The following is a 56,738-nucleotide window of genomic DNA, read 5'->3' on the forward strand; positions in this document are numbered from 1 at the left end:
GTGGGGATGCCGGATACCCGGCAGTGCGCAACCAACTCGCGCAGGTTGTCCGAGGGAGCGTTGCTGCCGACGACCTGGTAGCGCCAGGCCCCGGAGTTTCCCTGCCAGGCGGACTCAACCAGCAGGAAATCAATGCCTTCAGCGATCTCCTCGCGCCAGCTCTCCGGGGACAGTGGCACCAGGTCGAATTCCCCTCCCCAGGCCAGGTGCGAGAAATCATCCAGGATGGCGCCCACCCGGTAATGGCCAAAAGGCTTGGGCCGGGACGTGTTTTCCGGGAACTCCTCAAAACCCAGCGGATCGAAACCGCGGAGCTCGGCGCGCTTCATCTCCTCTACCCGCTGCTTATCCGCCGCGTCCTGCGAGGCCTTCAGCCGGAGATTCTCCCGGTGCTCCAGGTGCCTTCCCAGCTGCCGGAAACCGCCCTTGCGCAGGTGCCACAAGGCGGTCCGTAATTCGGAAAGGTTCATCGCTGGGCTCGTTTTCGGTTCGGGGGATCGTTGGGTTTTCGGTGGATTTCCGCTGGGTTACAGCGCCACAGAAAAATGTTAACTGCGAACATCTTAAACGAAGCCCGCTCACTCCCGCAGGGTTGTGGCTTAAGCCTGCACCCGTTTTCGCGAGCGTGTACAGGGTGGAACACGTGGACGCGGCAAAGCGCTAGACTTGTGCGCATGCCTTTCGTCAGAAACTACCGGCGCTACCGCGCGGATACCGTGCTCCACCGGTCCCTCGACGATTTCTGCCACGCCGCGCTCACCCCCGGCATCCAGGTCATTGGTTACGAGGATGCGCTGTTGGAACTGATGGTGGTCGACCGGCAGGCAGCCACCACCATCGTGGTCTTCCACGCCGCCGCCGACCCGGCGACGACCAGCCTTCCGCTATTTGTGGGCCAGCAGTTGACCGAAAACCTGGACGCCAACCTTATTTTTGTCTCCGATCCGATGCTGGGGCGCAGCACCGCCATCGGGTGGTTCACTGGGTCGCCGTCCCTGCCCCTGCAGGACGACCTCGTCCGCGCCATTTCCCACATCCAGGACGGGCTGGGAAATGCAGAAAACCTCATCTTCTACGGCTCTTCCGCCGGGGCCTTCGCCGCGTTGTACTACTCCCACCGCTTCCCCGGTTCCCTAGCCATCGTGGCGAACCCGCAGACCACCATCGCCGGCTACTACCCCGGACACGTCAAGGCTTTTCTGGACAGCAGCTGGGCGGGCGCGCCGATTGAGGACATCCCCGCCGTCACCGACATCACCCCGCTCTACGCCGAATCCTTTCCAAACCACGTGGCCTACCTGCAGTGCAACGACGACGAGCTGCACCTGACCCAGCACTGCCGGCCCTGGAAGGACGCTACCGCCGACCACGCCGCGCGCCGCCGCTTCCTGGTCGGCGACTGGGGCCCGGGGCATGCCCCGCCCCCGTTTTATCTCCTCCAGGGAATCCTGGAATTCGCGGTCTCCCTGGGTGGGCATTGGGACGAGCTGCTGGCCGACGACATGTTCAGCGACAACATCACTGGCTAGCCCGCCTGCTTTTCCTTGAAGGCCTGCCAGTAGCGCAGGAACTCCGCGCTGGCTTCCGCATCCTGGGCCGAGTAGTACTCGATGCCGGCCTGGTCCAGTCCCGCGGTCAGCGTGGCGTGCAGCGGCTCCGGGTAGTTGCGGTACATCCGCCCGTCTGCCTTGCGCATGAAGTCAAAATCCATGCCCCGCACGTCGCGCACGATCTGCTGGCTGAACCCGCGCACCAGCTGCCGGGCCAGGTCGGGGCGCCCCAGCCAGCTCAAATACATCGCGGTCAGGTCCGTGGTGAAGTTGTCTCCGAACGTGAAATAAGGCTCCGCCGGCATCTCGATGCGCGGGAGTGTGATCGGCGTGCCCGCCGCCGCCAGCACCGCCTCGACGAGCGCCCGCTTGCGCACCAGCTTCTCCTCTCGGGGTCCTGCCAGGGACTGCAACGAATCCGCCAGCAGCTCCGGCGCGTTGTGCGCGAGCACCAAGACCGTGCCGGCCTCGGTCAGGCCCAGCGTCGGCGCCGCGTTCGTCATCCCCGCCGCTGCAAAAGGCGGGAACGTGAAGTTGTTCTCATAGGCGCTGCCCCGCTTGAACCTGGTCGATTCCAGGATAGAGCCGAACGAGCAGTACTCCGCGCGCGTCGTGGCCGCGGTCAGCAGGGTGCCCAAGCCGATAAACGACCACGAGTTCCCCCGCAGCGGGGTGCGCACCACGTTGGTCTCCACGCGGATCGGGTCGAAGCGCTGAAAGAACTCCCGCTCGCGGCTAAACCTCCCGCCGAAATCCAACGAGACCAACTCATGGTCTTCCGGCAGCAGGTAGCGCGCCGCCAGCGAGTCAAACCCGCCGGAAAAATTCAGCACCACCTTGCCGGGGGCGGGTTCCGCCACCCCACCCGGCGCGGTACCCGCCCCGTTGGGTGCGCCTTCGGCGTTGACCTCCGCCTGCGTCCACTCGGCTATCGCCTCCCGCACACCCGCGGATACCTCGAAACCGAAATCGATGCGCTCGAAGTTCTTGCCCGTCAGCGTCGATAGCGCCAACGCCAAGAAATCACCCGTGACCGCGACATCACGATTAAACGCGAAGCTCACACGCACCGGTCGCTGTGCCCGCCCGGGAAGGAGGCGCCACAGCTGCTCCGGGCCCCATTCCGGCGGCCCCGGCAGGTCCGTGTGCACCACTAGGGCCCGCTTGGTCCACGTGTGCGGGTGAAAACTAATTCGCGAAGTCACCCCTCTAACCTACCTGCCGCAACCCACTCCTTCCGCGCCGCCAAAACAATTCCAGAAAACCTCTCCTGCCTGGCGATTTGTGTTATTCGGAGGTTTCCTAATATAGTTATGTCTCGTTGCAGCGAGCATTCGTTGCAGCGAATGGACATTCCTCCATAGCTCAGTTGGCAGAGCATTCGACTGTTAATCGAAGGGTCACTGGTTCGAGCCCAGTTGGAGGAGCAAACCAAGCCCGCTGTTTACAGCGGGCTTTTCTTTTGTCTATATGCGGCGCTCCCCCTCCTCGCCTCGTGAGGTATAAATAGAAACATTCACGCCATCTCCTATCGATGGCCAATGCCCTGTTTCCCTGCCCCTGAAAGGCCTCACAATGCGCCGCATCTTACCCCTGATTTTCGCTTCACTTCTTTTCGTCAGCGCATGCGGAGACGAGCAAGGCAATTCTTCCGAGGACCCCACTTCTGCCTTCTCTACTAGCAGCCCGTCCACAACTTCCAGCGAGAGCACCAAGCCAAGCACTCCGCAGGAAACCAGTGAAGAACCGAGTTCCGAAGAACCTGCGGCACAATCCCAAGATCCCACAGCATCGGCTACGGAACCACAAGAGCCTTACGTTGTCGAGTGTCTCCCCGGGACACCGGGTCCTTCGCGGATGTCAGACGGAACCACTCAACCTACTGACTTCTGCGCCAACCAAGAAGGCGCTGAAGAGTATCGTGAGGCCGAGGCCAACGCCGGACTTCCCGATGCCGCGACCATCCCCTATGCCGACGGGGGCACGTGCCCTGCGGCAATCTGCGGATACGGCCACGATGAGAACGGCAACCCGAACCCCTCCAGCGGTGAAATCCAAAGTTGGTGGATGAACTGCATTTCCACCAACTCGGAAGAATACTGCCGAGCGAACGACCCCTACACAAATTAGGCCGCTTGCTACCTCCCGAGCAAATCAGCAGGCTCCACAGCACGTATGAGGCATCCGGCTTTGCGTTACCCCCAAGGCCCAAGCAATCAGGAATACAACCCCACCGATGGTTTCTATTCGGGACAACCGCGTTTACCCCACGATTACCCCCGGTATAGGGCATCGTTGCAGCATAGGGGTGTGTGAAAGCGTTTGTAGGCAAACGTAGAGTGCAATAGACATATTCGCCTGGTTTCGGTGCGGGGGTAAAACGCAAAGGAGTGCGGCGCGTGGGTGGCTTCTATACGCTGGGCCGTACGACCTTGGATTTCGCAGTCGCGCCTTCGCGGGTGAGCCAAGGAATCTTTTCGCCGCGAGCCCGCAAGCGCGCTCAACACAGAAAGCAGGCCCATGACAGCAAGTGAACAACCTGATACCCGAATAGACCTCATCTGGTTGTCCGAACAAGACATGATCGACGCCGGTGTGACGGATGCCGCCAAGTGCGTCGAAACGATGGAAGAAACACTAATCCTGCTCGACAAGGGTGACTACCGCATGGCTGGTGCCTCCGCAAACAGCCACGGCGCGCAGATCAACTTCCCCGATGCCCCGGAGTTCGAGGGCATGCCGGCCAACGGTCCCGACCGCCGCTTCATGGCCATGCCGGCCTATATCGGCGGCCGCTTCAACAACACCGGTGTGAAGTGGTACGGCTCCAACGCGGACAACCGAAACCACGGGCTGCCGCGTTCTATCCACGTCTTTGTCCTCAACGACACGGTCACGGGAGCGCCGAAGGCCATCATGTCCGCGAATTTGCTCTCCGCCTACCGCACCGGCGCCGTGCCGGCCGTGGGCGTGAAGCACCTGGCCGTGGACAATGCCGAGGAGGTCGGCATCATCGGGCCGGGCGTGATGTCACGGACCATTCTGGCTTCCTCAATTACCCAGCGCCCGTCCATCAAGCGCGTCAAGATCAAGGGCCGTACGGCAGCCTCCACCGAACGCACCGCGAACTACCTGCGCGAGCAGCACCCGGAAATTGAGTTCACCGTCGTCGACAGCGAGCAGGACGCGGTGGAAGGTTCCGACATCCTCATCGCGGGCACCTCGACCTCCCAGGACGGCCCGCAGGGCTTCCCCTACTTCAACAAGGACTGGCTCAAGCCCGGCGCGCTGGTGCTGGCCCCGGCCGCCGCCCGCTTCGACGACGACTTCGTCGCCTCCGGCGGCGCCCGCCTCGTGGTGGACTACAAGGGCCTGTACGCCGAGTGGTTCAACGAGAACGGCCCCGACGTGACCTACGAGCGCCTACTCGGCATCCCCGGCAACCGCTGGTGGGACATGGTCCAGGAGGGCAAGCTGGAAGAGTCCGACATCGCCAATATCGGCGCCATCGCCGACGGCCAGGCCCCCGGCCGCACCAACGACGAGGAAATCTTCTTCTACTCCATCGGCGGCATGCCCGTCGAGGACGTCGCGTGGGCCACGGACGTCTTGGACCACGCCCGCGACAAGGGACTGGGCACACCGCTCAACCTCTGGAACATGCCGGCACTGTCCTAGGCGCCGGCACCAGCCCAGCCCCATAGATGTCCCATTAATTCCCATCCCCAACTACACCCTAAGGCGTGTTTTCCACAGTGAGCTTGCAGGCTTCCTCAGTCCACGATGTCATCGACTTCATCCAGGCGGAGCAGGTCCGCTACCTCGATATTCGCTTCAGCGACGTATTCGGTGCCGAGCATGCCCTGACCGTGCCCGCCCGCCTACTGACGGAGGAGACCGCCCGCGAGGGCTTCGCCTTCGACGGTTCCTCCATCCCCGGTTTCGCCACAGTTGATAAGTCGGACATGACGCTCATTCCCGATCCGGGCACGGCGTACCTCGACCCCTTCCGCGCCCACAAGACGCTGAACATGCAGTTCTTCGTCCGGGATCCCCTCTCCCAGGCCTCCTACTCCCGCGACCCACGCTCCATTGCCCAGAAGGCGGAGGCCTACCTGCAGGAGACCGGCATCGCCGATACCTGCTCCATCGGCGCGGAGGCGGAGTTCTACGTCTTCGACTCGGTCCGCTACTCCTCCGGCGTGAACCACTCCTTCCACCAGGTCGACTCGGATGAGGGCTGGTGGCGCTCGGGGGAGGAAACCATGATGGACGGCAGCCCGAACCGCGGTAACCAGATCCGCATCAACGACGGCTACTTCCCGGTTGCGCCCTACGACAAGACCATCCCGGTGCGCGACGACATCGCCTACAACCTGGAGCTCATCGGCTTTGACGTCGAGCGCTTCCACCACGAGGTCGCCACGGGCGGCATCCAGGAGGTCAACTACCGCTTCGCCAACCTCCTCAAGGCCGGCGACGACATGCAGGCCTTCAAGTACGTGGTACGCAATACCGCGGAAAGCCACGGGCAGACAGCCACCTTCATGCCCAAGCCTTTGGCCGGCGATGGCGGCTCCGGCATGCACGCCCACCAGTCGCTGTGGAAGGACGGCACGCCGCTCTTCTACGACGAGACCGGCTACGCCGGCCTGTCCGATACCGCACGCTACTACATCGGCGGGCTGCTCAAGCACGCACCGGCCGTGCTGGCGCTGACCAACCCCACGGTCAATTCCTACCGCCGTTTGTTCTCCGGCTTCGAAGCCCCAGTCAACCTGGCCTATTCCCAGTCCAATCGCTCCGCGGCCATCCGCATCCCCCTGAGCGGCGAAAACCCGAAGGCCAAGCGCATCGAGTTCCGCGCGCCCGATCCTTCGGCCAACCCCTACCTGGCGTTTACCGCGCAGATGATGGCCGGCATCGACGGCATCCTCAACCGCATCGAGCCCGGCGAGCCGGTGGACAAGGACCTGTACGAGCTCTCCCCGCAGGAGCGGAAGGACATCCCCCAGGTCCCCCACTCCCTGGAGTCCTCGCTGGCGGCCCTCGAGGCCGACCACGAGTTCCTCACCGCCGGCGACGTCATGACCGAGGACTTCCTCGAGGCCTACGCCCGGCTCAAGTTCGACCGCGAAATCCTGCCCCTGCGACAGGGCCCGTCCCCGAAGGAATTCGAGCTGTACTACAACGTCTAATTCTTGGAAGACCACCCCGTCCCGGGCTTTGTATTCCCCAGGACAGTTGGTTACAGCACTGCCGAAGAACTGGTTTTGCGCAAAAGCAAACGCCCCACTTTTCAAGTGGGGCGTCGCGATAAGTACGGTAAGTGTTGCGGTATGGGATCCGCTTTTCATGGGTAATGAGTCTGAGACTCGGCCCATCGGGCGCTTGCTTCTAGTCTGAGACTAAGGCTTCAGCGCCTGATTGGATCATACCCCACCCCTAAGTTCTGTCAAGGACAGCTCATGGCTTGTTTGGAGTTTCAGCAGGTCAGTTCGACAGTCTGTAAAACACGTTTCACCCAATGCAGCCGCAATATCTTTCGCCAATCGAGCCTTAGGTGTTTTGTCGTCAAGAAAGTGCTCCAACCCATTTTCTTCAATCTTCTTTCTCGCGTGAAAGACCGCGCTAGCCAATAAATCAGCGATTTGCAGTTGAGGGCAAGTCCTAGAATCGAGACTAACTGCGGTGACCACTCGCTTGTTTCCAAACCTCTTATTTAAACCGGCAGCAAGCTTATCACCATACGAAATCCCTTCTGGGACATCAATGTGATCCACCATCAGCACACTCACTTCGCGCCGAGTTATAAGCCCTCGAAGCAGCCGGTCGGTGGCAAATCGGTGTCCCTGCCACTGATCCCTGTTAGACCACGGGTCAAAATGCCGTTTATCTAAAACAAACGCTCCAAAGGTGCACCCTGCTGACACTGCTTCCGAAAATAGCTCAGCAAGTATCGGCTCGGAATTCTTTGTCACCTTGGAAAATTTTATTTCTTCGGCTTTCGTAAAATTATTTCTATCCGACAGGCTTTGATAGCCCTAGAGAGCTTGTCCGGATCAGAAGTCCTCACCGCTGCTGTCACAAAGTGTTTCCCGAGAGAGCCCTTACTCCCCGCCTCATCCACGAAGTACGCCACTCCCTCTGTAGACAAAGGAAGGTGGACTTGAGGAGGGCTCTTGGGAGACAAGCTATCCATGAGTTCAGTTTACCGAAGCCGTCCAGATCGAATTGTGTATTCTACCGAGTCTAAAACTCCGCAATCTCCAACACCAGCAAAGCCCGCCCTGGTGTGTTCTCCCAGGGCGGTGCAATCAGTCCCTAGTCCTGCGGGTAGAGCCCCTTGGCGGCGCTCAGCTGCGTGGCGGGCTGGCTGGGATCCGCCGGCGCGTCGTCGTCCGGCAGGAGGCCGGGGCGGACGTACTCGTCGGCGGCGTCGATGAACTCCTGCGGCGGGGCGAAGAAGTTCGCGCCCGTCAGCGGGGTGGAGAAATCGAGGATGCGATCGTAGTTGCCGCGGGGCTCGCCTAGGAACATGCGGCGCAGCATCAGCTCGGTGACGCGGACGTCGTTAGCGTAGCTCATGAAGAAAGTGCCTTGCTCGCCGGTGCCCTTGCCGAAGGCCAGGTTGTCGCGGACGATCTCCAGGGAGTTGCCGTCGGCGTCCTCCACAGAGTTCAGGAAAACGTGGCTGTTGTGCGGCTTCTCGGCGTCGTCGAACTCGATGTCCTCGGCCTTGGTGCGGCCGATAACGCGCTGCTGTTCCTCGACGCCAATCTTCTCCCAGTCCTTCAGGTTGTGGGTGTATTTCTGCTCCACGATGTAGCTGCCGCCGGCCCACTGGCCCTCGGCAATCAGCGCGGCGTCGGCGCCGGCGCGCCCCTGCGGGGACTCGGTGCCGTCCACGAAGCCCAGCGGGTCGCGGAAGTCCATGTAGCGGAAGGCGTGGACTTCGTCGAGGGTTTCCACCTCGTCGCCCAACAGCCCCTTGATGCGGCGGGTCAGCTCGAAGGCACGGTCGAATTCGTCCGAGCGGATATGGAAAAACAGGTCCCCGCCCGTCGAGGGCGCGGAGTGCTTGTCGCCCTCCAGCGGCACGAAGTCGTGCAGCCCCTCCGGCTTCGGCGCGGTAGACGGGTCGAAAAGCCGGTCCCACAACTGGGAGCCAATGCCCACCACGGCGCTCAGGTGTGAGTGCGGATCGCGGAAGCTGACGCCGTCGACGGTGCCGGACAGGCCGGTCAGGGCATCGATAGCCGCCTGCTCCTGACCTTCGGGCACCTTGAGGTTGATAAAGAAGGCCACCTTGGTCTGCGGCAGGATGATCGTCTGGGAAAGCTCATGGGGTTGCATGTCCCCAATTATAGAAGGTCGGGTGCGCCCCAACCGGCGGAACGCAGCGTCAAATCCCGCCGCGGGGCGGGCACGCTAGTCAGCGGCAGACGGCGCGAAGTCCGGCAGGCGCTCGCCCAGGCCGAACAGGTTCGCGATGGCGGCCACCGAGCGCGCCGCGCCCTGGCCGTCGCCGTAGGGGTTGACCGCATTCGCCATGGCGGCGTAGGCGGCGTCGTCCTCAAGCAGGAGACGAGCCTCCGCGGTGATGAGGTCGCGGTCGGTACCCACCAGCTTGACGGTGCCGGCCACGACGGCCTCGGGGCGCTCGGTATTCGAGCGCATCACCAGCACCGGCTTGCCCAGCGCCGGGGCCTCCTCCTGGACTCCGCCGGAGTCGGTCAGGATGATGCTCGCGCGGTTTTGCAGCTGGGTGAACTGGTCGTACGGTAGCGGGTCGGTGATGATGACGTTGTCCAGATTTTCTACCTCCGGCAGCACCGCCTGGCGCACCTTCGGGTTCAGGTGCAACGGCAAGGCGAAGTAGGTGTCTGGATATTCTGTGGCCAGGTCGGCGACCGCGTCGCCGATATTCTTCATCGCGTCCAGGTTCTCCCGGCGGTGAGTGGTCACCACGACCAGGCGCTTATCCGTGGCCGCGGCGGCCTGCAGCGCCGGATCGGCGAACTCGGTGTCCCAGCCGGCGGCCTCGAGCAACGCGTCGATGACGGTGTTGCCCGTGACCACGATGTCCTTGCTGCGGAAGTTCTCCTTGCGCAGGTTTTCCATCGCGCCCTCGGTCGGCGCCAAGTGCAGGGCCGCGACCTGCCCGATGATCCGGCGGTTGGCCTCCTCCGGGAACGGGGAAGAGATATCGCCGGTACGCAGACCAGCCTCCAGATGGATGACCTTGACGCCGCGCTGGAAGCCGGCCAGCGCCGCGGCCATCGCGGTGGAGGTATCCCCCTGGGAGATGATCGCGTCCGGGTTCTCCTGAGCGATGACCTCGTCCAGGCCCACCAGCGCGCGGGAGACCAGTTCGTTTAAGCCCTGCCCCGGCTTCATCAGGCCCAGATCGTGGACCGGAGTAATCCCGAACATGGAGTTGACCTGCTCGAGCATCTCCTTGTGCTGGCCGGTGGACACCGGCACGGATTCAAAACGATCATCCTGGTCGAGGGCCTTGATGACCGGCGCCACCTTGATGGCTTCTGGGCGGGTACCGTAGACCGTCATGATCTTCGGGGCAGGCATTACGCTCCTTCGGCGGATTTAGGAATCCAAAATGAGTGGGTTAACTTGTTAAGACCTTACCGAGGCCGAAACAATCCCGCTAACGTGATGCCGCCCGCAGGAGGGTGAATTTCGCGCGCTTCCCCGCCGCGCCCGCACGGACTCGCCACTCGCGCCGTTTCGCGCGGTCTTTTCTATGCCGATTCCTGTGAACCCGCCAGCAACAAAGCGGCCCACGCCAGGCCCGCTGCGGTCTCATTAGCAGCGGGTACGGCCGGCATCATTCCCATGTCCACCCCCTAAATATATAGTGCCGAATGCATATACGGAAGACTAAGAAAACACTTCGCCGCCCTCACCCCCGTTCGGGCGGGGAAGGAAAATAGGTAGGCTGGGAGCGTAAAAAGCACCACACCTATCGCCGATTTTTCAAAAGGGAGTAATCTACCGCCCATGATTCAGTTCGTTGTTGGCGCCGCAGCCGGGTACGTCTTCGGCACTAAGGCCGGCCGCAAGCGTTATCACCAGATCAAGGGTGCCTACCAAAAGGCCGTCAATTCCCCCGCCACCAAGTCCGCCTTGCGCTCCGCACGCAAGGCCGTGGCCAACCGGCTGGACCCGGAGCCGCGCATGCGGGAGGTCAAGGACCTGCGTTCCCGCGGCACTCGGTCGACCAGGCAGCCGGATATCCCCCGGGATCGCATCTACGAACCCGACGAGGACTAGCCTCGCTTAATCTCGATTAGCCAGACACGCGCGCGGGCCCAGTACGGCCCGCGCTTTATCTGTGCCTTATTCATGCCGACCGCCGGCGGGTGGCCTAGGCCTGGGGGTGCCTTGGGCGTGCTACAGCGCCCGCTCGTTGAGCTCGCGGCGGGCTTGCTCCAGGGCGACCAGATCAGCGAAGAGGCTGTTGTAGGCGCGCTCGTCGTCGCTGGGGCGCATGCGCCCCAGGCGCGCCTTGAGCTGGGCGATCTGGTCGGCCACGCGGGATTCCTGCAGGCGGGACAGCACGGAGTCAGCATAGCTTTCCAGCGGGATGTCGCCGGTGGGCAGGATGGTTTCCACGGCCAGCTCCGAGACGAAGTTGCGGCCGGTGAGATCGCGCATCTGCCCGGCGACAGCGGCGAGCCACTCGACGTTGGGCAGCTGCGCGCCGCGCACGGCGCCGCCTTCTGCGGCGATGGCCTCCCGCACCATTCGGTAGGCGTCGTTGGTATAGGAGTCCGCCGGCAGGCCGTCGAAGTACTCGCCCACCACGGCCGGGTGCTGGAGGGCCAGCTTGAGGGCCTCGCGCTGCGGCCACAGGTGGGTCTCGTTGGGGCTGGGCGGGCGGATGGCCGGCACGTCCTGCTGCGCGGGTTGGGCCTGCGCGTTGTCGAAGCGCTTGGCCTGCATGACCGGCTTGCGCTGGGCGTTGGAGCGGTTGTCGCGGGCGGCCTGGTCGACCTGGTGCATGACCTCTTCCGGATCCGGCCAGCCCACCCAGCCGGCCAGGCGGCGGGCGTATTCGCGCTGCAGGGGCTTGTCGCGGATCTGTGCGACGACGGGGACCGCGCGGCGCAGGGCCTGCAGGCGGCCTTCGGCGGTATCGATCCGGTAGCCGGAAATCAGCGACTCGATGACGAACTCGAACATGGGGATGCGGTCGGCGACCAGCTCGCGCACGGCGGCATCGCCGCGCTTGAGCCGCAGATCGCACGGGTCCATCCCGTCCGGGGCGATGGAGACGAAGGACTGACCGGTGAATTTCTGCTCGCCCTCGAAGGCGCGCAGGGCGGCCTTCTGCCCGGCCTCGTCGCCGTCGAAGGTGTAGATGAGCTCGCCGTTGAAATAGCTGTCATCCAGCATCAGGCGCCGCAGCAGCTGCAGGTGTTCCCCGCCGAACGCCGTGCCGCAGGAGGCGACCGCGTTGGGCACCCCGGCGGCGTACATGGCCATCACGTCCGTGTAGCCCTCCACGATGACGGCCTGGCGCTGCTTGGCGATGTTCGACTTCGCCACGTCCAGCCCAAAGAGCACCTTGGACTTGTGGTAGAGCATGGTCTCCGGGGTGTTCATGTACTTGCCCAGGTTGTCGTCGTCGAAGAGCTTGCGCGCGCCGAAGCCGATGACGTTGCCGGCCATGTCCTTGATCGGCCAGAGCAGGCGGCGGTGGAAGCGGTCGATGGGGCCGCGGCGGCCCATCTTGGACAGCCCGGCGGCTTCCAGCTCCTCGTAGTCGAAGCCCATGCGCAGCAGGTATTTGGTCAGCGTGTCCCAGCCGTCCGGGGCGTAGCCGCACTCGAAGTCGTAGATGACCTGCTGGGAAAAGCCGCGGTCGAGCAGGAAGTTGCGGGCCGTAGCGGCCTCCGGGGTCTCCAGCTGCTGGCGGTAGAACTCGTGCGCGGCCTTGTTGGCCTGGATGAGCCGCTGGCGGGTGCCCGGTTTCACGTCGCGGGCGCCGGTGGTCCCGCCCTGGTAGTTGATGTGGTAACCGATCTTCTGCGCGACAGCCTCGACGGCTTCCGGGAAGCTGAGCTGCTCCATCTCCATGAGGAAGGTGAACACGTCGCCGCCCTTGCCCGTGGAAAAGCAGTGGAAATAGCCGCGCTGGGGGCGCACGTGGAAGGACGGGGTCTTTTCGTCCTTGAAGGGAGATAGGCCTTTCATGGAGTCGTGCCCCGCCGGTTTGAGCTGGACGTATTCGCCCACGATCTCCTCAATCGGTGCACGCTCTCGGATCTGCTGAATATCGCTTTCCGGAATCCTGCCTCGCGCCATGTGTAATAGCGTACCCAGCGCGGCAAACCGGCGCCCAATTTCGGTATCGGCTGGCACACCTGTTAGAACTTAAAGCCATGGCGAAAAGCGGTAGCTCCCAAAAATCGTGGCCGGTGGCCCTTGGCGGGCTCGCGGTGGTTCTCATCGCGGGCTACTTCGGCCTCGACTTAGGCGGCAATAGCTCCGGCTCGGGTACGGGCTCGGAGACCGGTTCCGGCGGCACGGGGAGCACAGTAAGCTCGGAGACTGCCGTGTCGGCCGAGAATGACACCTGCGAGCTGTCCAGCCTGCCGGAGGAGGCCGCTGAGACCGTGGAGACCATCCAGGCCGGCGGGCCCTACCCGCACCCGGACAATGACAACCAGCGCTTCGGCAACTACGAGGGCGTCCTGCCGGATCAGGCCTCCGACTACTACCGCGAGTACACCGTGGAGACCCCGGGGATCAACCACCGCGGCGAGCGCCGGATCGTGACCGGCGGCGGCAGCGAGACCGACCCCGAGCGCTGGTACTACACCTCCGACCACTACGAAAGCTTCTGCGAGATCCCAGATGCCGAACACTAAACGCGTACTGATAACGGACCGCCTGCGCAGCGAGGCCGACTTCTACCGGGCGCTGGGCAACCTGCGCCAGGCCGGCGAGCGCCCCGCCCCGCGCAACCTCGACGCCCTGGCCGACTTCCTGCGCGAGCTCGGCCTGGATTCCATCGTCTGCGCCGACTGGTGCCTGCCGGAGGCGGACTCGCGGCGCTTGCGCCGGGTGCTCGACGACCTCGACGTGCGCCTGCTGCGCTAGCCGCGTCTATTCGCGGCGAGTTCTACCTGGTTGTGCGTCGTGCCTAGTCGTAGAAGCCGGCTAGGTCCGCGGACTGGCGGGCCAGCCGCTCTAGGCGGGACTCGGTCATGGACGCGATCTGGTCCACGATGACGCGGCAGCGCTGCGCCGGGGTCTCCGCCTGGTCATACCAGAGCCTGAACATCGGGTCCAGCGCCCCCGGCGCGCCGGCGGTCAGGTAGTCGAAGACGCGGTAGATGCGCTCGCGCTGCCTATCCTGGCGGGCCAGGTGGGTCGGCTCGTCCATGACGTAGAGGACCGCGATGGTCTTCAGCAGCCGGACCTCCGCGTCCGCTAGCGGCGGGACCACTAGGCGCCCGTGCTGGCGGCCCAGCTGGTTGCTGTCCAAAAGGTCCGCGTTGGCCGCCCGCGTGGCCTCCACCGTCGCGCCGACGTAGCGACCCACCAGCTCCGAGGTCAGCTGCTTGAGCGCGACGTAGTCGTCCAGGGTGTGGTTGAAGTCCGCGGCGCGGTTGACCACTGGCAGGCGACGCAGGGAATCGGCGGCGGCGAGCAGCTCCTCGGCCGTGCCGCCGAAGGCGTGCGCGCCCTTGTCGGCCAGGGCGGCCAGCTCCACCAGATCCCAGAGCACCTGCAGCGAGATGCGGCCGGAGACCACCCCATCCTCGACGTCGTGGACGGAATAGGCGATGTCGTCCGAGAAGTCCATGGCCTGGGCCTCCATGGAGGGCAGGTCGTCGGCGTGCCCGGCGCGCAGCCACTCGAGCGTGGCTGCGTCCTCGTCGTAGCAGCCGTATTTGCGGTTGATCGTGCCGTCCGGGTTGGTTTTGGTGCGCGGGTATTTGCACGCCGCGTCCAGGGCCGCGCGCGTCAGGTTGAGTCCGTAGGAGGTCTCACTTTCCGCGCCGGCCCCGAGGATCTTCGGCTCCAGAAAACTCAGGATGCGGAGCGTCTGCGCGTTGCCCTCGAAGCCGCCGCAGTCCGCGGCGACCTCGTTGAGCGCGTTCTCGCCGTTGTGCCCGTAGGGCGGGTGGCCGATGTCGTGGGTCAGGCCGGCCATGTCGCACAGGTCCGGGTCCAGCCCCAGGCCGGAGCCGATGCCGCGGGCGATCTGGGCGACCTCTAGCGAGTGAGTCAGCCGCGTGCGCGGGGTGTCCCCGTCGTGGGGGCCGACCACCTGGGTCTTGTCGGCCAAGCGGCGCAGCGCGGCCGAGTGCAGCACGCGGGCGCGGTCACGGGCGAAGGCGCCGCGGTGGTCGGCATCGGCAGCGCTGCCGGAAGGAAAGCTCGAGCCCTTGGCCCCTTCCGGGCTGCGGCGGGCGCGATCGGCGGGTTGGTAGCTATAGGTCACCCTGCCAGTCTAAACGCCGGGCCGGGCCGCGGCCGGTTGGCTAATCGGCGCGTAGGAAATGGTTACGGCGGGCCCGTGAGGGCCGCAGGCGGTTTTCGATGCCGTGCAGCACCCCTCGTAGCTGCCGCGCCCGGCGGGGCCCTACGGTGATCTCCGCGCCGAGGACGGCCAGTCCCCCGCCCTCGTGGGCGGCCGCGCGCCACCAGGAACGGTGCGGGAAGCGCTGCGGGCATTCGCGCGCCCCGCATGTGCTAGCACGCAGGCCGGCCCACCGGGCCAGGGCGGCAGTCCGCGCGCGGTGCAGCGGATCGGTGACGATGACGCCGGCGCCCAGCCCGCGCGCGGAGACCTCGCGGGCCAGCGCCGCCAGGGAGCCGGCCGTGTCATTGCCCTCCGGCAGCGCCGCGATCCGGGCGCTGTCGATGCCGCCTGCCACAATGTCCCGTGCCGCCACGCCGGCCTCGGTGAAGCGGTCGCCGGGCAGGTTGCCGCCCAGGGTGAAAACCGCGGCGGCCGGGTGCCTAAGGGCGAGCTGGATGGCGGTGGCGATGCGCGCAGCGAGCACGCGGGAGGCCACCCCGTCGTATTGCGCGGTGCCAAGGACCGCGATCCAGGCCGGCGCGCCATGCGTGCGGAAAGGTTGTGTTGCGGCTGGTTTCACCGTGCCCAGTATGCCAGCAACACGGTATCCTGGTGGCCATGACAAAGCGCGTTCACCTGCCCCACCCCGTCGCAAATTCCCGGCTGCCGCTGCGGCTGTCAGCCATTTCCGCCGCCGCGCTGGTGGCCTGCGCCGCCCCGGTCGCCCTGGAGGCAACGGCGGCGCCGGGCGAACACGGGCAGGTCCTCGCGCTGGCTCCTAGCCAGGTGCGCCAGCCGGTCACGGACGAGGCCGGCGTGCTCTCTGATGCCGAGGTGAGCCAGCTTTCCGAGCAGATTTCGGAGCTGCAGACCGAGCAGCAGCGCCTTCTCTACATCATCTACTCCAACGACCTGTCCAGCCTGCAGGCCCAGGACTACGCGCAGCAGGTGATCAACTCCCGCGGGCAGAACACCGCCGCCTTCGTGGTCAACGTGGACGCCCGGGACGCCGGCGTCTACGTGGGCGGCGAGTGGAACCAGAGTGATATCGACCGGCTCTACGACGCCGCCTATGCCCGCCTGGCCGCTGACGACTTCCCCGGCGCGGCGCAGGCCGTCGTCGAGGAGGCGCTCAACAAGGGGCACGGCGACGAGGGCGCCGGCGGCACCGGCTGGTTGCTGGGCGGCGGGGCCGCACTTGCCGCGGCCGGCGGCGGCATCTGGGCCTATTCGCGCCGCAAGACCAAGAAGCAGTCGCAGGCCACGCTGACCGATGCCCGCAGCATCGACCCGGCCGACACCCGCCGGCTGGGCGCCCTGCCGCTGGAAACCCTGGAGGAGCGCGCCCGCGAGGAGCTGGTCTCCACCGACGAGTCCATCCGCCGCGGTAAGGAGGAGCTGCAGCTGGCCCAGGCCGAGTTCGGGGCGGAGCGCACCCGCCAGTTCACCCGCGCGATGAACCACTCCACCGCCACGCTGCGCAAGGCCTTCGACATCCGCCAGCGCCTGGATGATTCCATCCCGGAATCCGAGTCCCAGCGCCGCCAGATGCTGGTCGACATCATCTCCTCCTGCGGGCAGGCGGACCGGGCCCTGGACGAGCAGGCAGAAGAATTCGCCGAGATGCGCAACCTGCTGGTCACCGCGGACAGCAAGCTGGACGAACTGACCCAACGCGTGGTCGACCTGCGCGCCCGCCAGCCGCAGGCGCAGGTCACCTGGGAGTCGCTGCAGTCCAACTACTCGGCCGAGATGCTCGAGTCCATCGCCGACAACGTCGAGATGGCCGCGGTCAGCCTGGACGAGGCGGACAAGGACTTAGAGCGTGCCCGGGGCATTGCCGCCCAGCCGGCGGGCCAGCAGGGCGGGCTTATCGACGCCATCCGGTCCTGCGAGCACGCCCTCGAGGTGGCCAACCGGCTGCTGACCGGCGTGGAAAACGCCGAGACCAATATCGCCACCGCCAAGTCCCAGCTGGGCGCGTTGATTGCCGAAGTCGACGAGGAGCTCGCCGAGGCCGAGCGCCTCAAGCAGCAGGGCCAGTCCCAAGGCACCGCCGCCGACTGGGCCGCCCTGGACGAGCTGGTGGGCCGCGCGCACGGTTCCCTCCAGCGTGCCCGCACAGAGGGCGAGGCCGATCCGCTGGGCTGCTACACGGAGCTGGCCACCTTCGACACCGAGGTCGATCAGGCCCTGGACCGCGTCCGCGAGGTCACCTCGACCCACGCGCGCCAGCTGGCGCTGCTGGACCAGCAGCTAAACGCCGCGGCCGCGCAGATCCAGGCCGCCGAGGATCTCATCTCGTCCCGCGGGCGGCTCATCGGCGCCTCCGCGCGCACGGCCCTGGCGGATGCGGAGCGCCTGCACGCCCAGGCACTGCAGTACAAAAAGTCCGATATCCAGCGCGCCCTCGATTCCGCCCGGCAGGCACTGGCCGCCGCCCAGGCCGCGCTGCAGCGGGCCAAGAGCGACATCGACGACTACCGCCGCTCCCAGCGCCGCGCCCAGGCCGGCAACGTCGCCGGCAATGTGGTCACCGGCATGGTCATCGGCCAGATGCTCGGCGGCGGCAACCGCGGCGGTTTCGGCGGCGGTTTTGGCGGGGGCGGCTTCGGCGGGGGCGGCGGCTTCAGCGGCGGTGGCCGCGGCGGCGCCTTCTAGCCTCTCTCAATTTTCCGCCCTGTCCCTCCCGCTCGCGGGAGGCTAGATGCGCCGGGTCTGGCGCGGCAGGTCCACCAGGCTAATCCCCCAGGTCAAAAAGGCCAGGTCCGCCAGCGGGAGGGCCTCGCCCGCCGGGGTGCGGGTGATCACAAGGTCCCCGCCCAGCTCCGGGCTGGTGCGCGCGATGGTCACCGGGGCGTCCTCCCCCGCGCCCAGGACCTTCACGCAGCGTTCCCGCTTAAAGGGCCGGGTGCGCTCCAGGATATAGCGGTGGGGCCCGCAGGTGGCGGACAGGCGGGAGACCGAGAAAGTGGTCTGCTGGAGGTTGAAAAACGTTCCCTGGGAGGACGTTCCGCGCAGACGGAAGCACATCTGGCTGCCCAGGTTCTCTAGCAGCAGATGGTCTCCGGCCACGGTGAGGACCTCGTCGTTAGCGCTGGCGATGACGACGTCTGCCTCATCCAGCAAACGACCACCGCTCCAGCGCAATTGGGCCTCTACCCGGTGGCCGGAGTTCCCGTTAAATACACCCGCCTTGTCATTCACGGATGCAGTTTAAATCAGAACCGCCAGGACCGCCACCGCAGAGAGCAAAACCAAGGTGCCGATGATGGCCACGGATCGCTGGGACAACCGGTTCTCCAAGACGACGCGGCTAAACCAGCTCAGCGCCGCCACCTCCTGGCGGTTTAAGTCCAGCGCGGAGTCCGGGTCGGAATCATCCTCGTCGTTTTCGAATTCCAGGATCGCCTCGCGCACGCCGTTGTTGGCGCCGCTGAACTGGGCGACCTTGTGGTCATTGACGTCGAAGATGACCCAGTTGCTGCCCGACTCGTTGACCAGGCTGAAGGTGCGGCCCTCCAGGGAGGCCTGTAGGGTCTTGTCCTTTTTCAGGTTGCCGGCCAGGCGGTAGGTGCGCCCGTCGTCCGAGGTGGCCGAGGCTCCCAGCTGCTCATCGACTTCGGTGCGCCAGTGCTGGCCGTCGACCTCCGCGCCGGAGGCGGTGAAGGAGGCCAGCTCCTCCGGCCCGCGGCCCACCAGCAACGTCGGCCGCTCCTTGTCGCTGCGGTCCCAACTGGTGAAGTGCATGGTTGCGCCTTCTCCCTCTTAGCAGCCGATGAGGCGAGCGGCCAGGTAGGCTTCCAACTCGTCAATTTTGACGCGCTCCTGCTCCATGGTGTCGCGCTCGCGCACGGTGACCGCGCCGTCCTCCAGGGAGTCGAAGTCGAAGGTCACGCAGAACGGCGTGCCGATCTCGTCTTGGCGGCGGTAGCGGCGGCCGATGGCTCCGGAGACGTCGTAGTCGATGTTCCAGTGCGCGCGCAGCTTGTCCGCCAGCTCCTTGGCCGGGGTGGACAGCTCCGGCTTCTTGGACAGCGGCAGGACCGCGACCTTGACCGGCGACAGGCGGCGGTCCAGGCGCAGCACGACGCGCTTGTCGGTGCCGCCCTTCGCGTTCGGGGCCTCCTCCTCGTGGTAGGCGTCCACCAGGAAGGCCATCATGGAGCGGCCCAGGCCCGCGGCCGGCTCGATGACGTACGGGATCCAGCGCTCGTCGGCCTGCTGGTCGTAGTAGGACAGGTCCTCGCCGGAGCCTTCCGCGTGTACGCGCAGGTCGTAGTCCGTACGGTTGGCCACGCCCTCGAGCTCGCCCCACTTGGAGCCGGTGAAGCCGAAGGCGTATTCCACGTCCACCGTGCGCTTGGAGTAGTGGGACAGCTTTTCCTTCGGGTGCTCGTACAGGCGCAGGTTCTCCGGGTTAATGCCCAGGTCGACGTACCAGTTGTAGCGGTCATCGATCCAGTACTGGTGCCACTGCTCGTCCTCGCCCGGCTTGACGAAGAACTCCATCTCCATCTGCTCGAACTCGCGGGTGCGGAAGATGAAGTTGCCCGGCGTGATCTCGTTGCGGAAGGACTTGCCGATGTTGGCGATACCGAACGGCGGCTTCATACGCGCCGAGGTCAGCACGTTCTTGAAGTTGACGAAGATGCCCTGGGCGGTCTCCGGGCGCAGGTAGTGCAGGCCTTCCTCGTCGTCGACCGGGCCCAGGTAGGTCTTCAGCAGGCCGGAGAAGGCCTTCGGCTCGGTCCAGTTGCCGGGCTGGCCGGTCTCCGGGTCGTTGATATCGGCCAGGCCGTTTTCCGGGGCGTGGCCGTGCTTTTCCTCGTAGGCCTCCAGCAGGTGGTCCGCGCGGTAGCGCTTGTGGGTGTAGAGGGACTCCACCAGCGGATCCGTGAAGACCTCGACGTGGCCGGAGGACACCCAGGTCTGACGCGGCAGGATAATGGAGGAGTCAATGCCCACGACGTCGTCGCGGGACTGGACCATGTGGCGCCACCATTGGCGCTTGATGTTTTCCTTGAGCTCCACACCCAGCGGGCCGTAGTCCCACGCCGAGCGGGAACCGCCATAGATTTCACCCGCCTGGTAGACCAAACCACGTCGTTTACACAGGTTAACTACGGTATCAATGACGGATGCCATGAGTGTTTCTGACTCCTCTAGTCGGGATTTCAATCCCCGGCCGGCTGCAGGGGACATAGGTCACCAATAGTCTAGCGTGTTGGCGATCCCGACTCGCAGCGGGGGCACCCTGGGACCACCCAATCCAAACAATGTGGACGGGGGTAACCATCTATTATTTCGGCTGTCTGCTGGGGCGGCCAGTTTATCATTGTGACTACACTAAGCAATATGGATTTGGTATATCCTGGCGTTGCAGTATGGCGATAATTTATAGAAGTTAGCCCATTATTGGTCTAATTCAAGAGTAAAAATTTCCTATACCCCGCGCCCACAGGAGAAAGAACACCCGCACATGTGTAGAAAGCAGGACGCCGCCGACGTTGAGCCCGCGGTCCGGGTTCTCAGCGCGCTCGATTCACCGCTCAGGCTCCACATCCTCCTCCTTCTCCGCGAGCGCGAACACTACGTCCACGAGCTGGTCGAGGCGCTGGAGAAGTCCCAGCCGCTCATCAGCCAGCACCTGCGCGTGCTCAAGCAGGCCGGCCTGGTCCGCGCCGAGCGCTCCGGGCGCGAGGTCACCTACCGGCTCGCCGCCGAGGAAATCCTCGACATCTACCGCCAGGCCGCCGCGCTCAGCGCCACCCTCGAGGCCGAAGGCTAACCGGCGAGCCGGGCCAACGGCGCGCTCTGCCTAGTCTTAGAGATAGTTGTAGATGTATCAACGCTGGTAAACTAGCCGATATGGCCATCCAAAGCAGTATCCCCAAGCTAGGCGCCCGCAACACCCGTCAGCGCACCGCCGTCATCGAGGTCCTGCGGGACATGGAGAAATTCGCCTCCGCCAAGGACATCCACTTCGCGCTCCAGCAGCGCCAGGAAAAGGTGGGCCTGACCACCGTCTACCGCACCCTGCAGTCCTTGAGCGATATCGATGCCGTCGATGCCCTCCACATGCCCAACGGCGAGACCCTCTACCGCCACTGCGACTCCGACGCGCACCACCACCACCTGGTCTGCACCAAGTGCGGCCGCACCGAGGAAATCGACGGCGGGCCCATCGAGAACTGGGCGGCGCGCATCGCCAAGGACTACGACTTCGAGTTGACCGGCCACGACGCCGAAATCTTCGGCACCTGCCGCCAGTGCCGCCTAGCCGATAAGGGCAGCGAACCCGACGCCAAGTAGGTAGGTAATCCCGGCCGCGCCCAGTCCGATAACAAGCTGGCGCAGCGCCCGCTTCAGCGGCGGCTTGCCGGAGATTACCCCCACGACGCCGCCGGTAAACATCAAGGCGATGGCCACCAGCACCAGCGCGACCACCGCGCCCACGGTGGTCGAGGCCCCGAAGAGGAACGGGATGATTGGGATAAACGCGCCGGTGGCGAAGAAGCAGAAGCTCGACAGCGCCGTCGACCACGCCTGGCCGATGACCCCCGGCGCCCCGCCGTCGGCCTCACCTGCGGCGTCGGTTGCCGGAAGGCCCATCGCGCCCAGCCCCGCCGAGGGGTGCGCGGCGCGCTGGCGGGCCTGCATTTTGTCGAAGACCTCCTGGGCCTTAGTCTCCGCCGCCTCCGCGCCCATGCCGCGGGCCCGGTAGATGAGGGCGAGCTCGTTGGCGTTGACGTCTAGGTCCGGCACCAGCGAGTGGGCGTCCGGCGCCGGGCGGGAGGCCTCCAGTAGCTCGCTTTGGGACTTCACAGAGACGTATTCGCCCGCCGCCATGGAAAGCGCGCCGGCCAGCAGGCCGGAGATCCCCGTCAGCAGCACCGCCGTCGATGCCGCGCCTGAGCCCATCACGCCAATGACCAGCGCTAAGTTGGAGACCAGCCCGTCGTTAGTGCCGAAGACGGCGGCGCGGAAATTGCCCGACATCTTCTCGCGCCCGCGCGTAGCCAGCCCGCGCACGACCTCGGCGTGGACGTGCTCGTCCGCGGCCATCTGGTCGCTGGCGTCGATATCGTCCGTATAAGGGGTACGCGTTTCCGCCGTCTGCATCAGCGCCAGCGTGAACACGGAGCCGAAGTGCTGCGCCATAAAGCCCAGCGCCCGCGTGCCCAGGTCCGGCTTGCGCGGGAAGCCGACGGCATCGCCTAACTTGTCCCGCCAGTACTGCTCGTGCCGGGACTCCGACTCCGCCAGCTGCAGCAGGATGGAGCGCTCCTCGCCGACCTTCTTGCGCGCCAGCTCGCGGTAGACCGCCGCCTCGGCGCGCTCGTTGGCCAGGTAGCGACGCCAGCGGCTGATCTGCTGCTTGGTCGGCTCGCCTCCAACAGCCACTACTTCGTCCCCCCAAAGCGGCGGTCGCGGCGCGCGTACTCCTCCACGGCGGCGAACATGTCCTCCGGCGTGAAGTCCGGGAAGAGCTTGTCCTGATAGATCATCTCCGCGTAGGCCGACTCCCACAGCAGGAAGTTCGAGGTCCGCTTCTCCCCCGACGGGCGCAGGAAAAGGTCCACGTCCGGCATGTCCGGGTCGTAGAGGTGCTGGGCGATGGTCTTTTCGTTAATCTCGCGCGGGCGCATCTCCCCGCGCGCGACCTTGTCCGCGATGACCCGCATGCCGTCGACCAGCTCGGCCCGGCCGCCGTAGTTCACGCACATCACCAGGTTCATCCGTGTGTTGTCGCGGGTGAGCTCCTCGGCCGCCTCCAGCTCGCGCACCACGCTGCGCCACAGGCGCGGGCGCCGCCCGGCCCAGACCACGCGCACGCCCTTCTCGTGCAGCCAGCCGCGCTGGCGCCGCAGGACGTCGCGGTTGAAGCCCATCAAAAAGCGCACCTCTTCGGGGCTGCGCCGCCAGTTTTCCGTGGAGAAGGCGTAGGCCGACAGGTAGTCCACGCCCATGGCCAGGCAGGCATCGACGGCATCGAGCAACACCGCCTCGCCACGCTTGTGCCCCTCGGTGCGCGCCATGCCGCGCTCCTGCGCCCAGCGTCCATTGCCGTCCATGACGAGCGCGATGTGCTTCGGCATGAATTCGGCGGGGATCTGCGGCGGGTGCAGGACTCGGTTCGGATCGGGAGTAATCACAACCACCCATTCTACTGTCTGCACACCACCGTGCCGCAAGGTGGCGCAGGCTAGGTCTGATCCATCACCGACAGCGCCGTGACCTTGTGCTCGATGTGCCACTGTAGGTGCGCCCGCGTCAGCTGGTGGGCTTGGGCCCCACGCGTGGGCACCGCGACTATCGATGCCTCCGCCTGCCCCAACCGGTCATGCGCCAGCAGCCACATCACGTGCAGGGTCTCCGGGTCCACCTCCGCGGCCCCGGGCGGGCGGCACTGATGGCAGGCCGCCCCGCCGACGGCCGGGTGGAAGGCGTGGTGGGGGCCCGGCGCCCCGCACTGGGCGCAGTCGAAGAGGCTGGGCGCCCAGCCGGCGTGAGCCATCGCCTGCAGCAGGAAGGAATCCAGCACGGCGGTGGGATCGGCATCGGTCTGCAGCAGGCTAAACGTCGCGCGCAGGGCCCCGTACAGGTACGGGTCGGTGTCCGTGGCGGCCAGGCGCTCGGCGGACTCCAGGGCCGCGCAGGCCGCGGTGTAGCGGTCGTAATCGTAGGTGATCTTGGCCCCGTAGTACTCCACGGTGTCGGCCTGGGAGATGGTGGCCAGGTTGCGGCCCGGGTAGAGCTGCACGTCCAAGTTGACGAAGTGCTGCAGCCGGGACCCGAACCGGGACTTGGCCCGGCGCACCCCCTTGGCCACGGACCGGACCAGTCCGTGCTCGCGGGTCAGCAGCACCACCACGCGGTCGGCCTCGCCGAAATCGTAGGTGCGGATGACCCAGGCGCGGTCCCGGTACGACGCCCGCGACATCGCCTAAAAGCCCAGCCGGCCCAGCGACTTCGGGTCGGACTGCCAGTTCTTCAGCACCTTGATGCGCAGGTCCAGGTAGATGTTCTGGCCCAGCAGGGAGATGATTTCCTTGCGGGCGTTGCCCACGATCCGGCGCATCCGGCGCCCGTCCTTGCCCTCGATGATGCGCTTTTGGCCCGGGCGCTCCACATAAAGTACGGCGTGGACGTCGAGCACTCCCTCGCGCTCCGGATCAGGCAGGATCTCGTCGACCTCCACGGCCACCGAGTGCGGCAGCTCGTCCTTGAGCCCGGACAGCGCGGCCTCGCGGATGAGCTCCGAGATGCGGGTGTCCCGGTCGTCGTCGGTGACGTGGTCGTCCGGGTAGAACTTCGGGCCCTCCGGCAGCGCCTCGGTCAGCACGTCGATGAGCTCATCGATCTTCGTGTTCTCCCGCGCGGAGACCGGGATGACCACCGCATCCGGGTCGTCCTGGGTGAGCAGCTCGTGCAGGGCCAGCAGCTGCGCGCCGACCTGGTCCTTGGTGGCCTTGTCCAGCTTGGTCACGATCCCGACCACCGGGGTGCGCGGGGCGACCTTCTTGACGTTGTCCAGGATCCAGCGATCTCCCGGGCCGATCTTCTCGTCCGCCGGCACGGTCATGCCGATGACGTCGACGTCGGCGTAAGTGTCCTTGACGGCCTCGTTGAGGCGCTCGCCCAACAGCGTGCGCGGCCGGTGCAGGCCGGGGGTGTCCACCACGATGATCTGGGCATTATCGCGGTGCACCAGCCCGCGGATCGGGTGACGCGTGGTCTCCGGCTGATCCGCGGTGATGGCGATCTTCTGCCCCACCAGCGCGTTGGTGAGGGTGGACTTGCCGGTGTTCGGGCGGCCGACGAAGCTGACGAACCCGGAGCGGAAGCCCTCCGGGGTGCCGGCCGTGCCGGCTAAGAATGTTTCATTAGTCATCGTGGGAACTATCCTACAAGGTCGCGCGCGGGGGCAGGAAAACCTAGAGTTCGTCCACGCTGAACTGCAGCTGCGGGTGGGCGAAGCAGTCCTGGGCGGCGATGAGCTCCAGCTCGCGCAAGTCCGCCTCGTAGGTGGTGCGCAGCAGATCATAGACCTGGGAGGCCGTGGCCTTCAGCGCGGCGTGCGCGTCCTGGTGGCGCACGTAGTGGCCGGTGAACAGGGCGGCGGTCACGTCGCCGGAGCCGTTGTACTTGACCGGCAGGCGCGGGGTGGTCACCGAAAAGGCACGGTCGCCGTCCACGGCAATCATTTCCACCTTATCCTCCGGGGTTTCGGGCCGCTCGACGGAGGTCACCAGGACCACGCGCGGGCCGATCTCCTGGGCCACCTTGACCGCCTGCAGGGTCTCTTCCAGTGTGCCGGTCGGTTGGCCGGTCAGGTAGCCCAGCTCGAACTGGTTCGGGAAGATGATGTCGGCGACCGGCAGGATTTTGTCGCGCAGCAGCGGCGGGATCTCGTCGGAGACGAAGCAGCCGGACTTCTCGTTGCCCATCACCGGGTCGCAGGCGTACAGCGCCTGCGGGTTGGCCTTCTTTACCCGGCGCACGGCGTCGATGATGACCTCCGCGATATCGGAGCCGCCCTGGTAGCCGGACAGCACCGCCGCGACGTCCGGGAAGGCGCCGCGGCGCTCGATGCCGTCGATGATCTCCGTGACCTGCGCGGCCGGCAGCTGCGGCCCGCCCCAGTCACCGTAGCCGGTGTGGTTCGAAAAATTAACGGTATGCACGGGCCAGACCTCGTGGCCGGCGCGTTGGAGGGGAAAGACGGCAGCGGAGTTCCCCACGTGCCCGTAGGCGACGTGGGACTGGATGGAAAGGATACTCATGGCAGATAAGTCTAGTCGTCGTCTACGTCACTGTTGTCCGGTTTGGTCACCGGCTCCCCCACCGGCGGGATGCCACCACCGGGCACCTGGCGGTCTAGGTCCGCGCGGTCGGCCGCGGAGGGGAACGCCCGCGGGCCGGTCGGCTTGGGCTGGTAGCTCACCCCGCGCGCGGACAGGTCGTCGTACCAGTTGGCCAGCAGCTCGTTCTGCAGGCCGAACATCTCCTTTTCCTGCGCGGGGGTGGCGTGGTCGTAGCCCAGCAGGTGCAGCACGCCGTGCACGGTCAGAAGCGCCAGCTCGTGGCCCAGCGAGTGGCCGGCGGCCTGGGCCTGGCGCTCGGCGAATTCGGGGCACAGGACGATATCACCCAGCATCGCCGGGCCGAAGCCGTCCTGGGCCGCCGGCGCGTCCGGGCGCAGGGTTCCGGTGCTCGACCCCGGGGTGACCTCGTCCATCGGGAAGCTCATCACGTCCGTGGGCCCGGCCAGGTCCATCCAGCGCACGTGCATGTCCTCGATTGTGGCCAGGTCGACCGCGGAGATGGTCGCCTCGGCCTCCGGGCTGACGTCCATCTGCGCCAGGGCGAAGCTGGCGACGTCGCCCAGCATTTCCTCGTTCACACCGGCGTAGCCGGACTCGTTGACAAATTCAATGGCCATGGTTTTTCTAGCCCTCCTGTTTCTGGCGGCCGCGCTCGGTGGCGGCATCGTAAGCATCGTAAGCATTGACGATCCGCCCGACCAGCGCGTGGCGCACCACGTCGTGGGAACCGAGATCCGCGAAACAAATATCGTCCACCCCGTCTAGGATGCGGCGCACGGTCTTCAGCCCGGAGACCTGCCCGCGCGGCAGATCCACCTGGGAGACGTCGCCGGTGACCACGATGGTCGAGCCAAAGCCCAGGCGGGTCAGAAACATCTTCATCTGCTCGGGCGTGGTGTTTTGGGCCTCGTCGAGGATGACGAAGGCATCGTTGAGCGTGCGACCACGCATATAGGCCAGCGGGGCGACCTCGATGATGCCGGCGTCCATCAGCTTCGGGATCATCTCCGGGTCCAGCATGTCCCGCAGCGCGTCGTAGAGCGGGCGCAGGTAGGGATCAATCTTGTCGTTCAAGGTGCCGGGCAAAAACCCCAGCTTCTCGCCCGCCTCGACGGCCGGGCGGGTCAGGATGATGCGCTGGACCTGCTTGTTCTGCAGAGCCTGGACGGCCTTGGCCACGGCCAGGTAGGTCTTGCCGGAGCCGGCCGGGCCAATGCCGAAGACCACCGTGTGATCATCGATGGCCTGCACGTACCGGCTCTGCCCCACCGTCTTCGGCCGGATGGTCTTGCCGCGCCGCGAGATAATGTCCGCGGCCAGCGCCTGGCTGACCGACAGCGGCGCTTCCGTCTCGATCATGGCCACGGTGTGCTTGACCGTCTCCGGGGAGATGGCGTGCCCGCGGCGGGCGATGGCCTCCAGCTCCTCGAAGACCTTGACCGCCCGGGCGATCTCGAAGTCGGGGCCCGTGACGGTCACCGTGGTGCCGCGGGCGAAGAGATCGGCATCCAGCTGGTCGTTGAGCACGCGCAGCGTCGCATCCGCCGTGCCCAGCACGGCGTTGACGTAGACTGGGTCGAGCTCAATTTTTTGGGTATCAATAGCCACGCCCATAGGCTACCAGCGCTCGGTTAACGCCCCGATAGCCGCCAGGGCCACCATGGCCGCAGATGCCGTCCGCAGCACCTGCGGCCCCAACTTGATAGGTCGCGCCCCGGCCTGGGTCAGGCGTTCTAGCTCCGCGCTGCCGATGCCACCTTCCGGGCCCACCAGCAGGTAGACCGTACCGGAAAGCTGGGCCTCGCGGATGCTGCGGGTAGCCTCCTCGTGCAGGACTAAGGCGTGGTCGGACTGGACCAGCAGCTGGGTCAGCTCGCCAGTGGTGACCGGGCCGCTCACCTGCGGGATGCGCGCCCGGCGGGACTGCTTGGCCGCCGCCTGGGCCGCGGTCTCCCACTTGGCCAGCGCCTTCGGGATTTTCTTGCCCTCCCACTTGGCCACGCAGCGGTCGGCCTGCCAAGCGATGATCTCGTCCGCGCCGGCCTGGGTGGCCAAGTCCACGGCCAGTTCGGCGCGCTCCGATTTCGGGATGGCCTGCACGACGACCACCTTCGGCTGCGGGGCCGGTTCCTCGCGCACCGCGGTGACGGCGGCGTCCAGCTGGTCCTTCCCGGCGGTGGCGGTGACCTCCGCGGTGACGACGCGGCCGGTGCCGTCGATAAGCTCCAGCTGCTCGGCGGGTTTGAGCCGCTTGACCGTCACGGCGTGGCGGCCCTCCGCCCCGTCCAGGCGCACGGTCTGGCCGGGCGCGGCGGGGCTCAGGTCCGGGTGGATGAATACGGGCAGCGACATTAGCGGCGGAAGTGGCCCCGCAGGCGGGAGAACAACGACTCGTCTTGGCCATCGCCCTCCTCCTTGACGGTGGCGGAGTCGTTCTGGCGGTCGCGGATCTTCTCCAGCGCCTCGCGGGTCTTCTTGTCCAGGTTGCGCGGGACCACCACGTCCACGTGGGCGTACAGGTTGCCGGCACCCTCGGTGCGCAGGCGAGTCATGCCCTGGCCCGGAATCTCGATGGCCTCGCCCGGCTGCGTACCGGCGGCCACGTCCACGCTGACTTCCTCGCCGCTTAGGTGCGGCAGCGTGACCTGGGTACCCAGGGCGGCATCCACCATAGGCACTCGCAAAGTCACATGCAGGTCGTCGGCGTCGCGCTCGAAGACCTTGTGCGGGCGGGTAGCAACCTCCACGTAGAGGTCACCGGCCGGGCCGCCGCCGTGGCCGACCTCACCCTGGGAGGCCATGCGGATGCGCATGCCGTTACCGATGCCCGCCGGGATATTGATCTTCAGGTCGCGGCGCTTCTTCACGCGGCCGTCGCCGCCGCAGTGGTTGCAGGGGTCCTCGATGATTTCGCCGTAGCCTTGGCACTGCGGGCACGGGCGCGAGGTAAGAACGTTGCCCAGGAAGCTGCGCTGGGTCTCCTGGATTTCACCCGCACCGGAGCAGGTCGGGCAGGTCACCGGCTTGGCCTTGGACTCCGAACCGGAGCCCTCGCACTTGTCGCAGAGCACGGCGGTGTCCACGGTGACCTGCTTCTGCAGGCCGGTGAAGGCCTCCTCGAGGGTGATGCTGGTGCGCAGCAGGGCGTCGTTGCCCGGCTGCACGCGCGAGCGCGGGCCGCGGGAGCCGCCGGCCGCCCCGCCGAAGAACTCGGCGAAGATATCGCCCAGGCCGCCGCCCCCGAAGCCGCTGAATCCGCCCGCGCCGGCACCGGCTCCGCTGCCGCGCTGCTCCATGGGATCTCCGCCCATGTCCACGATCTGGCGCTTCTGCGGGTCCAGCAGGACCTCCTGGGCCAGGGAGGCCTCGCGGAACTTCTCCGCCGCCTCATCGTCGCCCGGGTTCACGTCCGGGTGGTACTTGCGCGCGAGCTTGCGGTAGGCCTTCTTAATCTCCGAGTCGGACGCGGACTTGTCCACGCCCAGAATGCCGTAATAGTCACGAGCCACGGTAAATTGCGTCCTTACTTGCTTAGTCGATAGGGGTGTTTAAAAATCTGTAGCGGCCTTCCAGCCTACTAGCCGCTGCAGCGGCTACTTCTCCCCGGCCAGAATTTCGCTGACATAGCGTGCAACAGCAGAAACCTTAGCGATTGTTCCCGAGTAATCCATAAACGTCGGCCCCACCACGCCGAGGCCGCCCAGCGTCTCGCCGTCCGTGCCGTAGGCTGTGGTCACCACCGACGAGGTGCGCAGGGCGTCCGCCTCGTGCTCGTCCCCGATGACCACGGAGACGTTGCCCATATCCGGCACACGCGCCAGCAGCTTGAGGAAGACCACCTGCTCCTCGAGGGCATCGATAATGCCCGGCAGGCCTTCGGGGAAGTCCCGGGCCAGACGGGTCAGGTTGGAGGTGCCGGCCAGCAGCAGGCGGTCGACCGGCTGGTTGACCAGGGTCTCGATGAGCGTCGTAGCACTATTGAGCACGTGCCCTCGCATGTCCACCGGCGCGACGTCCACCAGGTCGGCCAGGGACTGGGAGGCCTCCGTGATGGTCTTGCCCGCCAGGGCGTTGTTGAGCAGCTCGCGCAGCCGATGCGTCTGGTCCGGGTCGACGACCGCATCCAGCGCTACGTTGCGCTGCTCCACCCGGCCGGTATCCGTGATCAGCACCAGCAGCAGGCGGACGGGGCTTAAGGCCACGACCTCGCAGTGCTTGACGCGCGAGACCTGCAGGTTCGGCATCTGCACCACGGCGGCCTGCTTGGTGACCTGGGCCAAAAGCTGCACCGAGCGCGAGAGCACGTCTTCCAGGTCCACGCCGCCTTCCAGGAAGTTGAGCATGGCGCGGCGCTCCGAGGCGCTTAAGGGTTTCAGGTCGTGGATGGCGTCCACGAAGAGGCGGTAGCCCTTCTGCGTGGGCACGCGCCCAGAGCTGGCGTGGGGTTGGGTGATAAGGCCTTCGGATTCCAGCGCCGCCATGTCGTTGCGGATGGTCGCCGATGATACCCCCAGCTGATAGCGCTCCAGCAGGGTCTTCGAGCCCACCGGTGCCTGGCTGGCAATATAGTCCGCGACGATGGCACGCAGGACTTCCTTGCGGCGCGCATCAGTAGTGCTAGACATGCCTTTAAGCCTACCCGCGGTCTTCGGCCACCAAGATATCGGTGATAATCCCGTCCGCCAGCAGGCGGCCAGCGTCCGTGACCTTTAACCGCCCGTCGGCTTCTTCCAGGAGCCCGCGCTGCCGATGCCGCCCCACCACCTCGTCGGCAGCCTCCGAGACCCAATCGCGCGGGATGCCCTCGCTCAAACGCAGGCCCAGCATGATGGCCTCGGTGTGCCGGTCGGCGTCGGTGAGGGTTTCTTCGCCGGCGATGGGCAGGGCGGCATCGGCAAGCAGGCGGGAGTAGCGGGCCGGGTGCTTGACGTTGAAAAAGCGGGTATTACCCAGGTGGGAGTGGGCGCCGGGGCCGGCTCCCCACCAGTCGCCGTCGCGCCAGTAGATGAGGTTGTGGCGGCACTTTCCACCCGGCTTCGCCCAGTTGGAGACCTCGTACCAGCCGTAGCCGGCCTCCTCCAGCGCGCCCGCGATGATCTGGTAGCGCCGGGCCATGACGTCCTCGTCGGGGGCGGGCAGCTGGCCCTTGGTGACCTTGCGGGCCATGCGCGTTCCGTCCTCCACGATGAGCGAATAGGCGCTGACGTGGTCCACGCCCGTGGCCAGCACGCGGTCCAGGGTCGCGCGCACGTCGTCGTCGGTCTCGCCCGGCGTGCCGTAAATCATGTCCAGGTTCACGTGCTCGAAGCCGGCAGCCAGGGCCTCGGCGGCCGCGTCGAAGGCCCGGCCCGGCGTGTGGGCTCGCTCCAGCACCGTCAGCACGGCCGACGATGCCGACTGCATCCCCAGGCTCACCCGTGTAAAGCCCGCCTCGCACAGGCCGGCGAAAAACTCCGGGTCCGTCGACTCCGGGTTGGATTCCGTGGTCACCTCCGCGCCTTTCGCCAGGCCGAAGGTCGCGCGCACGCGGTCCAACACGCGGGCCAGGCCATCCGCGCCCAGCAGCGAGGGGGTGCCGCCGCCGACAAAGACCGTCTCGGCCGGGCGCTGGACCCTCGCCGCCGCCAGCTCAAGCTCCTTATCCAGGGCGTCGAGGTAGCTGGCCTGCGAATTCGGCGCGCCCAACTCCCCGGGCGTGTAGGTATTGAAATCGCAATACCCGCAGCGTGTGGCGCAAAACGGGACGTGGATGTAGAGCCCAAAGGAATCCTGCATGAGCATCAGCCTAGCGAAAGCGGGAACAAACTTGGGGGGCAGGGCGGTTATACATGTAGTCTAAAAAGGTAAAAATCCCCGTCCCCCAAGCAAAGAAAGGCTACTTTGGTGGAACCTCCCAGTCGATGTCCCCGCTACCTGTATCTAGGCGGTGGGGTCTAAACCATGTGGTCCGCAGCTTTGATGCTCTTAGCGGGCATCGTGGTCATCGCTCTCATCATTGTGGCCAACGCGTATTTCGTCGCGCAGGAATTCGCGTTCATGTCGGTCGACCGCACGCAGCTTCGCACCGCGGCCGCCCGCGGGGATAAAACCGCCCAGCGGGCCCTGCACATCACCGAGCGCACCTCCTTCATGCTCTCGGGCGCGCAGCTGGGAATTACGATTTCCGGCCTGCTCATCGGCTATGTCGCCGAGCCGCTCGTCGGCGAGGCCCTAGGCGGGCTGCTCGGCGGCGTCGGCGTGCCGCGGTCGGTCTCCGTCACCGCCGGCACCGTGGTGGCGCTGGCGCTGTCGACCATCGCCAGCATGCTCTTCGCGGAGCTGTTCCCCAAGAACTACACCATCGCCGCGCCGATGAAGTCGGCGCGCTTCCTGGCCGCCTCCACGCAGTGGTACCTGCGCATCTTCGGCTGGATGATCCATTTCTTCGAATATTCCTCCAACGCCATCCTGCGCCTGTTCCGCGTGGAGCCGGTCGACGACGTGGATTCGTCGGCCACCACCGACGACTTCGAGTCCATCGTGGACGCCTCCCACGAGGCCGGCGACCTGGACCAGGACACCTACATGGTGCTCGACCGCCTGCTGGATTTCCCCGAGCACGACGTCGAGCACGCGATGATCCCGCGCTCCCGCGCCGACGCCGTCGACCCCGAGACCACCCTCGGCGAGGTCCGCGCGCTCATGGCCGCCAACCACACCCGCTACCCCGTCGTCGACGAGGAGCACAACCCCATCGGCGTCGTCCACCTCATAGACGTCCTGGGCTCCGAACTGGCCGCCGATGCCCCGGTCACTCGCGTCATGCGCGAGCCCGTCGTGGTACCGGAGATGATGCCGCTGCCGGATCTGGTCTCCGAGCTGCGCGACCAGGGCCAGAAGCTGGCCTGCGTGATTGATGAATACGGCGGGTTTGTCGGCATCGTTACGCTCGAGGACCTAGCCGAGGAAATCCTGGGTGATGTCACCGACGAGCACGACATCGAGGAATCCGAGGAAATCACCGAGCAGGGCGAGAACCACTGGATTGTCGACGGCGACACGCCGCTGGACGAGGTCGAGCGCGCCATCGGCCACGACCTGCCCGAGGGCGACTACGAGACCATCTCCGGGCTGCTGATGTCCCAGACCGGCGCGCTGGTCGAGGCCGGCGAGGTCCACACCATCGATCTGGAGGCCGAGCCCGAAGACTGGGTCGACGCTGACGATGCCCCACTGCGCCACCTCAAGGTACGCGTCGAGGAGATCGACCGGCACGTGCCCTCGAGCCTCACGCTGGAGCTGGTCGAAGAGTACCGGGAGGAGGAGAAGTAATGGACAACTGGGTTTTTAACCTACTGGTAACGATCGTCATCATCGTCGCCTCCGCGTTCTTCGTGGTCATCGAGTTCTCTCTGCTGGGCGCGCGCCGCAACCGCCTCGAGGAGATAGCCGAGGACTCCCGCAGCGCCCGGGCCGGCCTGCGCAGCCTCAACGAGCTAACGATGATGCTCGCCGGCTCCCAGCTCGGAATCACCGCCGCCACCTTCATCCTGGGTGCGGTCACCAAGCCGTGGTTCCACCACCTGCTGATGCCCGTCTTCGAGGCGCTGAGCATGCCCGCGCGCGTGGCCGACATCGTGGCGTTTATCGTCGCGCTGTTCCTAGCAACGTTCCTGCACCTGGTCATCGGTGAGATGGCCCCGAAGTCCTGGGCGATTACCCACCCGGAGACCGCTTTGCGGCTCATCGCCATCCCCGCCCGCGCCTTCATCTGGATCTTCCGCCCGCTGCTGGCCTGGATCAACCGGATGGCTAACCAGCTGGTGCGCCTGGCCGGCGAGGAGCCCGTCGACCGCGCGGCGGCCGCCGGCTACAACGTCGAGACGCTGCGCAGCCTGGTCGAGCACTCCCGCGAGACCGGCGCCATGGACGACGAATCCGCCTCCCAGATCACCGGCGTCATCGAGCTCGAGTCCTCGACGGTCGCCGAGCTCGCCCGCGAGCACGGCTCCGCCGTGGTCCCCATGCCCAGCGACACCACCGTGCGCGAGCTGCAGGACCTGGTGCTGCGCAAGGACATCATGCGTGTGCTCGTCTTCGGCAAGTCCTCCCGCGTGCCGCGGCTGGTCCACGTCCGCGACACCCTGCTCGCCGACCCGGAGACCCCGGTGCTCGAGTTCTCACGCCCGTGCCTGACCGTTGCCGGCGCCACGACCGTGCAGCACACGCTGGACCACATGCGCGCCCGCAACGAGCAGCTCGTGGTCGTCGGCCGGGCCGACAAGGACAACGCCATGTGGGTGCTGACCTGGGACGACATTATGGGCCAGCTGTGGCCGCAGATCGCCGAGAAGCTCGACCAAGTCACCGAGACCAAGTAACAGTTCTACCCGCCTTCCCGCAGCCTGGGTACATTCCTAGGCTGCGGTTCTTTTTCGCAGGTGGCGCGGAGAAAACCGGCGTTTTCTTCTCTTCCGGTGCTCGCGCAGGATGGCTACTGTGCTCCGAGTTATCCACAGATCGGGTTTTCGGGCCTTGTGGGGGTTGACGGGTGCTTCTAGCGTGTGGGTCATGACAGCAACGACAGCCATGGACACATTGAAAGCAGCACACTCCATCTTCGCGGACGGGATCCAGTACTTGGACCTGTGCCGCCAGCTGAGCCTGCCCGCTTTGAAGGCTGTCATGTCGGACATGGCCGCGGCCGCGCACTACCGTGCCTGCCAAACCTTCTTCGGGCACACCACGTATACGCGCAAGCAGGCGCCGCGAGGAAAGCGGCCGCCGCCCAGGGACACCACCTGGATACGTTGCTGGTCCTGGATAGTGCTTTCCGCCGGGTGCGTAATAAGGGCGAGGCTTGGGCCATGCTCATCGAACTGTGCAACACCCCCGGCACCACCACACAGCTAAGACGCCTAGCCAACCAGAAAGTCCTGGAACTTAACCGCCCGGCACCACCAGCCGAAGGTGTGCGGGTGACCCGCCGCAAAGACGGACCGAGTACTTTTTCTGTCACCGGGGACCCGGAACTGGTGGAAAACCTCTGGGCCTCAATTAAAACCATCCCGGATGTCGAGGCCTTGTTCAGTGGAGGCTTGGAGAAGCAGCCGAAGGCCACCCACGTGGTCATCCCACTGCCCGACTGGGCGAGAATCCTTGCCGGTGATGGGGATGAGATCACCCTGCAGCTAACCAACGGCACCACCATGACCGGGGCCGACTACGTCCGCCAATGTTTGTTGGACGCCGGTCTTGCCACGCTGGTGGACCCTAGGCGCGGCCCAGTCAACCAATACCGCTACCAGCGCCACGCCTCACCCAAGCAGAAGGACATGGCCAAAGCCGAGACCACCACCTGCGCGTGGCCGAACTGTAGGAAACCAGCCGACGAGTGCCAGGTCCACCACATCCACCCCTGGGCCGACGGCGGTGAGACCAACCAGGAGAACCTGACACTACTGTGCGAGTTCCACAATTCATGGAACGATGACGACCCCGCCTACCCCAGACACGGCAGGGTCAACCGAAGACACGGCCACATCACCTGGGACCCGCCCTGGAGCAGCGGCTGACGGCTGACACGGGGGTCAGCCGCAAACCCAAGGAACAGGGTCAGCCGGGCCGGAAGAAAAGGCCAGTCAACCCCACGACTGCCTCAACACGCGAAAAGGCGCCACGGAAACACTCCGTAGCGCCTACTCGGCGTGCCCAAGGTCGAGTTATCCACAGAAAGGCACCGTCGCGGACGCACAAGGGTGACAAACCGCACACGATAGCCCTAGTTGTCCACAGGCGGCGGGTGGGGTCCCTTCCGCGGGGGCGGGTAGCCCGCGAGGCTGGAAACCATGAACTTTTCACCACAGTATTTCCGCTCGCCCGCACCCGACTACACCAACGCTTTAATCAACCTCTCCAAGACCCCCAGCGACCACCCTTACGTCTGGCACCGCCTCGAAACCGGGGCGCTGCTGCGCGTCGCGGGCCGCTTCGCCGTCTCCGCGCGCTACTTCCACTCCCTGGACCACCAGGAGCAGGGCCGCCTGCGTGCCATCGCCGCGGGCCGGAGCTCCTATAGTGCGGTGGCGATTTCTGCGGCGGCGGCGCATATGCATCGTTTGCCGGTGGCCGGCCCAGCGGCCAACGCGCCCACCGAGATGGCCCTGACCAAGAACAACCTCCCGCCCCACGACCGGCAAATCCCCGGCATCATGTTCCGCAAGACGCGGATGAACCAGTACGACATCATCGACGGCATCCGCTGCGTCAACCCCGCCCGCGCCGTCATCGACGTGGCGCGCTTCCACGGCTTTATCTCCGGGCTCATCGCCGGCGATGCCGCCCGCGCCCTAGGTAGCACCCCCACCGACTTCCGCCGCGAGATCGAATTCCTGGGCCGCGCCCGCAACATCCAGGTCGCCCGCCGGGTGGCGGAGCTATCCAACCCGTCGGTGCGCCACGTGGGCGAGTCCTACGCCCGCGCGCTCATCCTCGCCTCCGGGCTCCTGCGGCCCCACCTCAACGACATGAAGCTATGCACATTCGCCAGCACGGGCGCGCTCATCGGCATCCTGCTGAATAACTGGCTGGCCGTCGAGGTCGAGGATCCCGCGTGCGGGAGCACACAACTGCACGCCTCAGCCCTCCAGCAGCGCGACGATGCCCTCCGCCACGCCGCCTACCGCCCACTCAGGCTGCGCTACGACGACCTGACCGAGCACCCGCGCCGGACGGAGGCCCTCCTGCTTAGCCATCTGAAGTCGCCGGGGAGTTACGGCGCGCACGCTGCCTAAAAGCACCAATTTTCAACAGCCGGGAACTTTTCCGTCAGCGATAACGACTTCTTAGAAGAGTTTCCGGCTGCAGACGCGACGCTCCTTGTCCTTGACCGTTTCTCCCCCACACACAAGGGATACTCGCGTGAACTTTATCAACACGGGCCTGGGCGCCCTGACCAAACGCCTGCACTTCTATGCCGGGCTTTTCATCGCACCGTTCATCCTGGTCGCGGCCATCAGCGGTGCCGGCTACGCCGTCGCCCCGCAGATCGAGAACTTCGTCTACCGGGATCTCCTGCACGTCAGCGCCAACGATGCCCCACCCCAGCCCCTCAGCGACCAGGTCCGCGCCGCCCAGGCGGCCTACCCGGACTACCCCGTCGAGCAGGTCTGGCCGGCCGCTTCCGCCACGGACACTACCCGCGTGCTGGTGGCCGACCCGGCGCTGGGCGAGTCCCGGCTGCTGGCCGTCTTCGTCAACCCCTACGACTCCCACGTGCTGGGCGCGCAGCCGTCCTACTCGGGCGTGGGCGAGCTGCCGGTGCGCTACTGGTTCTCCCAGCTGCACAAGTCGCTCCACCTGGGCGATGTCGGCGCCCTGTACTCGGAGCTGGCGGCGTCCTGGATGTGGTTCGTCGCCCTCGGCGGCCTGGCCATCTGGCTGTGCTACCGCCGCCCCCGCACCACCTGGTCTGGCCGCCGCGGCCTACTGCGCCTGCACGGCACCCTGGGCACCTGTCTCCTGGTGCTCCTGCTCGGCCTGTCCGCGACCGGCATCACCTGGTCGAATGTCGCCGGGGCCAACGTGGCAACGACGATTAGCGCCCTGCGCGGTAGCGCCGACCCGGTAGATACCGCCCTGCCGCACCCGCCCGTCGTCGCCGGCCAATGGTTCGACGGCGAGGTCGCCGACCAGGCCGACGGCGTCTGGCGCACGGCCCGCGATGTCGGGCTCACCGGCCCCTTGCGTCTCTTCCCCGGCGAGGACACCGCCCACGGCTGGCAGGCCGCCGAGCGCTGGGTGCCCTGGCGCCTGGCCTCCGATGCCGTCGCCGTCGATCCGATCACCCAGACCGTCACCGCCTCCCTGCCCTTTAGCGACCTATCGCTGTTTTCGAAGCTGACCTCGTGGGGCACCTACCTGCACATGGGCATCATGTTCGGCCTGCCGCTGCAGATCCTCCTGCTGGCCTCGGCAGTGGCCATCGCGGTGATGATCGGCGCGGGCTACGCGATGTGGTTCAAGCGCCGCCCGACGCGGATTCCGGGCCGCCACCCGCAGCTGAGCTGGGGCGAGTGGGCCATCGTCGGGCTTTTTGTAGCGACGGCCGGCACCTTCCTGCCGCTGTTCGGCGCGACCCTGGTGCTGTTTATCGCCGTCGACCAGTGGAAAATGAAACGCCGCTGGAGAGGGAATCCAGCGGCGTCGGCCCTTCCCTCAGACCAGAAGGAAGGAAGTCTAGTTAAGCGCTAAGCGGTAGCGTTGCTCGCCTTTTGGGCGGCGCGCTTAGCCGCCACTTTGGCCACGACGGCCTGGACGCGGGCGCGCTCCTCCAAAAACGGCGGCGGGTTGTGCCCGCGCATGGCGCGGACGTAGCCGGGGTGGGCATCGGCAACGCAGTGCTGCCAGGCCTGCAAGGCCACGCCGACGGTTTGCCCCACGCGCTTGTACAGGTGCGGCAGGGAGACCATGTCGAGGTTGCGCGCCACGGCATCGGTCTGCGCGAGGACGTAGTCGACCTGTTCGCGCAGGTTCTCGGCCGTCGCCTGGGTGCGGGCGTTGAGCGCGGTGGCCAGCTGGTGGACGTCCACCGGCGGGCCTGCCACGGCGTAGTCAGCCTCCAGGCGCGCCACCGTCAGCCCGGCCGGCGGGGCCACGTCAAACTCCCCCGACGCCGCCGCGGAGATGGTCCCGGAGCGCACCCCGGAGACCAGAGCCTGGCGCAGGCCGATGAGCTCACCCACGCACCGGCCGGCGTCCACGCGGGCGTCGGCGATAATATCGTCGAGCTCGGCCACGCAATCCACGACCAAGTCGACGTCCCAGTCCTCCAGCGCCTCGATGAGGTGCTCGATGTACTCGGCCACCTCGTCGCCGATGTTGTAGATCTCCTGCGTCAATTCGCGGTGGCGCAGTTCAGCAGCCAGTTTGTGCATATCGTCCTTTCCGCGAACAAACCCAATCCTGAAGTAAAGGTTGAGACTTACCGTTGACGCTTGCTGACTTTAGGCGAGAACCTGGCAACTTTCTGGGCGACACTCCGAGAAGATTTTTATCTCTAACGCTTGTAGATGTGCTCGATCGCGGACGCGTAGCGCTGGGCGACGACGTTGCGCTTGACCTTCATCGTCGGCGTGAGCTCGTTTTCCTCCTCCGTCAGGTCGGATTCCAGGATGTAGAACTTCTTGATGCCCTCCGCGTGGGAGACGGTCGCGTTGACCTGGTTGATGGCGTCCTGGATTTCGGCGCGCAGGGTCGGGTCGGTGGCCACGTCCTGGGCGCTGCGGTTGGCCGGGATATTGTATTCGCGCTTCCAGCGCTCCAGCGCCTCCGGATCCAGGGTCAGCAGCAAACCGACGAAGGGCTTGCCGTCGCCGACGACCATCGCCTGCGAAATCAGCGGGTGGGAGCGCAGCATGTCCTCCATCGGCCCCGGCGAGACGTTCTTGCCGCCGGCGGTGACGATGAGGTCCTTCTTGCGGCCGGTGATCATGATGTGGCCGGAATCCAGGATTTCGCCCAAGTCGCCGGTGTTGTACCAGCCGTCCTCGAGGGCGGCCTCCGAGGCCTCCGGGTTGTTCCAGTAGCCGGCGAAGACGATGTCGCCCTTGATGCAGATTTCGCCCTCTTCGTTGGTGCGGATGGTCACGCCCTCCAGCGGGCGGCCGACGGTGCCGATCTTTTGGTCCTCGAAGTCCACCGCGGCGGCCGCGGCGACCTCGGTCAGGCCGTAGCCCTCGTAGACCGGCAGGCCGATGCCGCGGAACCAGTGCAGCAGGTCGTGGCTCATGGCGGAGCCGCCGGTGATCGCGTAGCGCACCTGCCCGCCCACGCCTTCGCGGATCTTGGAGTAGACCAGCTTGTCGAAGAGCTTGTGCTGGGCGCGCAGCAGGCGGTTGGGGCCTTCCGGGGTGTCCTGGGCGCGCGAATAGTCCTGGGCGACCTTCTCGGCCTGGCTGAACAGGGCGGCCCTGACGCCGGAGCCGTCGGCGGCCTTGGCGGCGGCGGAGTTGTAGACCTTCTCGAATACGCGCGGCACGCCCAGGATGAGGTTCGGGCGGGAGCGAGCGAACTCGATGGACAGGGTCGAGAAATCGGACCAGTGGTTCTGGGTAGCGCCGCCGATGGCCACGGCCAGCGAGACCGCGCGCGAGAACACGTGGGCCAGCGGCAGGAAGGTCAGCACGCGGGTGCCCGGCACCGCGATGTGCCCGATGGGGTTGGTCAGCAGGCCGCGGGCCTCGGCTAGCCAGTTGCGGTGGGTGAGCATGCAACCCTTCGGCCGACCGGTCGTGCCGGAGGTGTAGACCAGCGAGGCTAGGTCGTCGGTGCGCGTGGCGGCGATCCGCTCCTCGATGACCGAGTCCTCGATCCCGCGGCCCTCGAACTTCAGCGTGTCGATAGCCGCGGAGTTGATCTCCAGCACGCGGCGCAGCTGGGACGGGGAGTCCTTGAGCATCGGCTGCCCGTCGTCTTGGAGGACCAGGTGGCGCACCAGCTCGGAGTGCTCACGGGTTTCGGTAATGGCCAGCACGGCGCCGGAGTCTTCCATGATCCACTGGACCTGGGACATCGACGAGGACGGGTAGACCGGCACGGAGGCCGCGCCCGCCGCCCAGATGGCGTAGTCCAAAAGCGACCACTCGTAGCGGGTGGCCGAAATCAGCGCGATGCGGTCCCCCTGTTCCACCCCGCAGGCGATAAGGCCCTTGGCGACCTCGAAGACCTCGTTGATGAATTCCTTGGCGGTGACGTTGACCCATTCGTAGTTGGCCGGGCGGGTGAACATGACCCCGTGGGGGCGGGCCTTGGCGGTGGCGATGAGAGCGGTCAGGCAGGTCTCACCTTCCTCGATCTCAAACTCTGCAGGGGTATGTACTTCCGGTAGGGTCACAATTTTCCTTTCAGGCCTGCTTTAAGAACATGACCATTTCCTCATAAAACCGTGGTCCACTCTACCAATTCCCGCCCTATATTCAGCAAGCAACACCGCGGCTTTCATGGCACAATGAGCCCCGTGACTTCCCGCCACCTCCTCGACGAGCTCGCCGCCCACCACGGGGTCGCGACGGGCTACACCGCCCAGTCCGGCGAGCACATTGCTGTCGATCCCCCCACCATCATCGGCACCCTCCGCGCCCTCGGGGTAGGCATTCCCGCCGAGCCCAGCGACGACGATCTCACCCTGCAGCTCTACTGGGACTACCAGGCCGCCGCCTCCCGCCCGCTGCCGGCCTGCGTGGTCGCCACCGCCGGCCACGAGGAGCCCTTCGTGGTCCACGTCCCCGCCGGCGCGCCGGCCGAGGTCACCGTCCACTTGGAAGACGGCGGCACCGCGCCGACCTACCAGGATCCCAACGACTCCCCCGACGTCGAGGTCGACGGTCAGGCCTGGGGCGAGGCCAGCTTCCACGTGCCCGGCGACTTGCCGCTGGGCTACCACGAGCTGCACCTGCGCAGTCAGGATCTGGAGGCCAGCTGCGCGCTCATCGTGGTCCCGTCCCACCTGGATACCGCCGACGAGCTACTCACGCAGCCGGGCGCCGGCGTCATGGCGCAGCTGTACTCGGTGCGCTCGGCCGCCAGCTGGGGCATAGGCGATTTCCACGACTTGGGCGCTCTGGCCGAGCTCGTGGCCGAGCACGCGGGCGCGGACTTCCTGCTGGTCAACCCCCTGCACGCCGCCGAGCCCTTCCCGCCAGTGGAGGATTCGCCCTACCTGCCCACGACCCGCCGGTTCATCAACCCGCTCTACCTGCGCGTCGAGGACGTGCCGGAGCTTGAGCTTCTCGATGCCGACACCCGCGCCGACGTCGACGAACTCGCCGCCGAGTTCCAGCTGGCCAACACCACCGGCGAGTTCATCGATCGCGACGCCATCTTCGACGCCAAGCTGCAAGTGCTGCGCGAGCTGTTCTTCCTGGAGCACACGGAGGAGCGCCGCGCGCAGTTCCGCGAGTTCACCCGCACCGAGGGCGCGGGCCTGGCGGAGTTTGCCCGCTGGTGCGCCGAGGCGGAGTTGGCGGCGCAGGCGGGCAGGCGGCATCGGCAGCAGGCGGGGCTGGACCAGCTGACCGAGTACTACAGCTGGCTGCAGTTTTTGTGCGCCGAGCAGCTGGCCGCCGCCCAGGACCGGGCGCGGGCGGCCGGCATGCGCGTAGGGATCATCATGGACCTAGCCGTGGGCATCCACCCGGGCGGGGCGGACGCGGTCAACCTGGCCGAGTACCTCGCGCCGCTGGCGTCGGTGGGCGCGCCGCCGGACGAGTACAACCAGCTGGGCCAGGACTGGTCGCAGCCGCCGTGGCACCCGGTGCGCCTGGCGGAGGCCGGCTATGGGCCGTGGCGGGACCTGCTGCGCACGGCCATGCGCCGCTCCGGCGGCCTGCGCGTCGACCACATCCTGGGGCTGTTCCGCCTCTACTGGATCCAGCGCGGCCTGCCGCCGACGGCTGGGACCTACGTGCGCTACGACTCGCGCGCCATGGTGGGCATCCTGGCGCTCGAGGCCCAGCGCACCGGCACCGTGGTCATCGGCGAGGACCTGGGCACGGTAGAAGAATCCGTGCGCGGCGAGCTGGCCCGCTTCGGGATCTTGGGCACCAACGTGGTCTGGTTCGAAAAGGCCGGGGACACGGATAACGCGCGGCCCTCGGCGGATTACCGGCGCCTGGCGCTGGTGGCCGTGGGCACGCATGACATGCCGCCGACGCTGTCCTACCTGCGCGGCGGGCACATCACCCTGCGCGAGGAGCTCGGCGTGCTCACCCGCCCGGCCGAGGTGGAAGACGCCGAGGACCGCGCCTGGCAGCAGGCCGTCTTTGACCAGCTGGCCGCCGAGGGCTTCCTCGACCCGGCGGTCACGCCGCGACCGGACGACGAGCTGGCCGTCGTCGAGGCCCTCCACCGCTTCGCCGCGGCTACCCCGGCCGCACTGACGGTGACGAACCTGGTGGATATGGTCGGCGATACCCGCGCGCAGAACCAGCCGGGCACCACGCGGGATCTCTACCCCAACTGGTGTATGCCACTGTGCGATAGCCAGCAGCGCCCCGTCCTACTGGAAGAGATAGCCCGCCAGCCGCTCTTTGCCCGACTGGCGGCGGCGACTAGACGAGCAGCCTCTTAAACGAACAGCCCGATAAGCGCGGCTACGAGCACCAGGGCGATAAGCAGGCGCAGGGTCGGCGTGACCTGCGAGCGCGGCAGGGCGCGCTTGCGCTTTAGCTGCGCCGCCCCGCTCTCCTCGGTCGCCTGGCCGGTATGGGACCCGGACAAGCCCTCGCGCGGCTGGTAATCCGGGCGCGACTGATCCGCCGACGGGTTTACCCGCGGGTCCACCGGCGAATACGGACGGTGCGAGCGCCCGACTTCTTCCGGGGCGTCCGCGGCGTGCTTGTCATCCATAATGCCTCATCCTAATGCCGGCCGGGCCGGCGGCGGAAACGGCGGGCGCACCAGTCTATGACCAGCATGAGCGCCCACGCCACCGCCACCAGCGCCGGCACGACCGTCAGCAGCATGATCACCACCTGCAGCCACATGGGGGCCGAGGCCACGGCCTGGGAGGTGGCATCGGCAAGCTGCGAGAGAAGGTCCATGGCCTATGATCTTATAGCATGGCGCCAGAATCCCTCGAGCTTCCCGCAGCTGCCCCAGCAGATCCCTTCGATGCCGCCCCGCAGGTCGGCGCGATGACCATCACGCGGCCGGCCGGCACGCGCCCGGGCGCGGACCTGCCCGTGGTGGTCTTCATCCACGGCGGCGGCTTTGATTCCGGCTCCCACCGCGACGCCATCGGCGACTACCCCGCCCGCGCCGGCCTCATCCTGGTCCAGCTCAGCTACCGCCTGGGCCTGGCCGGCTTCGCCCGCTTTGATCGCGACGAGCCGCGCTCCTACCGCGGGATCAACGACTGCCTGGCGGGCCTGGAGTGGGTGCAAAAGAACATCGAGGACTACGGCGGCGATCCGACCAACGTGACCCTGGTGGGCCAGTCCGCCGGGGCGGCCATCACGCTGTGGCTGTGCCGGCGCGATCACTTCCGCGGCGGCTTCCGCCGGGCCGTAGCTCTTTCCCCCGCCTTCCCGCGCACCCCATTTTCCCGCCGCAAGGCCAGCCTGCGCACCACGCTCGCGGCCCCGGTGACCCGCCGCAGCCTGTCCAAGCTCGCGAAAAACGGCCGCCTGGAGCGCGGCTACCGGCGCTTCCGCGCCCGCCACGCCCTCGACATCGCGCTCGGGCCGTGGCCGCTAGAGCCGGCGGAGCTCGCCGCGGTCCCCCTGGTAGTTAGCAGCACGCGCGAGGAGATGTGGGACCAGCCCGGCGCGCGCCGCCTCGACCGGTTCTATATCCCGCCGCGCCCGCTGGCGGCCGCCCTCGGGCTGCCGCGCTTTGCGACCTGGCGCGCGGGGACCCACTCGGTCAACAACCGCGCCGTCGTCGGCGATGCCACCATCCGCCGCTGGGTCGCAGCCGTTGACCACCAGCACCCGTACCCGGAGCTGGTCCGCCACATCGAGTTCGTCCGCTCCGACGGGGCGCCGGCGCGCCACTGCGACGACCTGCCGGCCCTCTTCGACCCCGCCAACGGGGTCTTCGCCGAGTGGCTGGCCCACTTCGCGCGCACCGGCGACGCGGGCTTCCCTGCCGGGTCGGCGCAGCGCTTCGATCTCGCCACCGGCGCCCGCCAGCCACACCCCGGCCCGCTGGACTACCTGTGGGCCTGTTACCGCCCGGATACGCCCAGCAGGTAGTCGCGCAGGGCGGGCTCGGCCAGCTCTTCGACCATCCAGGGGCTAAAAACAAACGGGGTGGCGCGGGCGGCATCGATAAGCGCACGCGCAGTCACCCACTGGCAGGAGTCCACCTCGTCCGGGTTGGGCGCCAGCTCGGCGGCCGAGTCCAGCTCTAGGACGAAGACGGGGCAGATCTCGTTTTCGACCACGCCGGAAGAATCCACCGCGCGGTAGGAGAAATCGGGCAGCACGCACTCGGGCCGCGCGACATCCCGCAGGCCGAGTTCGAAGGCGGCGCGGCGCCGGACAGCATCGGCGGTGTCTTCACCGGGCCCGGGGTGCCCGCAAAAGGCGTTGGTCCACACGCCCGGCCAGGTCTTCTTGCCCAGGGCGCGGCGGGTGACCAGGACCTCGTCGCCGCGGTGGACCCAGGCGGAAAACGCGAAGTGCAGCGGCGTGTTGTCCGTGTGGACCGTGGCCTTGTCGGCGGTTCCGGCCGGCTGGCCGTCGGCGTCGGCGAGGACGACTAGTTCCGGGGCGGGCGTCTTGGGCGTCATAGGTTCAGGTTCCCCACCCAGGTGACGTTGCCGAGGTTCAAGCGGGCATCGGTCAGCGCGGTCGGGGACGCGTCGACGCGGTACTGAACGTTGGTGGTCGCCTTCTCCCCCAGGGGGTAATCGAGCCCGGGCGGGTTGACGTCGGAGTTGACCTCCGGATCGTAGTCCAACAGGTCGACCTCCTCGTAGCTGTTGCCGGAGCGGTATTCCAGCTTGGGCTGGCCGATGGCATCGGCCGGCAGGGGCACGTCGTTAAGGTTTTTCAGCGCCACGGTGACCACGGAGCCCTGGACGCTGTCGGCGTAAACCCCCTGCAGGGTCCACTCGACGTTGAGGCCTTCGTCCTTGACGGTCTGGGTGAGGTCGTCCTTGACTTCCTTGTCGGGCACGTCCTCCGGCTCGAAATCGGGCGTCTCGGAGGAGGTGACCGTGATTTCTTCGTCGGGGCTCAGTCCGGCTTCTTCGGGCTCGAGCACGCTGCAGGCCGAAAGCCCGAGCGCGCACACCGGCACCAACCCGAGGGCCCGCCACTGCGAGTTATTCACCGTGGATTCTCTCCCGTCCGTGTAGTACTTGCTCGCCGTAAGCTTAACCGACGCGGCCGGTATTTAACGCATCGACGTCCCGTTTGCCAGGCGTGCCTGGCGAGCTTAGTATCTGTGGGTTCCCGTGACTTAATCAAAAACAACGCTCAAGGTAGTGGAGGCAGGGCATGAATTCTTTGGCCCGGATCGTCAAAAGCGCGTGGGCACTGTGGCCCTATTACCTCGGGGTGGTGCTCACCGCCACCCTGGCCGCGGCGCTGTCGCTGGCCTCGCCGTTTATCGTGCGCGAGGCCACGGACACCATCGTCGCGGCAGTGACCGGCGACAGCCCCGCCGAGACCGCCCTGCGCACCGTCATCTGGCTCGCCCTGCTGCTTTTTGCCGCCGATGCCCTGGGCTCCATCTTCAACAACCTGGGCGGCTACGTCGGCGACGTCATGGTCTCGCGCCTGAGGCAGATCCTGTCCACGCGGTATTTCGCCAAGCTGCTATCGCTGCCGCAGCGCTACTACGACACCCAGATAACCGGCACCATCATCGCGCGCCTGGACCGCTCGATCATGTTTGTCACGCAGTTTTTGCAGTCGTTTTCCAACAACTTCATCTCCATGCTGCTGCAGGTCGTGGCGATCCTGATTATTACCGCCTTCTACTACTGGCCGCTGGCGGTCATGCTGGCGCTGCTCTTTCCTATCTATATGTGGCTCACGGCGCTGACTTCTAAGCGCTGGCAGCGCTACGAGGCGGTCAAAAACGAGCACATCGACGTCGCCAACGGCCGCTTCGCCGAGGTGATCGGCCAGGTCAAGGTCACCAAGTCTTTCGTGGCGGAGCTGCGCGAGCTGACCAGCTTCGCCCGCCACTACCGCGGGTACGTGGAGACCACCCGCCCGCAGTCGCGCTGGTGGCACACTATGGACGGCCTGCGCGGGCTGGCGATGGCCGCCATCTTCTTCGGCATCTACGCCGTCATCTTCTGGCGCACCCTGGGCGGGCACTTCGGCCTGGGCGATATGGTCATGCTCATCCAGATGGTCACCATGGCCAAGCAGCCGGTGTTCATGATGAGCTGGATTGTCGACTCCGCGCAGCGGGCCATCGCCGGCTCCCGCGACTACTTCCGCGTCATGGGCGAGGACGTCGAGCCCACGGCCAACCCGGCCCTCATCCGCGCCGCCCGCGCCGCCGATGCCACCGAGCCCGGCTCCCAGGACGTCGCACCGCTGGCGCAGACCCCGGGACGAGCGGGCTTTGCTTTCCACGACGTGTCCTTTTCCTACGAGGAGGGCAAGCCGGTGGTCGAAAACGTCAGCTTCACCGCGCACGAGGGCCAGCAGGTCGCCTTGGTCGGCGAGTCCGGCGGCGGCAAGTCCACCCTGGTCAACCTGCTGCTGGGCCTGTACCGGCCGACGGAGGGCAACCTCGAGGTGCTCGGCCGCCCGGTCCGCGACCTGACCGCGGAGCAGCTGCGCGCCTCCGTCGGCGTGGTCTTCCAGGAGCCCTTCCTGTTTTCCGGCACGGTGCGCGAGAACATCGCCTACGGCAAGCCGGGCGCTAGCGATGCCGAAATCATCGCCGTCGCCCAGCGCGCCAACGCCCATGACTTCATCACCGCCTTCCCCGACGGCTACGACACCGTCGTCGGCGAGCGCGGCCTGCGCCTTTCCGGCGGGCAGAAGCAGCGCGTGGCGGTGGCGCGCGCGATGCTCAAGGACGCGCCCATCCTGGTCCTCGACGAGGCGACCTCGGCGCTGGACACCAAGGCCGAGCGCGCCGTGCAGGCCGGCCTGGACGAGCTGATGAAGGACCGCACCACCCTGATCATCGCCCACCGCCTGTCCACCATCGCGGGCGTGGACACTATCGTCACGCTGGATCGCGGACGCGTCCAGGAGATCGGCTCGCCGGCGGAGCTGGCCCAGACGGGCGGAATTTATGCACAGCTGCTGCAGTTGACTCAGTCGGCGTCTGCGGCGGATAGGCGGAGGTTGAAGCGTTTCGGCTTCGTCGACGGCAGCCCGGAGCGCGAGCCGGAAGAGGAAGCCGAAGACTAAGCGCTATTAGGCTGGGGGCCATGGAAATTCCGAGTCTTGAGCAACTAGCCGCCCGCGGCACCCGCAAGTGGACCGTCTACGACTCCGACGTCATCCCCCTGTGGATTGCCGAATCCGACTTCCCCACCGCGCCCGCGGTCAAAGACGCCATCCAGGACATGGTCGACCGCGAGACCTTCGGTTATACCCCGGCCCCGCGCTGTAGAGATCTGCCGGGAGCGCTCGCGGACTTCTACGCCGAGCGCTTCGGCTGGCGCCCGGACGAAAAGGGAATCTTCTGGATCGGCGACGTCGTGCGCGGCATGCTACTGGGCGTGCAGTATTTCACCCGCCCGGATTCCGCGGTCGTCGTGCCGGTACCGTCCTACCCGCCGCTTTTGGAGGTACCCGCCACCGCCGGCCGGGACAAGGTCGAAGTCTCGGCGGAGCTGGACTTGGGCGAAATCGAGCGCGCCTTCGCCGCCGGCGACGGCTCCATCCTGCTGGCCAACCCCTATAACCCGCTGGGCCGCGTGCTGGACGAGGACTTCCTGCGCGGCTTGGTCGAGCTGGCGCGCACCTACGATGCCCGCATCCTGGCCGACGAGATCCACGCCCCGCTCGTCTTTGAGGGCCGGCACACGCCGGTGGCATCTGTCGGCCCAGACGTGACCATCACCGCGACCTCGACGTCGAAGTCCTTCAACGTGGCCGGGCTCAAGTGCGCGCAGATGATTTTTTCCAACCCCGCCGACATCGCCACTTGGAAGAAGCTGACCGGGGTGGCCAAGGACGGCACCGGCACCCTGGGCGTTATCGCCGCCGAGGCCGCCTACCGCGACGGCGGCGAGCACCTGGACGAAGAGCTGGCCTATCTGAAGCAGACGCGGGACTGGCTGCTGGAAGAGCTGCCCCAGCGCGTGCCCGGCATTAAGACCGCCTGCCCCCAGGCGACCTACCTTTTGTGGCTGGACTTTTCCGACACTAAAATTGGCTCCGATCCGCACCCGGCCCGCTGGGTGCTGGACAATGCCCGCGTCGCGCTCAACGAGGGGTCCACCTTCGGCACCGGCGGCGAGCACCACGCGCGGCTGAATTTCGCGACTTCGCGGGAGATTCTGCAGGAGGCGCTCGAGCGGCTGGGCCGCGCCTTCGAAAATTAGCACCCCGTCTTTACTTTCTCATACAGTGGGCGGTATTGTCTCATTATGCGAACGGCGCGACCCGCCGGCCATAACTCGCCGCTGGGCCCCACACCACCCCCGTGGGGCGCGGCGGCGGGAGCGATACTATACGACCCCCTGTCAACGAAGGGCTTAAGCAATGGCTCAACCCGTTACGTCCTCACCGAAGCGACCCGCCGTGACCATCGTCGTGGCGGCGCTCATGCTGTTTTCGATGTTCTTCGGCGCCGGCAACCTCATTTTCCCGCCCATGGTGGGCGTATCCTCCGGCACTAACTTCTGGCCCGCCGTCCTAGGCTTCCTCGCCGCCGGCGTGCTGTTGCCGGTGCTGGCGGTCGTGGCAGTCTCGCTGTCGGGCCGCAGCGTCCGTGACCTGGGAGCCCACGGCGGCGCCTGGTTCGGCGTCGTCTTCTCCGCGATGGCCTACCTGGCCATCGGCGCCTTCTACGCGCTGCCGCGTACCGGCGCGGTCTCCATGGAAACCGCCATCACCCCGCTGCTGGGCTGGGAAGGCACGGCCGCCAACGGCATCTTCAACGCCGTGTTCTTCCTGATCGCGCTGGCGCTGTCCTGGAAGCCGAACTCCATCATGGACACCCTGGGCAAGTTCCTGACCCCGGCCCTGGTGGCCCTGCTGGCGCTGCTCATCATCCTGGCCACCACCGCCAACCCGCGGACCCCGGGCGTGCCCACCGAGGACTACTCCAGCTCCCCCATGGTCACCGGCCTGTTCGAGGGCTACAACACCATGGACGCCATCGCGGGCCTGGCGTTTTCCATCGTCATCGTGGGCTCCCTGCGCAGCAAGGGCTTCAAGTCCACCAAATCCCTGATGGGCGGCACCATCACCGCCGCCCTCATCGCCGGCGGCCTGCTGGCCGCCATCTACCTGGGCCTGGCCTGGCTGGCGCAAACCCTGCCCAACGGCCAGGACTACGAGTCCGGCGCGGTCCTGTTGGCCGATTCCGCCAACATGACCATGGGTACGGTCGGCCAGGCGGTCTTCTCCGCCATCGTGCTGCTGGCATGCATGACCACCGCCGTGGGCCTAATCACCGCCTGCTCCGCCTTCTTCGAGATGCTGGTGCCCAAGACCACCTACCACTTCTGGGCCGTGGTCTTTACCGCCCTGTCCATTCTGCTGGCCTTCCAGGGTCTGGACACCGTGCTGTCAGTGGCCGTGCCGTTCATTACCTTCCTGTACCCGCCGGCCATCACGCTGATCTTCATCACGCTGCTGCAGCCGCTGGTAAAGAAGGCCGTGACCTTCTACTGGGGCTACCGCTTAAGCCTGTGGGTCTCCGTTCTCTGGTCCGCCCTGACGGTCATCGCCGACCTGGGCTGGGCCAGCGCCCTGGAGCCGATGCTCAACCTCTCGCCGGGCCAGGCGCTGTCGCTGGGCTGGGTCGTGCCCACCGCGATTGCTTTCGTCATCGGCGCGGTTATCGATGCCCTCGTGCGCCCCGCCGCCGAATAAAATCCGCCGCAGGTACGGTGGGTAGCAAGATGTCGTCTTCTAAAGGAGCACCATTGACTACCCAGACTGCCCACGCACCGCTTTCCGTTCTGGATTTCTGCACGATCTACGAGGGGGAGACCGCCGCCCAGTCCATGGCCCACTCGGTCACCCTCGCCCAGCGGGCCGAGGAGCTGGGGTACAAGCGCCTCTGGTACACCGAGCACCACAACATGTCCACCATCACCTCCTCCGCCCCAGCGGTGCTGATTTCCCATATTGGTGCCCACACCAACAGCATCCGGCTAGGCTCGGGCGGGGTGATGTTGCCTAACCACGCTCCTTATATCATCGCCGAGCAGTTCGGCACGCTGGCCGAGCTCTACCCGGACCGCATCGACCTGGGCGTCGGCCGTGCCCCCGGCACCGACATGCACACCTTGGGCCGCGCCCTGCGCCGCGACGGCAACGCCGCCGAGCGCTTCCCCGAGGACGTCCGCGAGCTGACCAGCTACCTGGCCGGCAAGTCCATCATCCCGGGCGTCCAGGCCGTGCCCGGCGCCAACACTCACGTACCGGTCTACATCCTGGGCTCGTCGATGTTCGGGGCATCGCTGGCCGCCAAGTACGGCCTGCCCTACTCTTTTGCCTCCCACTTCGCGCCGCAGCACCTGGAGGCCGCGACGAAATACTACCGGGACAACTTCCAGCCCTCCGACGTCCTGGACGAGCCCTACGTCATCGCCGCGGTCAACGTCACCGCCGGCGATACCCCCGAAGAGGCCTCCGAAATCTTCGAGCGCGTCGGCTTCAACCGCGTTAAGGCCTTCGCCGGCCGCGGCAAGTTCCTGACCGACGAGCAGGTCAACCAGATCATCGATTCCTACCAGGGCCAGCAGATCCTGGAGATGCTGCGCTACTCCGCCGTCGGCACCGGCGACGAGGTCCGCGACTACCTCGAGTGGTTCCAGGATCACGCCAGCGCCGACGAGCTGATGGTCTCCATTCAGACCAGCAGCCGCGCCGAGACGCTCAAGTCCCTGAACATTCTGGCCCAGGCCTGGTTCTAGGCCGGGCTCTAGGTGGGCGTTGGCCCCAGCCTAAACCCCGCCTGGAACTTAAGCGCGGGGCTTGTCTCCCGGGCCGGCGGCGTCCTCGCCGTCCCAGTCGTCATCGAAGTCGCCGCCCACCCCCAGGTCGCCTTCGACGATGATATTGCCCGGGATGCGCATGTTGCCGTCCTCGTCGTATTCGAGTTCGGGGCGATCCAGCTCGTTGCCCTCGCTGTCGTAGCCGGGGGCCGGGCGGGCATCGGCGGCCTCGTATTTCTCCGGCGTGTCCGTCTTGCCCCACTTACGGGTACGGGTACGGTGCTGCGCCGCCGAGTCGTCGTTCATACCCTTGACCAGTGAGTACATCATGACGAATTCCATCAGAAAGAACGGCAGAGCCACCACGATGACGACTTCCTGGATGGCCTCGATGCCCGTGTCGTTGATGAACAGCAGGGCCGCGGTCACCAGGCCTACCGCGCAGGCCCACGAGACGCGGTAATACGTCGGGGTCTTGTTCTCCTCACCGCTGGCGAAAGTGTCTATGACCAGGGCCGCCGAGTCCAGCGAGGTAATAAAGAATACGATGATGACCGCCAGCGCCAGCGTGCCGGAGAGCATGTACAGCGGGTACTGCTCCAGCAGGGCGAAGAGCGCGACCGGGGTATCCCCGTCCTCGACCACCGGCTTGGTCAGGATGCCGGGGTTGTCCAGCTCCGTCTCGATGGCCGCCCGGCCGAAGATGGAAAACCAGACCACGACCACGATGGTCGGCAGCGCCAGCACGCCGCCGATGAACTGACGCACCGTGCGCCCGCGCGAGATGCGTGCAATGAACATACCCACAAACGGGGCCCAGCAGATGGTCCAGGCCCAGTAGAAGGCCGTCCACGTGCCCTGCCAGCCCGGGTTCTCCTCGAAGGAGTCCGTCCAGAACATCAGCTCCGGCAGGGAGCTGGCGTAGCCGCCGAAGGCCTCCACCGTGTGCTTGAGCAGCGTCAGAGTCGGGCCCATCACCAGCACGAAGAACATCAGGACGAAGGCCGCCACGATGTTGACGTTGGACAGGATCTTCACGCCGCGGTCCAAGCCGGAGGCCACGGAGATGGAGGCAATCGCGGTGACCACCACGATGATGAGCACCTCGACCCAGCCGACCAGCGGCACGCCGAACATGATGTTCAGGCCGGCGTTAATCTGCAGCACGCCCAGGCCCACGGAGACGGCGAGGCCGAAGACGGTGCCGATGATGGAGAGGGCATCGATGAGCTTGCCGGGCCAGCGGTAGACGCGCTTGCCCAGCAGCGGGGAGAAGACCGAGGACATGCGGGCGGGCATCTTGCGCTTGTAGACGAAGTAGCCCATCGCCAGGCCCGGCAGGGCGAACGGGACCCACATGTGGACCGCGAAGTGGTAGTAGGTGAAGTGGAAGGCTTGGTCAATGGCCTCCTGGCTCATCGGCTCCAGTCCCCCGCGGGGCGGGTTAAAGGAGTGGTGGAGCGGCTCGGCCGCGCCCCAGAACAGCAGGGTCGCGCCCAGGCCAGCGGCAAAGAGCATGGAAAACCACACCGGGAGGGAGTAGTCGGGTTCGTCATCGTCGTCGCCGAGGCGCAGGTTGCCATAACGAGAGACGAAGATGCCAATCAAGAAGACGAAAACAACCGAGAAGCCGCCGATGTAGAGCCAGCCCAGGTTAGTGAGCAAGGAATTGGAGGCCACCGCATAGAGATCGCGGGCCTGGGCCCCGAACAACAGGGTGCCGGCCACGAAAACCACGATGAAGCCAGCGGCGACTAGGAAGACAAAGGGGTCGGTCTTGAGCCCGAGAAACCTCTTGGGTTGATCGGAAGACATGAGGAATGATCCTATCCTTGGACGAAATATGCTGCCCCCAGAGTAGCGGACGCCACTGCCCGAGACGGCGAAACTGAGAATTAATGATCATCCCCGCGCCCGCTTGACGCACCCGCGGGGGCAAAAGATCAACAGGTGTAGATATCTTCGCAACTCAAGGCGGCACAGCTATGCCGCACTCGAACGGCGCGGACGCGACTTTGTATACACTTTCCGCCCCGCGGCGACCCCACGCCGGCCGTGTGACTTATCTATCTTTCTGAGTTTTCTCTTAGTTGCACGTCACGTCCTGACGCCTTGGATACACGGCTGGCGACACTATAATCGCGCTAGCCAGGAGACCGAAAAGGTGCCGGCGGCAGCCCCCAGATGGCCACCAACCCATCGCCACGACCTAAGTAAAATATGTCTACATCCCAATAATTACTTGTATGTCGTTTTTTATAAAACCGTTATTCGTTACACTTGACACAACTAAGGTAAACCGTAATAGGGTCCGCGTTCTCCCCAGCTCGTGGACCGGCCGACGCCTGCCACCCTAGGTGGCGAAAGCGTCGGCGTTTTCCAGCCTGCCTGGATTGAAGGGAGCACTGAACAACTAGTGAGGCAGCACCGAGAGCCGCAGCAGCACCTCAAAATCTGCGACTATCTGAAGGAGCAGATCCGCAGCGGCGAACTTCAACCGGGCGATCAACTGCCCAGCGAGGCGGAGCTGTGCGCGCAGTTCAACTCGTCGCGCGGCCCCGTCCGCCAGGCGATGGCCGTCCTGCGCACCGAGGGCGCCATCTCCTCCGGCCGCGGCCGGCGCTCCGTCGTGCTCGGCAACTTCAACGCCGAGACCTTCGACTCCATCATATCCGTGAGCTCCTGGCTCAGCCAGCACGGCTACACCCCGCAGCAAAAGACCTTCTGGCTGGCCCGCCGCCCCGCCCCGGAAGACGTCGCGCAGCGCCTAGGCATCGGCGCCGACGAGCAGGTAGTCTACGTCCACCGCCTGCGCAGCTGTAACGACCGCCCGCTGGTGATCGAACGGCTCTACTTCCCCATCGACGTCGGGCAGGAAATCCTCAACTTCGACGCCGACTCCGGCTCGCTGCACGCCCACCTGCGCGCCGCCAGCGTCGACTTCGACAACGTCAACCGCCGCATCCACATCGGCGCCGCCACAGCCGACGATGCCGAGGCCCTCGGCATCGAGCCCGGCTCGCCCATCTGGACGGTAGAGATGCTCATCGCCAACCACCAGGGCCGCCCCGTTGAGCTGGCGGTGTACCGTTACCGCGCCGACGCCCTGTCGGTCAACCTGTCCTCCGTGCGCGGCGGCACGTCACCGCTGGAGGTCTTCCCGGGGGTCTAGCGGCTGCTAGCACCGTGGCAATTTCGCCAAATAGTAACGGGGTGCACTACCCTTTCGTTATGACTTTCCAAGGCCGACGCAGCGCGTCGCTGGTACTCGCCGCCACCCTGCTCTCCGGGTGCGCGGCCGGTCATACCGCCGTCGTCGACCCAGCCCCCGCCGGCCAGGCCGCCGATGCCCTCACCGTCGCCACCACCTCCCCCGCCACGTCCCTGGACTTCACCACCGTCGGCGGCGCGGCCATCCCCGCCGCCCTGATGAACAACGTCTACGAGACCCTGGTGGCCATCGATTCCGAGACCGGCGAAGTCGTTCCCCAGCTCGCCACCGACTGGGAGGTCTCCGCCGACGGCACCCACTACGTCTTCCAGCTGCGCCGGGGCGTGCGTTTTTCCAACGGCTCGCCCTTCAATGCCGAGACCGCCGCCTTCAGCCTGGACTACGTCAAAAACCACTGGTCGAATGCCCTGTCCTCGCAGATGGACGTGGTGGCCAGCGCCCGCGCGACCGGCGACTACGAGCTCACCGTCGACCTCCACCAGCGCTCCAACAGCTGGCTGTGGCAGCTGGACACCACCGTCGGCGCGATGATGACGCCTAACGGCGTGGACCAGCTCGCCAGCCGCCCCGTCGGCACCGGCCCCTACGCCGTGAGCAAGTTCAGCCCAAACGAATTCGTAGCGCTTGACCCCCGCGACGACTACTGGGGCACCCCGGCCGCCCAGCCGGTCACGATTAGCTACTTCCCGGATTCGCTGACCGCCCTCAACGCACTGCGCTCCGGCGGGGCAGACGTGGTCTGGGCCGTCCAGTCGCCGGAGCTACTCGACGACTTGCCGGACGGCATCGAAAAGCACGTCGGCACCACCAACGGCGAGGTGCTGCTGTCGCTGAACAACCAGGCCGCCCCCTTCGACGACCCGCGGGTGCGCCAGGCCGTGGCCTATGCCATCGACCGCCAGGCCGCCAGCGAGATCCTCTTCGGCGGGCTGGCCACCGACACCGGCGCCGCCCCGGTGGCACCCACCGACCCCTGGTTCACCGGCGAGGACTACTACCCCCTCGACCCGCAGCGGGCGCGCCAGCTGCTCCACGATGCCGGAGCCGTCGGCGCCCCCATCACCATCACCGTGCCCACCCTGCCTTACGCGCAGACCGCCGCCGAGCTCATCTACTCGCAGCTCACGGAGGTTGGCTTCGACGTGCGGCTAGAGTCCGCGGAATTCCCCGCGGTGTGGCTGGGCCAGGTCATGGGCGCCCACGACTACCAGGTTTCGCTGGTCTCCCACGTCGAGCCGCGCGATCTGACCACCCTGTTCGGCAGCCCGGACTACTACCTAGGATACGATTCTCCGCGCGTGCGCGAGCTTTTCGCCGCCGCCGATACCGCCGCAACCCCCGAAGGATTCCGCGCGCTGACCTCCCAGGCCGTCGACCAGATCATGGCCGAGGCCGGCGCCGTAACACTGATGAACATGCCCAATATCGTGCTCAGCCGCCCCGGCGTAACCGGGCTGCGCCCCGACATGGTCACCGACTCCGTGGATCTGACGGAGGTGAGCGCGCGGTGAGGGCAGTCGGCATCGTAAAGCTGGTGGGCCGCTACGTCTTCGTGCTGGCGGTGGCCAGCGTGGTCATCTTCGCCATGATGCGAGCGGTGCCGGGCAACCCGGCCCGCGTGGCGCTGGGTATCAACGCCACCGACGACGCCGTCGCCGAGCTCAGCGCCACCCTGGGCCTGGACAAGCCGCTTATCACCCAATACGCGGACTGGATGGGTGGGCTGCTGCGCGGCGATTTCGGCGTCTCGCTGGCCTCGCAAACCTCCATTACCGCCCAGGTGCTCGATCGCGCGCAGGTCTCGCTAATCCTGGTGGGGCTAGCGCTGCTGTTGGCGCTGGCCATCGCGGTGCCGCTGGGGGGTGCCAGCGCGCGCTACCCGGGCCTGTCGGTGCTGAGCCAGCTGGGCATCGCGCTGCCGAACTTCCTGGTCGGCCTGCTGCTCATCAGCGCCTTCGGGCGCTGGCTGCCCGCCGGCGGG

At 66.3% G+C, this 56,738-nt stretch carries 53 protein-coding genes and 1 tRNA gene (2 of these 54 only partly in view); 25 read left to right on the forward strand and 29 right to left on the reverse strand.

Going from position 1 to position 56,738, the window contains the following annotated elements:
* Positions 1-470, reverse strand: the 5' end (the start) of a protein-coding gene (locus CCONF_RS08525; protein ID WP_290222696.1) for a glycosyltransferase family protein. It extends 1,483 nt beyond the left edge of the window; 470 of the gene's 1,953 nt are visible here — the first part of the coding sequence; the start codon lies at positions 468-470; its stop codon lies off the left edge, out of view.
* 204 nt (positions 471-674) lie between these two features.
* Between CCONF_RS08525 and CCONF_RS08530 the strand changes: the two genes are divergently transcribed.
* The gene (locus CCONF_RS08530) at positions 675-1,529 is read left to right on the forward strand and encodes a hypothetical protein (protein WP_290222697.1); all 855 of its coding nucleotides are present in this window, start codon (positions 675-677) and stop codon (positions 1,527-1,529) included.
* Here the strand turns inward: CCONF_RS08530 and CCONF_RS08535 are convergent.
* Positions 1,526-2,755, reverse strand: coding sequence for a hypothetical protein (locus CCONF_RS08535; RefSeq protein WP_290222699.1), 1,230 nt, complete (start codon positions 2,753-2,755; stop codon positions 1,526-1,528). The two genes, CCONF_RS08530 and CCONF_RS08535, sit on opposite strands and share 4 nt — an antisense overlap.
* A gap of 149 nt (positions 2,756-2,904) precedes the next feature.
* On the opposite strand from CCONF_RS08535, the gene CCONF_RS08540 reads away from it, so the two are divergent.
* The 4 genes from CCONF_RS08540 to glnA all read left to right on the forward strand — a co-directional run bounded on the left by CCONF_RS08540 (position 2,905) and on the right by glnA (position 6,748).
* Positions 2,905-2,977 (forward strand) — tRNA-Asn (locus tag CCONF_RS08540).
* Positions 2,978-3,407: 430 nt separating this feature from the next.
* Complete coding sequence (locus CCONF_RS08545; RefSeq protein WP_290222701.1) at positions 3,408-3,680, forward strand: hypothetical protein; 273 nt, start codon at positions 3,408-3,410, stop codon at positions 3,678-3,680.
* A gap of 390 nt (positions 3,681-4,070) precedes the next feature.
* Complete coding sequence (locus tag CCONF_RS08550; protein ID WP_290222703.1) at positions 4,071-5,228, forward strand: tyramine oxidase subunit B; 1,158 nt, start codon at positions 4,071-4,073, stop codon at positions 5,226-5,228.
* Positions 5,229-5,311: 83 nt separating this feature from the next.
* Positions 5,312-6,748 carry a type I glutamate--ammonia ligase gene (gene glnA, locus CCONF_RS08555; protein ID WP_290226362.1) on the forward strand — a complete coding sequence of 479 codons (1,437 nt, stop codon included), beginning with the start codon at positions 5,312-5,314 and terminating at the stop codon, positions 6,746-6,748.
* A gap of 234 nt (positions 6,749-6,982) precedes the next feature.
* On the opposite strand, the gene CCONF_RS08560 is transcribed toward glnA, so the two are convergent.
* From CCONF_RS08560 to wecB, 3 genes are all read right to left on the reverse strand, one after another.
* Positions 6,983-7,531: a hypothetical protein gene (locus CCONF_RS08560; RefSeq protein ID WP_290222704.1), complete on the reverse strand. Its 549-nt coding sequence runs from the start codon at positions 7,529-7,531 to the stop codon at positions 6,983-6,985.
* 343 nt (positions 7,532-7,874) lie between these two features.
* On the reverse strand, positions 7,875-8,906 hold the full coding sequence (locus CCONF_RS08565) for a Dyp-type peroxidase (RefSeq protein ID WP_290222707.1): 1,032 nt from the start codon (positions 8,904-8,906) through the stop codon (positions 7,875-7,877).
* Between the two features lie 75 nt (positions 8,907-8,981).
* Complete coding sequence (gene wecB / locus CCONF_RS08570) at positions 8,982-10,139, reverse strand: non-hydrolyzing UDP-N-acetylglucosamine 2-epimerase (protein ID WP_290222709.1); 1,158 nt, start codon at positions 10,137-10,139, stop codon at positions 8,982-8,984.
* Between the two features lie 432 nt (positions 10,140-10,571).
* On the opposite strand from wecB, the gene CCONF_RS08575 reads away from it, so the two are divergent.
* Positions 10,572-10,844 carry a hypothetical protein gene (locus CCONF_RS08575; protein WP_290222712.1) on the forward strand — a complete coding sequence of 91 codons (273 nt, stop codon included), beginning with the start codon at positions 10,572-10,574 and terminating at the stop codon, positions 10,842-10,844.
* A 120-nt stretch (positions 10,845-10,964) separates the two neighbouring features.
* Here CCONF_RS08575 and dnaG read toward each other — a convergent pair whose 3' ends face one another.
* Complete coding sequence (gene dnaG, locus CCONF_RS08580; RefSeq protein ID WP_290222715.1) at positions 10,965-12,881, reverse strand: DNA primase; 1,917 nt, start codon at positions 12,879-12,881, stop codon at positions 10,965-10,967.
* Positions 12,882-12,958: 77 nt separating this feature from the next.
* Between dnaG and CCONF_RS08585 the strand changes: the two genes are divergently transcribed.
* A complete protein-coding gene (locus CCONF_RS08585) occupies positions 12,959-13,447 on the forward strand; it encodes a guanyl-specific ribonuclease (RefSeq protein WP_290222717.1) in 489 nt (162 codons plus the stop codon).
* Positions 13,434-13,679, forward strand: coding sequence for a hypothetical protein (locus tag CCONF_RS08590; RefSeq protein ID WP_290222720.1), 246 nt, complete (start codon positions 13,434-13,436; stop codon positions 13,677-13,679). The genes CCONF_RS08585 and CCONF_RS08590 overlap by 14 nt, the downstream gene beginning before the upstream one ends.
* Positions 13,680-13,722: 43 nt before the next feature.
* Here the strand turns inward: CCONF_RS08590 and CCONF_RS08595 are convergent, their stop codons facing one another.
* A complete protein-coding gene (locus CCONF_RS08595) occupies positions 13,723-15,030 on the reverse strand; it encodes a deoxyguanosinetriphosphate triphosphohydrolase (protein ID WP_290222722.1) in 1,308 nt (435 codons plus the stop codon).
* A gap of 40 nt (positions 15,031-15,070) precedes the next feature.
* The gene (locus CCONF_RS08600; RefSeq protein ID WP_290222724.1) at positions 15,071-15,691 is read right to left on the reverse strand and encodes a YdcF family protein; all 621 of its coding nucleotides are present in this window, start codon (positions 15,689-15,691) and stop codon (positions 15,071-15,073) included.
* A gap of 38 nt (positions 15,692-15,729) precedes the next feature.
* On the opposite strand from CCONF_RS08600, the gene CCONF_RS08605 reads away from it, so the two are divergent.
* Positions 15,730-17,772 carry a TPM domain-containing protein gene (locus tag CCONF_RS08605; RefSeq protein WP_290222726.1) on the forward strand — a complete coding sequence of 681 codons (2,043 nt, stop codon included), beginning with the start codon at positions 15,730-15,732 and terminating at the stop codon, positions 17,770-17,772.
* 42 nt (positions 17,773-17,814) lie between these two features.
* Here CCONF_RS08605 and CCONF_RS08610 read toward each other — a convergent pair whose 3' ends face one another.
* From CCONF_RS08610 to CCONF_RS08620, 3 genes are read right to left on the reverse strand one after another with little or no spacing between them, the layout of a single operon-like run.
* The gene (locus CCONF_RS08610) at positions 17,815-18,318 is read right to left on the reverse strand and encodes a hypothetical protein (RefSeq protein WP_290222728.1); all 504 of its coding nucleotides are present in this window, start codon (positions 18,316-18,318) and stop codon (positions 17,815-17,817) included.
* A 9-nt stretch (positions 18,319-18,327) separates the two neighbouring features.
* Positions 18,328-18,861, reverse strand: a complete 534-nt coding sequence (locus CCONF_RS08615) for a hypothetical protein (protein ID WP_290222729.1) — start codon at positions 18,859-18,861, stop codon at positions 18,328-18,330.
* A gap of 18 nt (positions 18,862-18,879) precedes the next feature.
* Positions 18,880-20,259 carry a glycine--tRNA ligase gene (locus CCONF_RS08620; RefSeq protein ID WP_070768827.1) on the reverse strand — a complete coding sequence of 460 codons (1,380 nt, stop codon included), beginning with the start codon at positions 20,257-20,259 and terminating at the stop codon, positions 18,880-18,882.
* Positions 20,260-20,593: 334 nt separating this feature from the next.
* On the opposite strand from CCONF_RS08620, the gene CCONF_RS08625 reads away from it, so the two are divergent.
* Positions 20,594-20,902 (forward strand): ArsR/SmtB family transcription factor, encoded by a 309-nt coding sequence (locus CCONF_RS08625; protein ID WP_290222730.1) that lies wholly within the window; start codon positions 20,594-20,596, stop codon positions 20,900-20,902.
* Positions 20,903-20,982: 80 nt separating this feature from the next.
* Complete coding sequence (locus CCONF_RS08630) at positions 20,983-21,426, forward strand: Fur family transcriptional regulator (RefSeq protein ID WP_290222732.1); 444 nt, start codon at positions 20,983-20,985, stop codon at positions 21,424-21,426.
* Here the strand turns inward: CCONF_RS08630 and CCONF_RS08635 are convergent.
* From CCONF_RS08635 to hemW, 11 genes are all read right to left on the reverse strand, one after another.
* A complete protein-coding gene (locus CCONF_RS08635; protein ID WP_290222734.1) occupies positions 21,391-22,518 on the reverse strand; it encodes a VIT1/CCC1 transporter family protein in 1,128 nt (375 codons plus the stop codon). The genes CCONF_RS08630 and CCONF_RS08635 overlap by 36 nt on opposite strands.
* Positions 22,518-23,270: an isoprenyl transferase gene (locus CCONF_RS08640; RefSeq protein ID WP_435384072.1), complete on the reverse strand. Its 753-nt coding sequence runs from the start codon at positions 23,268-23,270 to the stop codon at positions 22,518-22,520. The genes CCONF_RS08635 and CCONF_RS08640 overlap by 1 nt, the downstream gene beginning before the upstream one ends.
* A 50-nt stretch (positions 23,271-23,320) precedes the next feature.
* Entirely contained in the window at positions 23,321-24,058 is a 738-nt protein-coding gene (gene recO, locus CCONF_RS08645) for a DNA repair protein RecO (protein ID WP_290222738.1), read from the reverse strand.
* 3 nt (positions 24,059-24,061) lie between these two features.
* Complete coding sequence (gene era / locus CCONF_RS08650) at positions 24,062-25,009, reverse strand: GTPase Era (RefSeq protein ID WP_290222740.1); 948 nt, start codon at positions 25,007-25,009, stop codon at positions 24,062-24,064.
* Positions 25,010-25,052: 43 nt separating this feature from the next.
* On the reverse strand, positions 25,053-25,901 hold the full coding sequence (gene pdxY, locus CCONF_RS08655) for a pyridoxal kinase PdxY (RefSeq protein WP_290222742.1): 849 nt from the start codon (positions 25,899-25,901) through the stop codon (positions 25,053-25,055).
* A gap of 11 nt (positions 25,902-25,912) precedes the next feature.
* Positions 25,913-26,560, reverse strand: a complete 648-nt coding sequence (gene ybeY / locus CCONF_RS08660) for an rRNA maturation RNase YbeY (RefSeq protein ID WP_290222743.1) — start codon at positions 26,558-26,560, stop codon at positions 25,913-25,915.
* A gap of 7 nt (positions 26,561-26,567) precedes the next feature.
* Positions 26,568-27,551 (reverse strand): PhoH family protein, encoded by a 984-nt coding sequence (locus CCONF_RS08665; RefSeq protein WP_290222744.1) that lies wholly within the window; start codon positions 27,549-27,551, stop codon positions 26,568-26,570.
* A 9-nt stretch (positions 27,552-27,560) separates the two neighbouring features.
* Entirely contained in the window at positions 27,561-28,295 is a 735-nt protein-coding gene (locus CCONF_RS08670) for a 16S rRNA (uracil(1498)-N(3))-methyltransferase (RefSeq protein ID WP_290222747.1), read from the reverse strand.
* On the reverse strand, positions 28,295-29,452 hold the full coding sequence (dnaJ, locus tag CCONF_RS08675) for a molecular chaperone DnaJ (RefSeq protein ID WP_290222748.1): 1,158 nt from the start codon (positions 29,450-29,452) through the stop codon (positions 28,295-28,297). Before dnaJ ends, CCONF_RS08670 begins: the two co-directional genes overlap by 1 nt.
* Before the next feature lie 84 nt (positions 29,453-29,536).
* Positions 29,537-30,568, reverse strand: coding sequence for a heat-inducible transcriptional repressor HrcA (gene hrcA, locus CCONF_RS08680; protein WP_290222750.1), 1,032 nt, complete (start codon positions 30,566-30,568; stop codon positions 29,537-29,539).
* Positions 30,569-30,578: 10 nt separating this feature from the next.
* On the reverse strand, positions 30,579-31,718 hold the full coding sequence (hemW, locus tag CCONF_RS08685) for a radical SAM family heme chaperone HemW (protein ID WP_290222752.1): 1,140 nt from the start codon (positions 31,716-31,718) through the stop codon (positions 30,579-30,581).
* 165 nt (positions 31,719-31,883) lie between these two features.
* Between hemW and CCONF_RS08690 the strand changes: the two genes are divergently transcribed.
* From CCONF_RS08690 to CCONF_RS08710, 5 genes are all read left to right on the forward strand, one after another.
* Complete coding sequence (locus CCONF_RS08690) at positions 31,884-33,254, forward strand: hemolysin family protein (protein ID WP_290222754.1); 1,371 nt, start codon at positions 31,884-31,886, stop codon at positions 33,252-33,254.
* On the forward strand, positions 33,254-34,303 hold the full coding sequence (locus tag CCONF_RS08695) for a CNNM domain-containing protein (protein ID WP_290222757.1): 1,050 nt from the start codon (positions 33,254-33,256) through the stop codon (positions 34,301-34,303). Before CCONF_RS08690 ends, CCONF_RS08695 begins: the two co-directional genes overlap by 1 nt.
* A gap of 459 nt (positions 34,304-34,762) precedes the next feature.
* Positions 34,763-35,497, forward strand: a complete 735-nt coding sequence (locus CCONF_RS08700) for an HNH endonuclease signature motif containing protein (protein ID WP_290222759.1) — start codon at positions 34,763-34,765, stop codon at positions 35,495-35,497.
* Positions 35,498-35,770: 273 nt separating this feature from the next.
* Positions 35,771-36,715, forward strand: coding sequence for a hypothetical protein (locus CCONF_RS08705; protein WP_290222761.1), 945 nt, complete (start codon positions 35,771-35,773; stop codon positions 36,713-36,715).
* 127 nt (positions 36,716-36,842) lie between these two features.
* Positions 36,843-38,174: a PepSY-associated TM helix domain-containing protein gene (locus CCONF_RS08710; protein ID WP_290222763.1), complete on the forward strand. Its 1,332-nt coding sequence runs from the start codon at positions 36,843-36,845 to the stop codon at positions 38,172-38,174.
* Here the strand turns inward: CCONF_RS08710 and CCONF_RS08715 are convergent.
* Together CCONF_RS08715 and CCONF_RS08720 are read right to left on the reverse strand one after the other, a co-directional pair.
* Complete coding sequence (locus CCONF_RS08715; RefSeq protein WP_290222766.1) at positions 38,171-38,857, reverse strand: hypothetical protein; 687 nt, start codon at positions 38,855-38,857, stop codon at positions 38,171-38,173. The genes CCONF_RS08710 and CCONF_RS08715 overlap by 4 nt on opposite strands.
* 122 nt (positions 38,858-38,979) lie before the next feature.
* Positions 38,980-40,815, reverse strand: coding sequence for an AMP-dependent synthetase/ligase (locus CCONF_RS08720; RefSeq protein WP_290222767.1), 1,836 nt, complete (start codon positions 40,813-40,815; stop codon positions 38,980-38,982).
* A 123-nt stretch (positions 40,816-40,938) separates the two neighbouring features.
* Here CCONF_RS08720 and malQ point away from each other — a divergent pair, with 123 nt between their 5' ends.
* Entirely contained in the window at positions 40,939-43,050 is a 2,112-nt protein-coding gene (gene malQ, locus CCONF_RS08725; RefSeq protein WP_290222770.1) for a 4-alpha-glucanotransferase, read from the forward strand.
* On the opposite strand, the gene CCONF_RS08730 is transcribed toward malQ, so the two are convergent.
* Positions 43,047-43,328 (reverse strand): hypothetical protein, encoded by a 282-nt coding sequence (locus tag CCONF_RS08730; RefSeq protein WP_290222772.1) that lies wholly within the window; start codon positions 43,326-43,328, stop codon positions 43,047-43,049. The two genes, malQ and CCONF_RS08730, sit on opposite strands and share 4 nt — an antisense overlap.
* An 11-nt stretch (positions 43,329-43,339) precedes the next feature.
* On the reverse strand, positions 43,340-43,522 hold the full coding sequence (locus CCONF_RS08735) for a hypothetical protein (RefSeq protein ID WP_290222775.1): 183 nt from the start codon (positions 43,520-43,522) through the stop codon (positions 43,340-43,342).
* 18 nt (positions 43,523-43,540) lie between these two features.
* Here CCONF_RS08735 and CCONF_RS08740 point away from each other — a divergent pair, with 18 nt between their 5' ends.
* The gene (locus CCONF_RS08740; protein ID WP_290222778.1) at positions 43,541-44,677 is read left to right on the forward strand and encodes a carboxylesterase family protein; all 1,137 of its coding nucleotides are present in this window, start codon (positions 43,541-43,543) and stop codon (positions 44,675-44,677) included.
* On the opposite strand, the gene idi is transcribed toward CCONF_RS08740, so the two are convergent.
* The gene (gene idi, locus CCONF_RS08745) at positions 44,650-45,216 is read right to left on the reverse strand and encodes an isopentenyl-diphosphate Delta-isomerase (RefSeq protein ID WP_290222781.1); all 567 of its coding nucleotides are present in this window, start codon (positions 45,214-45,216) and stop codon (positions 44,650-44,652) included. The genes CCONF_RS08740 and idi overlap by 28 nt on opposite strands.
* A complete protein-coding gene (locus CCONF_RS08750; RefSeq protein WP_290222783.1) occupies positions 45,213-45,761 on the reverse strand; it encodes a hypothetical protein in 549 nt (182 codons plus the stop codon). The genes idi and CCONF_RS08750 overlap by 4 nt, the downstream gene beginning before the upstream one ends.
* Before the next feature lie 167 nt (positions 45,762-45,928).
* Here CCONF_RS08750 and CCONF_RS08755 point away from each other — a divergent pair, with 167 nt between their 5' ends.
* The 4 genes from CCONF_RS08755 to CCONF_RS08770 all read left to right on the forward strand — a co-directional run bounded on the left by CCONF_RS08755 (position 45,929) and on the right by CCONF_RS08770 (position 51,504).
* A complete protein-coding gene (locus tag CCONF_RS08755) occupies positions 45,929-47,815 on the forward strand; it encodes an ABC transporter ATP-binding protein (RefSeq protein ID WP_290222785.1) in 1,887 nt (628 codons plus the stop codon).
* Between the two features lie 20 nt (positions 47,816-47,835).
* The gene (locus CCONF_RS08760) at positions 47,836-48,957 is read left to right on the forward strand and encodes a MalY/PatB family protein (RefSeq protein WP_290222787.1); all 1,122 of its coding nucleotides are present in this window, start codon (positions 47,836-47,838) and stop codon (positions 48,955-48,957) included.
* Between the two features lie 160 nt (positions 48,958-49,117).
* Positions 49,118-50,455, forward strand: coding sequence for a branched-chain amino acid transport system II carrier protein (gene brnQ / locus CCONF_RS08765; protein WP_290222789.1), 1,338 nt, complete (start codon positions 49,118-49,120; stop codon positions 50,453-50,455).
* 29 nt (positions 50,456-50,484) lie between these two features.
* Positions 50,485-51,504, forward strand: coding sequence for an LLM class flavin-dependent oxidoreductase (locus CCONF_RS08770; protein WP_435384073.1), 1,020 nt, complete (start codon positions 50,485-50,487; stop codon positions 51,502-51,504).
* A 48-nt stretch (positions 51,505-51,552) separates the two neighbouring features.
* Here CCONF_RS08770 and CCONF_RS08775 read toward each other — a convergent pair whose 3' ends face one another.
* Positions 51,553-53,340: a BCCT family transporter gene (locus tag CCONF_RS08775; protein WP_290222794.1), complete on the reverse strand. Its 1,788-nt coding sequence runs from the start codon at positions 53,338-53,340 to the stop codon at positions 51,553-51,555.
* A 601-nt stretch (positions 53,341-53,941) separates the two neighbouring features.
* Between CCONF_RS08775 and CCONF_RS08780 the strand changes: the two genes are divergently transcribed.
* The 3 genes in view from CCONF_RS08780 to CCONF_RS08790 are tightly spaced (at most 59 nt apart) and all read left to right on the forward strand, a layout consistent with a single transcriptional unit that may run on beyond the window.
* Complete coding sequence (locus tag CCONF_RS08780; protein WP_290222796.1) at positions 53,942-54,697, forward strand: GntR family transcriptional regulator; 756 nt, start codon at positions 53,942-53,944, stop codon at positions 54,695-54,697.
* Positions 54,698-54,756: 59 nt separating this feature from the next.
* Positions 54,757-56,268 carry an ABC transporter substrate-binding protein gene (locus CCONF_RS08785; protein WP_290222798.1) on the forward strand — a complete coding sequence of 504 codons (1,512 nt, stop codon included), beginning with the start codon at positions 54,757-54,759 and terminating at the stop codon, positions 56,266-56,268.
* A protein-coding gene (locus tag CCONF_RS08790; RefSeq protein WP_290222800.1) for an ABC transporter permease crosses the window boundary here: on the forward strand, positions 56,265-56,738 show its start. 483 nt of this gene lie beyond the right edge of the window; only the first 474 of its 957 coding nucleotides appear in the window; the start codon lies at positions 56,265-56,267; its stop codon lies beyond the right edge, outside the window. The genes CCONF_RS08785 and CCONF_RS08790 overlap by 4 nt, the downstream gene beginning before the upstream one ends.

The organism is Corynebacterium confusum (assembly GCF_030408715.1).
GTDB lineage: Bacteria > Actinomycetota > Actinomycetes > Mycobacteriales > Mycobacteriaceae > Corynebacterium > Corynebacterium confusum.

What these genes read in the sequence shown, in the direction of transcription:
- brnQ (WP_290222789.1), top strand. Translation starts at nt 49,118, where the DNA reads ATGGCTCAACCCGTTACGTCCTCACCGAAGCGACCCGCCGTGACCATC.
- CCONF_RS08690 (WP_290222754.1), top strand. Translation starts at nt 31,884, where the DNA reads ATGTGGTCCGCAGCTTTGATGCTCTTAGCGGGCATCGTGGTCATCGCT.
- CCONF_RS08770 (WP_435384073.1), top strand. Translation starts at nt 50,485, where the DNA reads ATGTCGTCTTCTAAAGGAGCACCATTGACTACCCAGACTGCCCACGCA.
- CCONF_RS08545 (WP_290222701.1), top strand. Translation starts at nt 3,408, where the DNA reads ATGTCAGACGGAACCACTCAACCTACTGACTTCTGCGCCAACCAAGAA.
- CCONF_RS08705 (WP_290222761.1), top strand. Translation starts at nt 35,771, where the DNA reads ATGAACTTTTCACCACAGTATTTCCGCTCGCCCGCACCCGACTACACC.
- CCONF_RS08625 (WP_290222730.1), top strand. Translation starts at nt 20,594, where the DNA reads ATGTGTAGAAAGCAGGACGCCGCCGACGTTGAGCCCGCGGTCCGGGTT.
- CCONF_RS08585 (WP_290222717.1), top strand. Translation starts at nt 12,959, where the DNA reads ATGGCGAAAAGCGGTAGCTCCCAAAAATCGTGGCCGGTGGCCCTTGGC.
- CCONF_RS08775 (WP_290222794.1), bottom strand. Translation starts at nt 53,340, where the DNA reads ATGTCTTCCGATCAACCCAAGAGGTTTCTCGGGCTCAAGACCGACCCC.
- CCONF_RS08530 (WP_290222697.1), top strand. Translation starts at nt 675, where the DNA reads ATGCCTTTCGTCAGAAACTACCGGCGCTACCGCGCGGATACCGTGCTC.
- CCONF_RS08695 (WP_290222757.1), top strand. Translation starts at nt 33,254, where the DNA reads ATGGACAACTGGGTTTTTAACCTACTGGTAACGATCGTCATCATCGTC.
- CCONF_RS08590 (WP_290222720.1), top strand. Translation starts at nt 13,434, where the DNA reads ATGCCGAACACTAAACGCGTACTGATAACGGACCGCCTGCGCAGCGAG.
- CCONF_RS08615 (WP_290222729.1), bottom strand. Translation starts at nt 18,861, where the DNA reads ATGCACTTCACCAGTTGGGACCGCAGCGACAAGGAGCGGCCGACGTTG.
- CCONF_RS08565 (WP_290222707.1), bottom strand. Translation starts at nt 8,906, where the DNA reads ATGCAACCCCATGAGCTTTCCCAGACGATCATCCTGCCGCAGACCAAG.
- CCONF_RS08760 (WP_290222787.1), top strand. Translation starts at nt 47,836, where the DNA reads ATGGAAATTCCGAGTCTTGAGCAACTAGCCGCCCGCGGCACCCGCAAG.
- ybeY (WP_290222743.1), bottom strand. Translation starts at nt 26,560, where the DNA reads ATGGCCATTGAATTTGTCAACGAGTCCGGCTACGCCGGTGTGAACGAG.
- recO (WP_290222738.1), bottom strand. Translation starts at nt 24,058, where the DNA reads ATGTCGCGGGCGTCGTACCGGGACCGCGCCTGGGTCATCCGCACCTAC.
- wecB (WP_290222709.1), bottom strand. Translation starts at nt 10,139, where the DNA reads ATGCCTGCCCCGAAGATCATGACGGTCTACGGTACCCGCCCAGAAGCC.
- CCONF_RS08785 (WP_290222798.1), top strand. Translation starts at nt 54,757, where the DNA reads ATGACTTTCCAAGGCCGACGCAGCGCGTCGCTGGTACTCGCCGCCACC.
- CCONF_RS08670 (WP_290222747.1), bottom strand. Translation starts at nt 28,295, where the DNA reads ATGTCGCTGCCCGTATTCATCCACCCGGACCTGAGCCCCGCCGCGCCC.
- pdxY (WP_290222742.1), bottom strand. Translation starts at nt 25,901, where the DNA reads ATGAGTATCCTTTCCATCCAGTCCCACGTCGCCTACGGGCACGTGGGG.
- CCONF_RS08630 (WP_290222732.1), top strand. Translation starts at nt 20,983, where the DNA reads ATGGCCATCCAAAGCAGTATCCCCAAGCTAGGCGCCCGCAACACCCGT.
- CCONF_RS08575 (WP_290222712.1), top strand. Translation starts at nt 10,572, where the DNA reads ATGATTCAGTTCGTTGTTGGCGCCGCAGCCGGGTACGTCTTCGGCACT.
- hrcA (WP_290222750.1), bottom strand. Translation starts at nt 30,568, where the DNA reads ATGTCTAGCACTACTGATGCGCGCCGCAAGGAAGTCCTGCGTGCCATC.
- CCONF_RS08730 (WP_290222772.1), bottom strand. Translation starts at nt 43,328, where the DNA reads ATGGATGACAAGCACGCCGCGGACGCCCCGGAAGAAGTCGGGCGCTCG.
- CCONF_RS08740 (WP_290222778.1), top strand. Translation starts at nt 43,541, where the DNA reads ATGGCGCCAGAATCCCTCGAGCTTCCCGCAGCTGCCCCAGCAGATCCC.
- idi (WP_290222781.1), bottom strand. Translation starts at nt 45,216, where the DNA reads ATGACGCCCAAGACGCCCGCCCCGGAACTAGTCGTCCTCGCCGACGCC.
- CCONF_RS08715 (WP_290222766.1), bottom strand. Translation starts at nt 38,857, where the DNA reads ATGCACAAACTGGCTGCTGAACTGCGCCACCGCGAATTGACGCAGGAG.
- CCONF_RS08735 (WP_290222775.1), bottom strand. Translation starts at nt 43,522, where the DNA reads ATGGACCTTCTCTCGCAGCTTGCCGATGCCACCTCCCAGGCCGTGGCC.
- era (WP_290222740.1), bottom strand. Translation starts at nt 25,009, where the DNA reads ATGACTAATGAAACATTCTTAGCCGGCACGGCCGGCACCCCGGAGGGC.
- CCONF_RS08755 (WP_290222785.1), top strand. Translation starts at nt 45,929, where the DNA reads ATGAATTCTTTGGCCCGGATCGTCAAAAGCGCGTGGGCACTGTGGCCC.
- CCONF_RS08550 (WP_290222703.1), top strand. Translation starts at nt 4,071, where the DNA reads ATGACAGCAAGTGAACAACCTGATACCCGAATAGACCTCATCTGGTTG.
- hemW (WP_290222752.1), bottom strand. Translation starts at nt 31,718, where the DNA reads ATGCAGGATTCCTTTGGGCTCTACATCCACGTCCCGTTTTGCGCCACA.
- CCONF_RS08605 (WP_290222726.1), top strand. Translation starts at nt 15,730, where the DNA reads ATGACAAAGCGCGTTCACCTGCCCCACCCCGTCGCAAATTCCCGGCTG.
- dnaG (WP_290222715.1), bottom strand. Translation starts at nt 12,881, where the DNA reads ATGGCGCGAGGCAGGATTCCGGAAAGCGATATTCAGCAGATCCGAGAG.
- CCONF_RS08620 (WP_070768827.1), bottom strand. Translation starts at nt 20,259, where the DNA reads ATGGCATCCGTCATTGATACCGTAGTTAACCTGTGTAAACGACGTGGT.